The organism is Pseudomonas sp. WS 5027 (assembly GCF_012985695.1).
Lineage (GTDB): Bacteria > Pseudomonadota > Gammaproteobacteria > Pseudomonadales > Pseudomonadaceae > Aquipseudomonas > Aquipseudomonas hygromyciniae.
Genome location: NZ_JAAQWU010000028.1, coordinates 1 through 57,418, shown reverse-complemented (window position 1 = coordinate 57,418; position 57,418 = coordinate 1). Strand labels below are relative to the sequence as shown.

The following is a 57,418-nucleotide window of genomic DNA, read 5'->3' as shown; positions in this document are numbered from 1 at the left end:
AAACCGAGTTCGCCGACTACGGCGTCACGCCCACCGAGGCCGACGCGATGATCCGCTTCGCCCTGCAAGGGGCACGCGGCAAGAACTTTATCGGTTCCAGGGCCGCCTAGGCCCAACGCAATTCAGTCTTTCCTCTTGCACCTGTAAAGCGTGCCACCCCGTCGCTGCGGTTTCGGGGGCGAATAACAATAAGGAAAACATCATGAATCGTGCACACACCCTGCCTGTCCCCGCCGTTCGCTCGGCGTCGTTCCGTGTTGCCCAGTGGCGCATGCTGCTGGCGGCGATGTTTTGTTACCTGTTTTTCTACACCGGGCGCCAGACTTTCGGTTTCGCCATCCCGGGGATACAGGCCGAGTTCGGCCTGACCAAGGAGGTACTGGGCTGGATCTCGGCCGCCATGCTCTGGGCCTATGCCATTGGCCAGGCGATCAACGGCAACCTGGCCGACAAATTCGGCGGCCGACGCATCATGACCCTCGGCGCGGTGCTGTCGTGTGGCGCCAACTGGGTCACCAGTTTTGCCAGCGGTTTTGCCGGGCTGATCCTGCCATGGGGCATCAACGGTTACTTCCAGGCCCTGGGCTGGGCGCCGGGTAGCCGCTTGATCTCCAATTGGTGGAGCGCCAGCGAGCGCGGCCGGGTCTATGGCTTCTATGTGTTCGCCGCCGGTTGTGCGTCAGTGCTGTCCTATGTGACCTCCATCGTGGTGCTGGAGGTGCTGCACCTGGAGTGGCGCTGGATCTTCCGCCTGCCGGTCCTGCTGATGTTGGCCGGGGGCATCCTGTTTTACCTGGTGGCCCGTGAACGCCCGCAGGATCTTGGCTTCGAACCCCTGGCCGATACCGGCGTGGCCAACGCCGAAGACAAGGGCCATGAAGTGGCCCACGGCGAAGAAGAAACCTCGGCACAGCGCTACAAAGCCGTGCTGAAAAACGCGCGCCTGATCATCGCCGCCGTGTCCCTGGGCTTCCAGAACGCTGCGCGCTACGGCTTGATCGTGTGGGTGCCGGTGCATTTTCTTGGCGCCAACTGGAAAAGCGGCGACAGCATGATTGATCCGAAGTGGATCACCGTCGCCCTGCCGGTCGGCATGGCCGTCGGCGCGCTGAGCAATGGCTGGGTATCCGACAAGCTGTTCGGCTCCAAGCGCTACATGGCGATCATGCTCTATATGTTCCTCGGCGCCGCCACCAGCCTGTGGATGTGGAGCCTGCCGCCCCATAGTGCAATCGGCCTGGTGGCACTGTTTTTGTGCGGGTTCTTTGTCTATGGCCCGGCGTCCAGCTTCTGGGCGCTGTGCCCGGACCTGGTGGGCGCCAAGCGCGCAGGCACCGCAACCGGTGTGATGAACTTCTCGTCTTATCTGTTTGCAGGCCTGGCGGAACCGCTGATCGGCAGTATGCTCGACAGTACCGGTAATACGTCGCTGATCTTCATCGTCGTCACCTCGGCCTGTCTGTGCAGCGCGGTAGTGGCCTTGTTTATCCGCCGTTGATGCCCCCTGAACAGGACACGTTATGTACCAGTACCACAAGTGGCTACGTTCCTTTCATGCGGTGGCGAAGACCGGCAGCTTCACCCTTGCCGCCGAGTACTTGAGCGTCGGTCAGCCAACGGTCAGCGAACAGGTGAATGCCCTGGAAAAGCAGTTCTCGGTGGAGTTGTTCCACCGCCGTGGGCGGTTTATCGAGATGAGCGCGGCCGGCCACGCGCTCTACGGGATCACCCAGGGCCTGTTCGGCCAGGAGGATGAGGCCATGCAATTGCTGCACAGCTTCAAGCAGCGCAAGACCGGGATGTTGCGCCTGGGCGCGGTGTCGCCGCCGATCGCCATGAACCTGACGTACGAACTGATGCAACGCCACCCGGACATCGAGCTGGAAACCTCGTTTTCCCCGGAGAAGGAAACCCTCGACCGCCTGTTCAACTTTGATATCGACGTGGCCATCCTGGCCCTCTCGGAGTTTGACCAACGCTTCGATACGCAGCTGTACCGGCGTTATCCGATCATCGCCGTGGTGCGCAACGACCACCCCTGGGCGGCACAGAAAGAAGTGCACGTCGCGCAGATCAGCCAGGAGCGCTGGGTCATGCGCGAGCGCAGCTCACGCACCCGGCAGTTGGTGGAAGAAAGCTGCAAGCGCCTGGGGGTGGACCTGAACTGCGTGATGCAGCTCAACAGTCGCGAGGCCATCGTGCATGCCATCGCCAAGGGCATCGGCATCGGCTTTGTGTCGGCGGTGGAGTACGCCGAAACACCGGGCACTACCCCGATCACCTTTGTCGATCACCCGTTTTCCATCGACTACCACCTGTGTTGCCTGGGGATCCGGCGCAACCGCCCGATGATCGCCGAACTGTTTGAGGCCAGCCCCATACCGGCTACCTGAATCGCCTGATTTTTTTGTACGCAACCGGCTTACCCCGTTTATCGGGGGACGGCCCACTCATACCCGAAACTGGAGATTGCTCATGCATTACCAACCACCTTCCAAGCTGCAAGCCGTAGTCCTGGACTGGGCCGGCACCGTCGTCGACTTCGGCTCCTTCGCCCCCACGCAGATTTTTGTCGAAGCCTTTGCCGAATTTGGTGTCGCGGTATCCCTGGAGGAAGCGCGCGGCCCTATGGGCATGGGTAAGTGGGATCACATCCGCACCCTGTGCAATCAGCCGCAGATTGCCGAACGTTATCGCGCCGTGTTCAACCGCCAACCGACCGACGAGGACGTCACCGCCCTGTATGAGCGTTTCATGCCCCTGCAGATCGAGAAGATCGCCCTGCACTCGGCGGTGATTCCCGGCGCACTGGAGGCGATTGAAAAATTGCGAAGCCAGGGCTTGAAGATCGGCTCCTGCTCGGGCTATCCGGCGGTAGTGATGGCCAAAGTGGTTGAACTTGCGCGGCAGAACGGCTACGTGGCCGATCATGTGGTGGCCACTGACGAAGTGCCCAACGGTCGTCCACATCCGGCCCAGGCCCTGGCCAACGTGATTGCCTTGGGCATCAGCGATGTGGCGGCATGCGTCAAGGTCGACGACACTTGGCCGGGGATCCTGGAAGGGCGCAGTGCCGGCATGTGGACGGTGGCGCTGACCTGCTCCGGCAACGCGCTGGGGCGGACTTACGCGCAATACAAGGCGATGCCGGCTGCGGAACTGGCTCAGGAGCGTGAGCGTATTACCCAGATGTTTGAGGGTTCGCGACCGCACTACCTGATCGACACCATCGTCGACCTGCCGGCGGTGATGGATGACATAAATGCGCGACTGGCGCGTGGGGAGACACCCCAGGGCACCTGATCCTGGCAGGCTGCTTGTCTGTGGCGAGCGGGCTTGCCCCGAGCTGGGCTGCGTAGCAGCCCTAACAAGTCGAGTTCGGTGCATCAGATATTCCGTAGCGGCTGGTTTGGGCTGCTACGCAGCCCAGCGCGGGGCAAGCCCGCTCGCCACAAAAGGCATGCCAGCCCTGACAGACGCGATGAATGATGTTTGGGCTATTGCGTCTGAAAGGTCTCAAGATACGCCAGCAGATTCTCGATCTTCTCCTGATCGCTGATCCCCCAGAAAATCATGCGGGTGCCGCTCACCACTTTCTTCGGGCTCTCGATATAGGCGGCAAGTTTTTCCCGCGTCCACACCACACCTGAGTTTTTCATCGCGTCGGAATACTGATAATCCGCCGTGGTGCCCGCCAGCCGCCCGATCACTCCATTAAGCTGTGGCCCGAAACCGCCGCGGGCGTTCAACCCGACACTGTGGCAACCGCCGCAGGTCTTGGTGAACAACTTGCCACCCACCTCGGCATCGCCTGCTGCCGCCGCACAAGTGTTGAAGAACACGGCAGTGAGGAAAAGAGTCAACAGGGCAGCGGGTTTCATCAGGGGCTCCAGGTCGGGGCTTCAAAAGCAAAGGCGGCAATTATGCCTGCTGTTTACTTGTCCTCGTCCACGTTATTGAAGCGTGCCCGGTTGATCTGCCAAGGCAGGGCTGGCTGTAGGCGTTCTCTCTTATGTTTTCCCCGGCTGAAAAAGTGCGTTTGCAGTTCCAGGAAGTGCCGATCGCGCCCAACCTGGCAAAACATTTAGACACAGCCATTCAATTGCCATCACTCTCCCCCTCTGTTTGCATGCGCACTTTCCATCAGCACGTCAGTTCAGGAGAGATCGATGAGAACCATGGTGGTCGGCGCAAGCAAAGGTTTGGGCAGGGCCTTTATGGAGGGCCTGGGTGGGGTGGGAGATACCTTGATCGGTGTCTCGCGCAGCCGTCCCACTGGCTTGGTATCCAGCACCGGCGCCGAAGTGTCGTGGGTAGAAGCCGACCTTGGCCAGCCAGCGCAGGCCGCGCAGCTCATCGAACAATCAGTGGCGCAGAACGGCCTCGACACACTGATCTACAACCTGGGCATCTGGGAAGAGCGGGCGTTCGATGACGCCTACAGCTTCCTCAAGGATGAAGACACCCAGGTGCAAGCCATCGTCAGTTGCAACATCACCGCTCCCTTGCTGCTGATCAAACGCCTGCTGCCCGTGCTGTTAAAAAGCCCCAACCCACGCATCATCCTTACTGGCTCGACCTCGGGCCTGCCCCAGAGCGGGCGCCCGGAAGTCACGTTTGGCGCGTCGAAATTCGCTTTGCGCGGCATGGCCGACGCCCTGCGCGAAGGCTATCGGCACCAGCGCCTGGGCGTGACTTGCCTGAATCTGGGCTACCTGAATACCGAGGACCCGTTGAGCACATCCCGACTTGAGGCTGAACAGCGCGGCGACGGGCAGTTGATCCCGGTACACGACGTGGTGCAGGTGGTGCGCATGGCCTTGAGCCTGTCATCGGCCAGCTTCGTCAAGGAGCTGACGTTGCCGGCCCTGCTCGATGAACGGTTCTGACTGAACAGACCGATTCTTCAGACCACCATGTAAAGCGCCATCAGGCACAACGGCACCAGCAGCAGCCCCAGCAACATCATGAACACCACACTCATGGCGTTGACCCGGGGCGTTCCAACATGACTGACAAACCCCATGCACAGGCGTCGCAGCAGCTCCGCGCCCCTGGCGAACTGGTAGGCCACGGTGATGGTCAGCAGTGAGAGGGTTCCGGTGACCGCGCAGTAAAACAGGATCGGCTCAGGCATGAAGTAGCTGGAGACAAGCCCTTCGGACGTGGCATAGATAAACGTCACGGGCTGAAACAGCGAAAGCGAATACAGCACATCGCGCAATGGACTGAAGGTGATCGTCGGCCGCACTTCGTCGGCGGGCAACAGGGCGTACAGCTCGTTCATATCCGACCAGCGAAACCAGTAAACCGCCGCGCTGAACAGCAGGTACGCCAACGCAATCGTCGCCGAAAAACACCACAGGAACCGCCACGAACCAAAACCGCGGCGCATCCCCACATTGATGCTCCATTTCGTCAATTGGATGGTCATGCAATCGATCACGATCGCTACGAGCAGGCCCTTGCTATAAAAGTCCTTGATCGCTTGCAGCACATTGGGCGGCGGCGGCACGTTGAACACGTGCTCAGGGTTTTTAAACAGGTAGAGATCCAGCAGCCACACGACAAAAAACACCAGCGACACCAGCAAGGTGTACAGCGGGATGCTGATCAACTGACGCCTGGCCAGCAACGTGCGCCCGAACACCCGCTGAAAAAAACTGGCCCACAGCTGAGCGATCCCGATAAACCAGTCACGGCCAAGGCTCATGCCGCTCAATGTCTTGAGTATTTCCAGGCGGCTTTTTTTGGTGGAAAACGCCACTGCCACCAACACCCCGGTACAGCCGAACAAAACGGTGGCAACCACGATCAACGCGCCGATCATTTCTTTCACACTGGCATTCCTTGCTGTGAGTTTTCGCGGCCCGCATCCTGACTTAAGCCCCCCATGGTTCGCAAGCGACGACCGTTTTACACATGCCGCAGATAGCGGCAAGCAACCACCCATCGAATAAAAAACATCCAATCGAACCTATCCACAGGCGGGCCACTCCACCTTACTCAACCCGGATGGTGGAGTAAGGATCATGGCTCAGCCATCGATATTGGTACTGGAAGACGACGAGATTATTCGGTCGTTGATGGTGGATGTACTGGAGGATTTCGGCGCAGTGGTGACCTCTTTCCCCTCGGCTGATGAAGGGATGATTTTCCTGGAGAGGAGCAGTGATCCGGTAGACCTGATTGTCAGCGATATCCAGATGCCCGGCCTGCTCAACGGGTATGACCTGAGCAAGGTCGTGGCCCATCGCTGGCCATCCTTGCCGGTGGTATTGACCTCAGGCAATACGGGCATGGCCGCGCAATTGGGTAACACGGTGAAGTTTTTGCCCAAGCCATGGAGCACTGAGCGGCTGATCGACTGCGTGCAGGCTGCGCTGGTGCAAGGGAAACCTCTGCACTAGCGGCGCACTATCTGGGCAATCGAACTTCGCGGCAGCGTGTGAGGTCTGTTTTTGAGTATCTGGCTATTTTTCTGACGATAACGTCAGATTTTTCGTTATGACTTCTCAGGTACGGACGATCGGCCATATAGAATTGTTGCCCACCCTTCACTCACGCGTCAGCCATGGCCCGCCCTGGCCGCCCCATCCGAGTTCCCTGCATGCATCCACCGGCCCATGACGTCGAGGCGCCCTCCCTGCTTGAAGCCTTGCGCTCAGGCACAGCCCAGCTCCATGTGGCCCTGGAAAAACGCTTACCGTTCTTTTCACCGAGGTTGGATGCGCACGGGTATGGCCGTTTGCTTGCGGCTTACTACGGTTTCTACCACCCGTTGGAATCGCGACTGTACGACAGCGCGATGATTCCTATGGGATTCGACCAGACGCTGCGAGTGAAAACACCGACCTTGCACAGTGACCTGATTGCCTTGGGCCTGAGTAACCAAGCAATTGTCGCCCTGCCCCTCTGCCCTAGCCTCCCTTTGCTCGGCACGCCCGCCGCGTGCCTGGGCGTATTGTATGTGCTCGAAGGCGCGACACTTGGCGGCCAGGTGCTGCGCCGGGAGATGGCCCGGCGCCTGGCGCTGGACGCCAGCAACGGTGGAGCCTTTCTTAATGTGTACGGCGTCGAGACCGGTCGACGCTGGAAAGACTTTCTCGACTACCTGGGCCACGTCCCGCTGGACGACCTTGGGCGTCAGCAGGCGGTGGACGCAGCCTGCTCGACATTCAGCTGTTTTGAGCAATGGCTCGACAGCCAGGAGGTACTGCTATGAAACCTGAGGATTTTGAAGAGTTGCTGGCCAACTGTGCCGACGAGCCGATCCGTTTCCCCGGCGCGATCCAGCCTCACGGCGTGCTGCTGACCCTGCGCGAACCAGACCTGCAGATCGTGCAAGTCAGCGCCAACGTGGCCAGCCTGTTCAATCACCAGCCCGACGCCTTGCTCGGCCAGCCGCTGGATACGCTGCTGGGCACGCAAAACACCCACGCCGTGCGCCAAATGGCCAGCCAACCCAGCTTTATCGACGCCCCGGCACTGCACGTCACCCTCAACGGTGGCCAGTTCGAAGGCCTGCTGCATCGTCACCAAGGCGTGCTGGTGCTGGAGTTCGAGCCGCTGCACAAGCACTTTCAGCCCAAGCCCCAGAATGGTCATGCCAGCAACCTGGGCAAGATGCTGCAACGTTTGCAGTCGGCGAAAACCCTGCAAGCCTTGTACGAAATCAGCGTGAGCGAAATCCAGGCCATGACCGGCTATGACCGGGTACTGATTTATCGCTTCGAAGAAGAAGGCCACGGCCAGGTCATCGCCGAAGCGTCCGCGCCCTCCATGGAACTGTTCAACGGCCTGTTCTTCCCGGCGTCCGACATCCCCGAGCAAGCCCGCGAGTTGTACCGCACCAACTGGCTGCGGATCATCCCCAATGCCGACTACGAGCCGGTACCGCTGCTGCCCAAGCTGCGCCCGGACACCGGACAGCCGCTGGATTTGAGCTTCGCCACCCTGCGTAGTGTGTCGCCGATCCACTGCCAATACATGAAGAACATGGGGGTGCTGTCGTCCATGAGCATCTCGCTGATGAAGGGCGACAAGTTGTGGGGCCTGATCAGTTGCGGTAACCGCGAGCCGCTGCATGTGCCCAACGACCTGCGTACCACCTGCCAGACCATCGGCCAGGTGCTGTCGTTGCAGATCAGTGCCATGGAAGCCCTGGACATCAGCCGCCAGCGTGAAGAAAAAGTCGAAGCCCTGGACGTGCTTAACCAGGCGATGAGCAACTCATCGGACGCTGTGTTCGACGGCCTGGCCCAATGCCCGCAGGTCCTGATGGACCTGGTGCAGGCCGGCGGGGTGGCAATCATTGAAGGCCAGCAACTGCACCGCTACGGCAACTGCCCGGAGCCGGCGCAGATCCGCGCCTTGCATAAATGGCTGCAAGAAACCGGGCAACCGGTGTTTGCCAGCCATCACCTGTCAGCGGTCTACCCGCCCGCAGCGGATTATCAGCCGGTAGCCAGCGGCGTCCTGGCCATGAGCTTGCCCAAACCGGTGGACAACGGCGTGCTGTGGTTCCGCCCGGAAGTCAAAGAGAACATCCAGTGGAGCGGCGACCCGAAAAAACCGCTGGCCCTGGAAAAATCCGACACGGGCCTGCGCCTTCGCCCACGCACCTCGTTTGAAATATGGAAGGTGGAAATGGCCGGTATCTCCACCAAGTGGAGCGCCGGTGACCGCTTTGCCGCCAACGATCTGCGCCGTTCAGCCCTGGAAAACGACCTGGCCCGCCAGGTCCTGCGCGAACAACAGGCCGTGCGCGCCCGGGATGAGCTGGTAGCCGTGGTGTCCCATGACCTGCGTAACCCGATGACCGTGATCTCAATGCTCTGCGGCATGATGCAAAAGGCTTTCAGTTCCGATGGCACCCACACCTCGCGGCGGATTTCCTCGGCCATCGACACCATGCAGCAAGCCGCTGGGCGCATGAATGTGTTGCTGGAAGATTTGCTCGACACCTCAAAGATCGAAGCGGGCCGCTACACCGTCAGGCCGGTGCCGTTGGACGTCAGCCAGATCTTTGAAGAAGCCTACTCGCTGCTGGCACCCCTGGCCCTGGAAAAGGGCGTGGACCTGTCGTTCAACAGCGAGCCCGGCCTGCAAATCAACGCCGACCCTGAGCGCCTGTTCCAGGTGCTGTCGAACCTGATCGGCAACGCCATCAAATTCACGCCACGCCAGGGCAATATCGGTATTTCGGCGATGAGCAATGGCGAGGAGATTGTGTTTTCAGTACGTGACTCCGGCGAGGGCATTGCCCCTGACCAACTGCCCCACGTGTTTGATCGCTATTGGACCCTGGCCGAAAACAATCCCACGGGCAGTGGCCTGGGGTTGTATATCACCCAGGGTATCGTCAAGGCCCACGGCGGCCGGATCGAAGCCCAAAGCGAGCTGGGCCGTGGCAGCGAGTTCCGCTTTACCGTGCCCAAAGTGCCGAAACAATCACACATATGATCGGGCATGCTGTGGCGGGCCTGCTTGCCACGGCATTGTCAGCGTCGTATTCATATTTTGAAGTGAGGTGTTTATAGCTCGGTCATCAACCTCCTAGGTAGCGTTGGCGTCGCCATGGCAAAGCCAGGCTTTCTTACAGAGGAAATACCGATGATCCCAACTATCACACCCTCCGTCGTACACCTGCATCAGTACCCCGCGCACTCGGACGAACCCGCCCTCACGCGCAACAAACGCTCCCTCGACCAACCCTTCGCCGCGGGCCCGACCAATGACGTCAACAGCCTTTCGGCCAACGACCGCCGCAAGAGCACCGGCACGCTGGACAGCCTAGGCCGCGGCAACCTGCTGTAGATAATCCAGGCAGGGGCCCCGCCCCTGCCGCTTTGACAAAACACCGACATCCACTGCGTTAAACTTTGCAATCATCCCCCGCACAGAGCCGTTTTTTCATGCTGCAACCCGACACATTGCCCGCCGTCCTCGCCGGCCCCTTGTTGCGTCGCCTGGAACCTGGGCGCCTGGTGTTGTGGCTAGTGGGCAGTCGAGCGCTGGCATTGACCCTGCGATTGCAGTTCACCCAGCAGGCGCGCCAACAGTTGCTGGATATCGACCTCGACGCCACCCGCTGCCAGGTGATCCCCGTGGGCCGCGCAGCGTTTATCCACCTGATCGATGTAGCGCTGGACACGCCGCTTCCCCAGGACGTGCCCATCAACTATGACCTGCTGACCCATGATGGAGCTGGCATCGCCGAGTGGGCGCCGCACCTGCTGTACGCCAATGCCCAGACCCCGGATTTCATCCTGCACAGCCGTATCCGCCAGTTGCTGCACGGCTCTTGCCGCAAACCCCACCATTACGCCGATGAAGGCCTGCTCTGCGCGGATCGCCTGTTGGCCGAAGATCGCAGCCTGGCCCAGCGCCCAGCCCTGTTGATGATGAGTGGCGACCAGGTGTATGCCGACGATGTCGCCGGGCCGATGCTGCGCGCCATTCATGGGCTGATTGCCCGCCTGGGCCTGTTCGATGAACACCTCGATGGCGCAGTGGTGGACGACAGCACTCGGCTCTACGACCACCCCGCCAGCTACTACCATCGCGCCGACCTGTTGCCGGCCCTGGAGAGCAACGAGACCCTGCGCGAACGCTTTTTTGGCGGCGTGAAGAAACCGATCTTCACCAGCAGCACCGCCGACAACCACCTGGTAACTTTCGCCGAAGTCATGGCGATGTACCTGCTGGCCTGGTCGCCGATACCCTGGACCCTGATCGCCCCGCAACCGCCCACGCGGTTAGCCCTTGAAGAACGGGCACGCTACGCCCGCGAACAGGTGCCTGTGGATAAGTTTCGCGATGGCCTGGCCGGCGTGGCCCGGGTCTTCGCCCATGTTCCATGCCTGATGATCTTCGATGATCACGACATTACCGATGACTGGAACCTCAGCGCCCAGTGGGAGCAGACCGCCTACGCCAACCCCTTCTCCAAGCGCATCATCGGCAACGCCTTGCTCGCCTATATGCTTTGCCAGGGCTGGGGCAACAACCCTGACGCCTTCGTCCAGCTCGTGGAAAAAACCCTGGCCCTGACCGCCACGGCCCAGGACCACGACAATCATCTGCACGCCCCCAGCCAGGACCAATTGCTGGAAGATCTCCTGAAATTCCAACAGTGGCACTACGTGCTACCCACCACTCCCGCACTGGTGGTCATCGACACCCGTACACGGCGCTGGCGCAGTGAATTCACCCTCAAGCAACCGTCCGGCCTGCTGGACTGGGAAGCCTTGAGCGAATTGCAACAGGAACTGCTGGACCACCCGTCGGCAATCATCGTTTCGCCCGCGCCGATCTTCGGCGTCAAGCTGATCGAAACCGTGCAGAAAGTCTTCAGTTGGTGCGGCTACCCGCTGTTGGTCGATGCCGAAAACTGGATGGCCCACCGTGGCGCCGCGCAAGTGATCCTGAATATCTTTCGCCACTCGCGCACCCCGGGTAACTACGTGATTCTCTCGGGGGATGTGCACTACTCGTTCGTCTACAAGGTACTGATCCGCCATCGCAATGTCGGGCCGCATATCTGGCAGATCACCAGCAGCGGCATCAAGAACCAGTTCCCGCCGCGCCTGCTGGAATGGTTCGACCGCCTCAACCGCTGGCTGTACTCGCCGCGCTCCCCCCTGAACTGGCTGACCCGCCGCCGCCGCATGCAGGTGGTGCCGTATATCCCGGAACATGCCGAAGCCGGCGAGCGCCTGTGGAACAGTGCCGGCATCGGACAGGTATTCTTCAACGAGCAAGGCCAGCCTGAGGCGATCTACCAGCACAATGCCAATGGTGCGCCCCCCACGCAGATGGTAGAGCCGCAATAACCTGGATGCCGCGAATAATGGCACTTAGCCATAAATTTGCAGCCTCTTCTATGCAGGCAAACCTCGTTGTACAGTACGCCCAGCCACGGAGTATCGGCGTTAACACCTGACTGGCCACAGTGAGCCAGCACCCTCGCAGGGAGCGCGCAGATGGGCGATATATCCGATAAGGATCCGTTGAAAGGTGAGCTTTTCGACGTCAATGCCGACCTGGTCCATGCCATCATGGAACTGGTCAGCGATGGAATCTGGGACTGGAATGCCAACACCGGGTTTGTCTATCGCAACCCCGGCTGGTACGAAATGCTGGGCTACGATCCCCATTCCCTGGAAAATACGGTCTTCACCTGGGAAAGCGTGATCCATCCCGACGATTACCCCCATGTGATGAAAGTCTTCGATGACTACATCAATAGCCGCACCCCCCACTATCAAGCCGAATACCGCTGTCGAAAAAAAGACGGCACATGGCTGTGGATCGAAGACCGTGGCTACATGATCGCCCGCAACCCTGATGGTTCGGTGTGGCGCATGGTCGGCGCACACCGCAGCATTCACGAGCGTAAACGCTCCCTGGAACAGCTTGAGCGGCGCAACCAATCCCTGGAAGCACTGGTGGCCGAACGCACCCGCGAACTGTCGCGGGTCAATCAGCAACTGCAATTGCAACTGAACGAAAACCGCTCCCTGGCCGAGCGCGATACCTTGACCCGCATCGCCAATCGCTATCGCCTGGAACAAGCCTTGCTGCAAGAGTGCGAACGCGCCCAACGGTTTCGCCTGCCGTTGGCGGTGATTGCCATGGATGTCGATGACTTCAAGCCAATCAACGACCAGCACGGACATGCCGTGGGCGATGCCACCCTGTTGCGAGTGGTCGAACGCCTGGAGCATTGCGTGCGCAAGGGTGACCTGCTGGCACGTTGGGGTGGCGATGAATTTATGGTGATCATGCCCAAGAGCACCGTGGAAGCCGCCATGGGACTGGCCGAGCGTATCCGCCGGGCAGTCCTCGAAATCCCCCCCGTGGGTGAGTTCAAGGTGACCTTGAGCCTGGGGGTCGTACAACGCCTCAACGACGAGTCGCCCGCCAACCTGATGGCGCGGGCAGACCAGGCGTTGTACCGGTCCAAGGCTGCGGGCAAGGACCGGGTTTCACAATAGCCCGCATGCCTGTGTCTGTGGCGAGCGGGCTTGCCCCGCGCTGGGCTGCGCAGCAACCCCATCCAATCGCCGCAACATGTCAAACCCAACCGGGTGCCAGATTTTAGGGCGGCTTCGCACCCCAACGGGGGACAAGCCCCCTCTCCACATTCACCGCGCCAGCCTGCCAACTGCGGCCAGAGCGCCCGTTGTGGCGAGCGGGCTTGCCCCGCGTTGGGCTGCGCAGCAGCCCCATCCAATCGCCGCAGCGTGTCAGACCCCACCGGGACCCAGATTTTGGGGCTGCTTCGCACCCCAACGGGGGACAAGCCCCCCTCTCCACATTTACCGCGCCAGCCTGCCGACTGCGGCCCGAGCGCCCGTTGTGGCGAGCGGGCTTGCCCCGCGCTGGGCTGCGCAGCAGCCCCATCCAATCGCCGCAACATATCAGACCCAACCGGGTGCCAGCTTTTAGGGCTGCTTCGCCCCCCAACGGGGGACAAGCCCCCTCTCCACATTTACCCCGCCAGCCTGCCGACTGCGGCCAGAGCGCCCGTTGTGGCGAGCGGACTTGCCCCGCGTTGGGCTGCGCAGCAGCCCCATCCAATCTCCGCAACATGTCAGACCCAACCGGGTGCCAGCTTTTAGGGCGGCTTCGCACCCCAACGGGGGACAAGCCCCCTCTCCACATTTACCGCGCCAGCCTGCCGACTGCGGCCAGAGCGCCCGTTGTGGCGAGCGGGCTTGCCCCGCGCTGGGCTGCGCAGCAGCCCCATCCAATCGCCGCAAGATGTCAGACCCAACCGGGTGCCAGGTTTTAGGGCGGCTTCGCACCCCAACGGGGGACAAGCCCCTCTCCACATTTACCCCGCCAGCCTGCCAACTGCGGCCCGAGCACCCATTGTGGCGAGCGGGCTTGCCCCGCGTTGGGCTGCGCAGCAGCCCCATCCAATCGCCGCAACATGTCAGACCCAACCGGGACCCAGATTTTGGGGCGGCTTCGCCACCCAACGGGGGACAAGCCCCCTCTCCACATTTACCCCGCCAGCCTGCCAACTGCGGCCCGAGCACCCGTTGTGGCGAGCGGGCTCGCCCCGCGCTGGGCTGCGCAGCAGCCCCATCCAATCGCCGCAGCGTGTCAGACCCCACCCGGGACCCAGATTTTGGGGCTGCTTCGCACCCCAACGAGGGCCAAGCCCCCTCTCCACATTTACCGCGCCAGCCTGCCAACTGCGGCCAGAGCGCCCATTGTGGCGAGCGGGCTCGCCCCGCGTTGGGCTGCGCAGCAGCCCCATCCAATCGCCGCAACATGTCAGACCCACCCGGGTGCCAGGTTTTAGGGCGGCTTCGCCACCCAACGGGGGACAAGCCCCCTCTCCACATTTACCCCGCCAGCCTGCCGACTGCGGCCAGAGCACCCGTTGTGGCGAGCGGGCTTGCCCCGCGCTGGGCTGCGCAGCAGCCCCATCCAATCGCCGCAACATGTCAGACCCAACCGGGTGCCAGATTTTAGGGCGGCTTCGCCACCCAACGGGGGACAAGCCCCCTCTCCACAGCTGACCTCCTGCCCAGCAGCCCCCACTCCCCCAGCCAATGCCTCCGCGCTAGTAACGCGCATCCACTGGCTTGCCGCCGTTCGGCCAGTCCTTGACCTTGTCCGGGAAGTCCGGGCGTGGTTTTTGCGAGAAGTAGGCGGCAACATCCACCGCTTCCTGGTCCGACAAGCCACCCTGGCCCAACGGGAATTTTTCATGGAAGCCGATTGGCATGTTGCGTTTGACGAACGCGGCCGCAGTGTAAGTGCGGGCCATGCCGGCACCGATGTTGAACGACTGGTCGCCCCACAACGGTGGGTACACCAGAGTGCCGTCCGCTCGGGCCAGGCCCTCGCCGTCGTTACCGTGGCACACCGCGCATTGCTTGGCGTAGACCTGTTCGCCATTGGCCAGGTCGGGCTTGATGGCCGGGTCGATCTTGCCGACACCACGGCCAGCTACCTTGTCCTCGGGCTTGGTGTTGTTTTTCATCCAATCGAAGTACGCCACCATCGCCAGCATATCCGCCGATTGTGGCGGCACCGGTTTGCCATTCATCGAGCGGCGGAAGCAACCGTTGATGCGTTCTTCCAGGCTCACCACCTTGCCAGCACGCGGGGCGTAGCTGGGGAAGAAGGCCGACACGCCCACAAACGGCGAACCATCCGCCACGGTGCCGGCATTGAGATGGCAACTGGTGCAGTTCAGGGAGTTACCGACATTGTCTGGCAGCAGCTCCTTGGTTTGCAGGTGCAGACGCATGCCACGTACCACTTGGTCGGCATTCGGTGCCGCCAGCAGGTTGGCCAGGCGCGGCGTCTCGAACGCCGAGGAGTCGGTGCTCACCGGGTTGAGCTGGTCACGCATTTTCTTCACCTGGGCGGTGCTGATCGGCTCCCCCTCGTTGCCCCAGCGCGTGCGCACAAAGGTGAGGATTTCCGCCACTTCGTTGTTCCCCAGGCGCGCAAAGCCCGGCATGGTGTAGACCCGTGGATGGGCTGCAGTCTCGGCGGTTTCCCAACCGGTGAGAGTGATGTGCAGCAGCGAGGTCGGGTTGCTGGCAACCACGCCGGCGTTGCCGGCCAATGCCGGGAACAGACCCTTCACGCCCGCGCCGTCGCTGCGATGGCAATCACTGCAAAACTGCATGTAGCCCAGGCCGCCACGGCTGGTGAACAAGTCCTTGGGCAGTTCGGTGGGGCCTTTGGCGACGGCCGGCATCGGCAGGTCGTCCTTGCCCGGTGGCAGGGATTTCAGATAGGTCGCAATGGCCGTCAGGTCGGCATCCGTGAAGTGCTGGGTACTGTGCTGGATCACATCCACCATGTTGCCCGACACGGTGGCAAAGCGGTTCTGCCCGGTCTTGAGCAGTTGCACGGTGTCTTGCACCGTCCATAGGTTGCGCAGACTCAAGGCGCGCCAATGCTCGACGGTTTCCCCGCCCAGGTAGTGCTCGCCGCTGCTGCCGGCGTCGCTCATGGCTTTTTCCTGGAAGGCGATGCCCCGTGGGGTATGGCACGAGCCACAATGGCCGAGACTCTGCACCAGATAGGCGCCCCGGTTGAGCACTGCATCCCGGGTCGGGTCGGGCTGGAACGGTTGTTTGTCGAGGAACATCAAATTCCACAACGCCAGGCCCCAGCGCTGGTTGAACGGGAAGCCCATGTCGGCTTCGAGGTTGGCCTGTTTCACCGGCTTGACCTCTTGCATCAAGTAGGCGAACAGGGCGCGCATGTCCTCTTCGCTCATCTTCGCGTAGGACGGATACGGCATCGCCGGGTACAGGTTCATACCCGCCGGCGTCACGCCTTCGCGCATCACGCGGTCGAACTGTTCGAAGTTGTAGTTACCGATCCCGGTCTCGCGGTCCGGGGTGATGTTGCTGGAATAGATGGTGCCCATGGGCGTGCTCAGCTCCAGGCCACCTGCCATCTCGGGGCCTTGCTTGGCGGTGTGGCAGGCGATGCAGTCACCAAGTTGGGCAACGTATTTGCCCTGGGCGATCAGTTCGGTATCGGGTTTGGCGGGTTCGTTGGCATACAGAGGAAGCGCAAGACACAGCGTCGCCCCCATCAAGGCCAAACGTGACAGAGAAAGGGCCATCGCATTATTCCTTTAATAACCTGGCCTGGGGGTTGGCCCCTGGGTACAGGTTTATCTTCGTTTTTATGAGGTCATCAGGCGGACAACCGGGGCTTTGTAAGCCCCGGTTTGTTGTAGCGGATTTTCGAGGGTGGCCCGTTGATATGGATCAGGGCCGGGGAAGGTTCAGGCGTTTTGCAGGTATTGCGCAGCGTCGAGTTCGATCATCACCGGCTGGCGGCTGCCGGCCAGGGTTTGCAACAGCTCATGCAAGGCCTGTGGCGTGGCGGCGGTGTGGTGCTCAACATGGCAACTGCGGGCCATCGCGGCAAAGTCCGGGGTCATGATATCCACGCCCAGCGGAGGGATTTCCCGGGCCTGCATATAGTCGCGGATCTCGCCGTAGCACTGGTTGTTCCACACCACCAGGATCACGCCGATACCTGCCTCCCGGGCTGCGATCAGTTCGTTGCTGGCAAACTGCAGGCCGCCATCGCCCACCAGCGCCACCACCGGTCGCCCGGGCTTGGCCAGCTTGGCGCCAATAGCCGCCGGCAACCCGTAGCCGAGAGTGCCGTAGCCAGTGCCGGCATTGAACCAACTGTTGGCCGCCGGCGCCTGATAGCCCACCGCGCCCTGATACACCGGCTGGGTCGAATCGCCGACGATCAACGGGTCGACCAGGCTGTCGCGCAGCAGGTCCAGCAAGCCTTGCAGCCCCTGCTGCTTGGCGTTCCAGGTCTCGCGTTCCAGGCGGTTGACCCGCTGCACGCTGTCCTGCGCCCAACGCCCGCTCGGGGCTGGCGGGCGGACCTCGTCCAGCAGCGCCTGCAACCCTTCGCGGGCATCACCCACCAGCCCGACATGGGCCCGTTGCACGCCCATGACTTGCATCGGGTCGATATCCAGGCGGATCAGCGGTGCCTTGAATTTCAGTGGGCCAAGGCCGAAGAAGTCGTAGTCGGTTTCCCCAAGCTCCGTGCCCACGGCGAGGATCACATCGGCTTCGTCAAACAGCGAGCGGCCATGCCTGGACGACTGCACGCCGTCCAGCAACAAGGGGTGGCCCATGGGCAACAAGCCACGGGCATTGGTGGTCAGGGCCACCGGCGCTTGCAGGCGCTCGGCCAGTTGCTGCAACACTTCGGCGCAATCACGGGCACCGCCACCGGCGAGGATCAGCGGCCGCCGCGCTTCATTGAGCAGGCTCAACGCCGCACGCAGTGAGGCTGGCGCGGGAGCCGGTGCACCCGGCAGGCTGCGCGGCATCAGGTTGAGGTCGATGGCCGGCATATCCAGCACATCCAGGGGAATTTCCAGATGCACTGGGCGCGGACGCGCACATTTGAACACGGCGAAAGCGCGGGCCAGCAGCTCGGGCAGTTGCTCCGGCGATTGCAGGGTATGGCTGAAGGCACACACGCCAGCGACCATCGCCCGTTGATCCGGCAACTCGTGCAAATGCCCATGGCCCAGGCGCAGATGTTCGCGGCGGTTGGTGGTGGAAATCACCAGCATCGGCACCGAGTCGGCATAAGCCTGGCCCATGGCGGTCAGAATATTGGTCATGCCGGGGCCGGTAATGATGAAACATACCCCCGGCTTGCCACTGGCGCGGGCGTAGCCGTCGGCCATAAAGCCGGCGCCCTGTTCATGGCGTGGGCTGACATGGCGCAGGCGGCTGCCGTGCAGGCCGCGATAGAGCTCGACGGTATGCACGCCGGGGATGCCGAACACGGTATCTACCCCATAACCTTCCAGCAGGCGAACCAGGGACTGGGCGCAGGTGGTCATTGCTCATTTCCTTCTTATTGTTCTGTGTCGATTGGCCAGACCTTAGGGCGCACCCGGAGGGCGGACAAGCAAAAAATTTACCGGCCATTGGCAAAAAAAATTCACGGATTGCCTGGCGTTAAAGCCCGCCTCCCAACTGCGACTTCACCCACTCGCCAAACGCCTGCACCACCGGTCGTTCGACTTTCTGGTGATCGGCCACCAGGTAATAGCCACGGTTGGATTCGATCTCGGTCTCGAACGGTCGCACCAGCAAGCCCCTGGCCAGGGCCTCGCCGCTGATCAGGTTGTCGCCCATGGCGATGCCCTGGCTGGCGATGCACGCCGACTGCACAAAGTGCGCATCGGCAAACACGATGCCGCGCTGCACATCGACATTCGGCGCCCCCGCGGCGGCCAACCATACGCGCCAGTCGGAGTAGTCGATCATATGCAGCAACGGTGCGCCGGCCAGGTGTTCCGGGTTCTTCAGGCCGCCCATGGTGTTGACCAGGCGCGGGCTGCACACCGGGAAGTAACGCAGCGAAACGATCTTCTGCACATGCTGGTTGGGCCAGTCGCCCATACCGTAGGCGATAAACAGGTCGGCGCCGTGGTCGCTAGTGTCGTCTGGCGTGCGCGGTGAAATCAGGTGCAATTCGACCTGTGGATAAAGTGCCTGGAAATCGGCGATATGCGTGCACAGCCAATAGGTGGCAAAGCCCGCCGGGCTGCTGATGCACAGGCGCCCGCTGACCTGCTGGCCATCGAAACGCTGCCCGGCCTCAAGAATATTGGCCAGCAATCCGTGGATATCCCGGGCATAGCGCTCGCCTTGCCAGGTGATGCGGATATTGCGCCCAGTGCGCTCGGTCAGGGCAAAGCCCAGGGTCTGTTCCAGGCTTTTGATCTGATGGCTGATGGCGCTGGGGGTGAGGTTCAGCTCGAGGGCGGCCTCGGACACGCTGCCCAGCCGGGCCACCGCGTCCAGCGCCCGCAAGGCGGTCATGGAGGGGTAACGCATGGATGTTCACCTGCTCAAAGATACCCGCACCATAGCCGTAATCGGCCGTCAGACATAGCCACCAGCAAAGCGGACAGTTGAATTAAATTTCAAGATCGACGGAAAAATGCTCGATTGACCTCAAGTGGCCAGTGGCTATTCTCGAGCTTCAGCACGGCACGCCCAAACTTGCCGGCGTTGGTCGTCAACGATGACATGGGCAGGCTGGATAAACGTGGTGTTCTTGCGTTTTTCGCTGGCAAGCCAGCTCCTACAGGGAGCGGTGTCCAGGTTGATCAATTTACAAAAATAAAGAGGGAAAACCCTTGAACCCAGTCACCCCGGTGGTCGCCATTGATGCTCTGCACAAGAGCTATGCCGCGCACCATGTTCTCAAAGGCATTTCCCTGCGCGCCAATGAAGGCGATGTGGTCTCGCTGATCGGCTCCAGCGGCTCGGGCAAAAGCACCCTGCTGCGTTGCATCAACCTGTTGGAAATCCCTTGCAGCGGCAGCCTGCGCATCAACGGCGAAGAAGTGCGCCTGAAAAAGGACCGCGCCGGCAACCCGCTGATCGCCGACCCGGATCAAGTCGCTCGCCTGCGCACGCAACTGGGCATGGTGTTCCAGAGCTTCAACCTGTGGCCCCACCGTACCGTGCTGGAAAACGTCATCGAAGCACCGGTGTATGTGCTGGGTGAAGACCGCAAGGACGCCATCGCCCACGCCGAGCACCTGCTGGAAAAAGTCGGCCTGGCCAGCAAGCGCGATGCGTTCCCCGCCTTCCTTTCCGGTGGCCAGCAACAACGCGTGGCCATCGCCCGCGCCCTGGCCATGCGCCCGCGCGTATTGCTGATGGATGAACCTACCTCGGCCCTCGACCCGGAGTTGGTCGGCGAAGTGCTGAAGGTGATCCAGGGCATCGCCGAAGAAGGCCGCACCATGATCCTCGTCACCCACGAAATGGCGTTTGCCCGCGATGTATCGAGCAAAGTCATGTTTTTGCACCAAGGGTTGGTTGAAGAAGAAGGCACGCCACAACAAGTCTTCCAGAACCCCACCAGCGAGCGTTGCCGCCAGTTCGTCATGGCCCAGGACAATCGCGTTTGAACTGCCGCTTCCATCCTTCAAAACAATAACTTCGAAAGGGTCAAGCCATGCACAACTCTCTGAAATCCCTCGCCGCCGGCTGCGTGCTCGCCGTGCTTTCCCACAGTGCCGTTGCCGCCGACAAAATTGTCTTTGGCATCGCCCTGGAACCTTACCCGCCGTTTTCCGTAAAAGCCGGCAATGGCGCCTGGAGCGGCTTCGAACCGGACCTGATCAAGGCCCTGTGCGAACGCCTGCAAGCCCAATGCCCGCTCAAGGAAGTGTCCTGGGACGGCTTGATTCCGGCGCTGCAGTCGAGCCAGATCGACGTGATCCTCAACTCCCTGAGCATCACCGAGGAGCGCGAAAAGGTCATCGCCTTCACCGCCCCCTACTACCAGACCCCAGCCATGTGGGTCGCCGACAAAGACCAGGAGCTGCTCACCACCCCCGAGGGCCTCAAGGGCAAGCTGATCGGTGTGCAAAGTTCAACCTCCAACGCCACCTACCTCAAGGCCTACTACGCCAAGGGTTCGACCCTGCGCTACTACAACACCCAGGACGACATGACCGCCGACCTGCAAAGCGGACGGATCGACGTCATGCTCGCCGACGCCCTGACCATCGAGCCGATGTTCAAGACCAGCGCCGGCAGCGGCCTGGCCGACAAAGGCCTGGCGCCCAAGGATCCATTGTTCGGTTCCGGCATCGGCGCCGCTGTGCGCAAGGGTGATGACAGCCTGCGCGAGCAGCTCAACACCGCGCTGGCGGCGCTGAAGGCTGACGGCACCTACGACAAAATTCGCAGTCGCTATTTCAGCGTCGATATTTCCGCGCAATAACGTCCAACGGAACGCGCCATGATTTCTTTGTCCGAACTCACCCAGCTGTTCGTCGCCGACGGCTGGCTCAACGCCCTGCTCCAGGGGGCGGTGGTGACCTTGCAGATTTCCGCCGGGGCCTTTGTGCTGGGCCTGGGCATCGGCTTGCTGGTGGCCATGATCAAACTCAAGGGCCCGCGCTGGATGGTGCGCCTGGCCAACCTGTACACCACGCTGTACCGCGCGGTGCCGGAGTTGCTGCTGATTTTGCTGCTGTATTACGCCGGCACCGACCTGCTGAACATGGCGATGGCCGCCATGGGCCGCGACAGCGTGACGGTCAATGGCTTTATCGCCGCCGTGCTGGTGCTGGGCATTGTCCAGGGCGCCTATTCGGCGGAGATCATTCGTGGCGCGATCCAGGCCATTCCCGTCGGCCAACTGGAAGCGGCGCGGGCCTTTGGCATCGAACGCTGGTTGCTGGTACGCCGGGTGCTGCTGCCCAGCATGCTGCCGTTTGCCATGGCCGGCCTGTCGAACCTGTGGCTGGTGCTGGTCAAGGACAGCGCGCTGATCAGCACCGTCGGCTACAGCGAGCTGCTCTCGGTGGGCAAGCAGGCGGCCGGTTCCACCAAGCATTACCTGGTGTTCTACCTGGCAGTGGCGGCGGTGTATTTCATCATCACCCTGATTTCCAACGGCGCCTTCCGGGTGTTCGAGCGACGGATCAACCGCTGGATGCCGCAGCACTAAGGAGCGCAGTGGATGGATTTTTCTTGGATCAACAGTTTTGGCAACGAGCTGCTGCACGGCCTGGGCATCACCCTGAAATTGCTGGCGTTGTCCGGGGTGTTCGGCTTCTTGCTGGCGGTGCTGGTGGCGTTGGGGCGCTTGTCGTCCAACCCGCTGATCAGTGCGCCGCTGCGCGCCTATACCGCGGTATTCCGGGGCACGCCGCTGCTGGTGCAGATCTACATCCTGTATTACGGGGTGGGCAGCGTGTTTGCCAGCTACCCGCTGATTCGCGGCAGCTTCCTCTGGCCGTACTTGCGTGAAGGTTTCTGGTACGTGGCCCTGGCGCTGATTTTGTGTGTCGGCGCCTATGTCGGCGAAGTACTGCGCGGCGCCCTGCGTGCCGTGCCCCGGGGCGAGCTGGAAGCGGCACGGGCCTTCGGCATGAAGCGCCTGATGGTGCTACGCCGAGTCTGGCTGCCACGGGCGCTGGAACTGGTAAAACCGACACTGGTGGGCGAGACCGTGCTGCTGCTCAAGGCCACCGCGCTGGCCTCCACCGTGGCCGTCACCGATCTGCTCGGCGCCGCCAACCTGGTGCGGGCGCAGACGCTGCGGGTGTATGAGCCCCTGTTGGCCGTGGCGGTGATCTACATTGTCCTGGCGTTCGTGATCGAACACGTCTTCTCGCGCTGGGGCAAAGTCCCGCAGCGCCAGGCTTGAATCAATTTAAGGAGAACAAGGATGCGTTATTCACCGTTTGTCGAGCGCATTAGTGGCGAGTCCGTCAGCGCCTGGGATATTCACTACGCCGCCGTCGAAGCCCGTGGTCGTGGCGAAGATGTGATCGTGTTGAGCGTCGGCGACCCCGACTTCGCCACCACCAGCGCCATCTGCGAAACCGCCGTCGACGCCCTGCGCGCCGGCGACACCCACTACACCCACGTACTGGGCCGGCCGGCGCTGCGCGAGGCGATTGCCGCCAAGCAAAGTCGCCTGCAGGGCATTGCCGTACAGGCCGAGAACGTGGCCCTGGTGGCCGGCGCGCAAAACGGCCTGTTCGCCACCTCACTGTGCCTGTTCAGCCAGGGCGATGAAGTACTGGTGCCAGAGCCGATGTACCTGACCTACGAGGCGTGCATCCACGCTTCCGGTGCGCGCATCGCAACCATCGAGCAACCGGCGGCCAATGGTTTCCGCCTGACCCGCGCAGCCCTGGAAAAGGCCATTACCGCCAAGACCCGGGGCATTGCCCTGGCCACGCCCTGCAACCCCACCGGCAACGTCTACAGTCGGGAAGAGCTGGAACTGGTGGCCGAAGTCGCCCGTGAGCATGACCTGTGGGTGATTTCCGATGAGGTCTACGGCCAGATCACTTACGACCAACCGCACCTGAGCATCGCCTCATTGCCGGGCATGGCCGAGCGCACCGTGGTGCTCAACAGCCTGTCGAAAACCCACGCCATGACCGGCTGGCGCGTGGGCTGGGTAGTAGCGCCGACCGCGTTGGTGGGCCACCTGGATAACCTGCTGCTGTGCATGCTCTATGGCTTGCCGGGGTTTATCCAGGAAGCGGCGATCAAGGCCCTGGAACTGGATGACGAAGTGGTCAGCGATGCGCGCACGGTGTATCGCCGCCGGCGTGACCTGGTGGTAGCCGGCCTTGGCGGCATTGCCGACCTCGATTGCCGGGTGCCACAGGCCGGGATGTTCATGCTGGTGGACGTGCGCCGCACGGGGCTGTCGAGCATGGACTTTGCCTGGCAACTGTTCCGTGCCACCGGCGTCTCGGTACTCGACGCCCAGGCGTTTGGCGCCAGTGCCGAAGGCTTTGTGCGCATCTCCTTTACCGTCGCCGACGACACCCTCAAAGACGCCTGCCAGCGCATTGCCGGGTTTGTCGAGGGCCTGCGCGCCAACCGCTGATTATGTGAACACTGGGATAGATGTGGGAGCTGGCTTGCCTGCTCCCACCTTTGATCTTTGCTCGTCTTGAATATTGAGGTTTCCCCCGTGACCGCTTCCGACCAATTCACTTCCACCCACTCCGTTGTCGGCGAGCACGCTGACCTGGTGTTGCACCACGGCCGTTTCTACACCCTCGACCCGACCCAACCGTGGGCCGACGCGGTGGCGATTCGCGGGGGACGTTTTATCGCGGTGGGCACCCTTGCCGACCTGCAACACCTGATCGGCCCGCAGACCCGCCAGCACGATCTGCTGGGCGCATTCTGCATGCCCGGCCTGCACGATATGCACACCCACCCCGACCTCGCCCTGGCCCCGCGCTACAGCGATGACCTGGACGTGGGCATCGAAGACCCCACCCCCGAACAACTGGCGGCGGCGATCCACGCCTACGCCGATGCCCACCCCGGCGATGGCTGGATCTACGGCCAATACTGGGTGCGCTACACCTTCCGCGAAGCCGGGTTGACCCCAGGTCGCGAATGGCTCGACAGCATCATGCCGGATCGCCCGGTGGCGCTGCCGGATCGCATGTGGGGCACCATGATGGTCAACTCCTGTGCCTTGAAACTGGCCGGCATCGACCGCCATACCGCTGACCCACGCAATGGCTACATGGAGCGCGACGAACTCAGCGGCGAGCCCAATGGCCTGATGATCGACGGCGCCTACGCGCTGATCCACGCGGCCATGCCGCCCACACCGGTAGCGGTGCTGCGCCGGGCCTATCGCGACGGCGTGCATTTCCAGAGCTCGCGTGGCGTTACCGCGACCAAGTATGTACACGTCTGCGAGCGGCGCCTGGACGCCCTCAAGGAGCTGGACGACGCTGGCGAATTGAGCGTGCGCGTGGAAGCGGCGATCAGTTGGCAGGACGATATCTTCCCGGTGCGCCGGCGCTGGGAACTGCTGGGCGGCGAGCGTCACTACTACCGCAGCGCACGGCTCAATGCCAACGCGGTGAAGTTCCACTTCGACGGCACCGTGGAACCCAAGTCTTCGTACCTGATGACGCCCTGGGCCGCCGATTCCACCTGGCGTGGCAAGCTCAACCTGACCCCGGAACATATCACCGACATGGTGGTGGACATGGACCGTCGCGGCCTGCGGGTGATCGCCCATTGCACCGGCGACGGCGCGTCCGATGTGTTCCTCGATGCCGTGGCCGAGGCGCGGCGGGTCAATGGCGATAGCGGCATTCGGCACCAGTGCGCCCACAGCACCTTGCTGCATCCGGGCAACCTCAAGCGCTTCAAGGCGCTGAACGTGATCGCCGAGTTCTCCCCAGCGGCCTGGTACCCGACGCCGTTTGCCAGCGGTGCCCGCTCCGGTTATGGCGTCGAGCGCCTCAAGCGCATCTACGACTTCAAAGGTGTGCTGGCCGAAGGTGGCCTGGCGGTGATGGGCACTGACTGGCCGGTGGCTTCGATTGACCCGTGGCTGGCCCTGGAAACCATGGTCACCCGGCAGAACCCGTGGAACCAGGAACCGGACTGCTTCGGCGAGCCGATCACCCTGGAACAGGCGCTGCAAGTGGCGACCCTCAACGGCGCCCACGCCATGGGCCTGGAGCACTCCACCGGCAGCCTGGAAGTGGGCAAGTGCGCCGACCTGATCGTGATCGACCGCGACCTGTTCGCCCAGCCGGCGCGCAACTACATTCACCAGACCCAAGTGCTGCTGACCTTTGTCGATGGCCGCCCGGTCTACGACCGTCTCAACGCGTTTGCAGACACGGCATTGCAAGCCGTGTGGCAAGGCCTGCCACCGGTGATCGAATGAATAACGACAGCATTGCCGTCACAGTGGTCTCGGGCTTTCTCGGCGCCGGCAAGACCACCCTGCTCAACCGCATCGCCCAGCAGCCGCAACATGGGCGCATGGCGGTGATCGTCAATGACTTTGGCGAGCTGAACATCGATGCGGCGATCATCGCCGAAGTCACCGATGCGGTGTTCAGCCTGCAGAACGGCTGTATCTGCTGCACCGTGCAAGAGGACCTGCTGGCGCAACTGGTGAGCCTGAGCCAACTGCGCCCGCGCCTGGATCGCATCGTGATCGAGTGCAGCGGCGTGTCCGACCCGCAGCGCATTGTGCAAACCCTGGGTTATCCACAGCTCAAGGCGCACTTGCATCTGGATACGGTGATCACTCTGGTGGACGCCAGCGGTTATGGCGCCCTGGAAGGTGAGTTCGCCCGTTTGTCCCGCGCTCAGGTGGCCTGTGCCGACCTGGTGCTGCTGAACAAGGCCGACCTGGTCAGCGCCGCCGAACTGCAAAGCCTGCGCGCAACTATCGGTGCGCGCACACGGGTGATCAGCACCGTGCAGGCGCAGATCCCCGACGCCCTGCTGCTGGGCGAACGCAGCCCGCGCAACGGCTTTACTCCCGTGCCGGCGCCGCACCATGAACTGTTTGAAAGCTGGACCTGGCAAGGCACCCAGGCGCTGCCGGCCAAGGCCCTGCGCGACTGGCTGGGGCAACTGCCCAAGGACGTGTTCCGCCTTAAAGGCCTGGTGCATTTGCAGGGCAACGACCAGCCCTTCTGGTTGCAACATGTGGGCAACCGCAGCCAGTTCACCCTGGCCAGCGGCGAGCATGCGCAAAATTCGGCACAACTGGTGTTTATCGCCCGACGCGGCAGTGACCTGCGGGAGCGGTTGGAGGCGCAATTGCAGGAGATGCAGGGCCTGTAGACGCGGATGACGATGAAGGCAGAGTGCCGCCTTGACCTTGCTACCCTGGCCCTTGAAAATGCCCGACGCTTTTTCGTCTCCCCGCTTACAGAAGTAGTGAAATTTCAATGTCTGATTCCCGTACCGAAGAATCCGTAGTCACCTTGCAATCCAAAGCTGAATACGAAAACGCCATCAATCTTTCACAGCATGTGCCAGCGGCCAAGAACATCAGTGAAATGGTGCTGGACGCGTTCCACACCTCCAAGGAAAGCGACCAGATCCGCGAATTGCGCGTCGCCATCCGCCAGGCCCACGACGCCTTTGACGATGACAAGGCCTACGACCTGATGGGCCAGCTCAAGCAGCTCAAGGACGCCGAAGCCGCCGACAACGCCGCCCTCGAAGACCTGAGCAGCAAGTTCTCGATCAGCCGCATCCTTTCCAGCTTCAAGGACGACCCCGAGTTCCAGGAACTGGTCTACGGCCTGGCGCTGAAGGTGCTGAACCAGACCCACCAGGCCATCAGCAACCCAAGCGCCGGCAAAGGCAAGGCCGCACGGGCGAAGAAGGAAGTGGAAGTGTTTGTGATCAGCAAGGATGGGATCAGCGTAACGCTGCCATTGCGCACACCGCGCTCCAAACTCAATGTTGACCGCGAGGCGCTGGAATTCCTCGGTTTCAGCTTTGTGGGTGAAGGCGATGAGGCCGAGCTTGAGAGCGAAACCTTTGTGGATAACTCCGGTGCCGAGCAGCCACTGACCCGCAAGAGCATCGTCAGCGCGCTGCAACAGCAGACGGCGTTTGACGGTTACAGCATCGCCCAGCAATAAGCCCTATCCCCCTCTAAATGTGGGAGCGGGCTTGCTCGCGAATGCGCAGTGTCAGTCACTTTATTTGTTGATTGATACACCGCTTTCGCGAGCAAGCCCGCTCCCACAGGTAAGCATCTCCGCGCTCTGGTTTTGCTGTTGCTCTGCTTTTGATCTTGATCTGGCCTTTGATCTTAGGCGCCCCGTTAAACCACGATGGCCGCAGGCAGGTATTGCGCAGTGGGCACCCCGGCATGGATGCCGGGGTAGCCGCGACACGGCCATGGATGGCCGATCGCGGCGGGCCCACGGAGCAATGCCTGACTGTGGGCATGCCGAGCCTAGGCGAGGCACCGAGTGGTGGGGCAAGAGCCCTTTGGTTACTTTGGGCTGGGCCGGCACTCCGGCTTTTCCAAAGTGACCCGCTGTAAGAGCGGAACCATTAGCCGCCGTGACCGCAGCAACGGATATGAACTCATCCTCCCAATAAACCACAAAAAAGCCCCGCTCTTCTCTCGAAGGCGGGGCTTTTCATTGCATCCCAACTCAGTGGGCGTAAGTCAGCAGCAACTCTTTCGGCACCTGGAAATCCAGGGACATCATCACGCTCAAGGCGGTGATGGTGAAGATCGAGAAGACGAATAACTTGCGCGCCCAGACGGTGTCATCCACCGCCTTGTAGCCGGTCCAGGCCATGTACAACCAGTACATACCCATGGCGGCGGCGACGGCGAGGTAGCTCATGCCGGCGTAGCCACTGAAGGTCAACATCAAGGTCGCCACGAGGAAGGCCAGGATGTAGAGCAGGATGTGTTTCTTCGCCACCTGGATGCCGCGCTTGACCGGCAATACCGGAATCGAAGCCGCCAGGTAGTCGTTGAAACGGAAGATCGCAATGGCGTAGGAGTGCGGCATCTGCCACAGGCTGAACATCACCAGCAGCACCAGCGCAGCCATGTCGAAGCTATTGGTCACAGCCACATAACCAATCACCGGCGGCATCGCCCCAGACAGGCTGCCCACCAGCGTGCCGTGAACCGACTTGCGCTTGAGGTACAGGCTGTAGAGGCCGACGTAGATGACAAAGCCGATCACGGCAAACAACGCCGCCAGCGGATTGGCCACCGTGTACAGCAATGCCACGCCGGCAACACCGAGGACGGTCGCGAAGATCAGTGCCAGTTTCAGGGAGATAAGGCCCTGGACCAGCACGCGATTCTTGGTGCGCTCCATCTTGATATCGATGTCACGGTCGATGCAGTTGTTGAACACGCAACCGGATGCCACAACAAGGGAAGTGCCGATCATTGCCGCCAGGAAGATGGCCAGATCGACATGCCCCTTGGAGGCCAGGAAGAAACCGCCTGCCACAGAAAGCACGTTACCGAAAATGATCCCCGGTTTGGTGATTTGGATAAAGTGCTTAAGCGACATCGGGTCTTACCTCACTTCGCCATCATGTAGGTGTGGATGCTGAACATGATCCACAACGACAGGCCAACCAGCAGCAGGATCACAATGGCCGTGAACACAAACGCAATCACGTTGTTGCGCTGGGCCTGGGAGCGATCCAGGTGCAGGAAGTAATACAGGTGGACAACCACCTGGATCACCGCGAACAACAGCACGATTGCCAATGTGGTGGCTTTCGGCAGGGTTGGGTACATCACCAGGCCGAACGGAATGATCGTCAGGATCACCGACAGGATGAAGCCGATAGCGTAAGACTTTACGCTGCCGTGGCTCGCATCATGGCTGTCATGGGAGTGTGCATTAGCCATTACAGAGTCCCCATCAAGTAGACAACGGTGAAGACGCAGATCCAGACCACGTCCAGGAAGTGCCAGAACAGGCTCAGGCAGCTCAGGCGGGTCTTGTTGGTCGACGTCAGGCCATGCTTGTTGACCTGGTACATCATGATCGCCATCCAGATCAGACCGGCGGTTACGTGCAGACCGTGGGTACCGACCAGGGTGAAGAACGCCGACAGGAAGCCGGAACGGCTAGGCCCGTAGCCTTCGGAGATCAGCAGGTGGAACTCGTTGATCTCCATGGCGATAAAGCCAAGGCCGAGCAGGAAGGTCAGGCCCAGCCACTTGAGCACGCCTGCCTTGTTGCCACGGAAGAACGCCAACATGGCGAAGCCGTAGGTGATCGAGCTGAACAGCAGCAAGGCGGTTTCGCCCAGTACGTAGTTCAGTTCGAAGATGTCGTGGCCCGATGGGCCACCCGCTACGTTGTTTACCAGTACCGCGTATACCGCGAAGATCGATGCAAACAGGATGCAGTCGGTCATCAGGTAGAGCCAGAAACCGTATACGGTCATCTCGCCCGAGTCGTGGTGATGGTCATCGTGCCCATGGTCATCGACATGGGCGTGTCCAGCATTGGTCACTAAGTTCGACATGGTTTAAGCCTGTTCCAACGAGGTTTCAACACGGTTGGCCGGAATCTTCTTCTCGGCTACCAGGCGAGCGTGCTGCTCGGCTTCGATGCGCTCGATCACGTCGACCGGCACCATGTAGCCTTGATCATCACGAGCCGCGTGGATCACGAAATAGATCACGGTGCCAGCCAGGCTTGCGATAGCCAGCCACCAGATGTGCCAGATCATCGCGAAACCGAAGACCGTCAACAACGCGCCCATCACCACGCCAGTGGCGGTGTTGTTCGGCATGTGGATCGGCGAGTAGCGCACAGGACGCTGGTACGCCGTACCGTTTTCCTTGGCTTCGGTGAACGGGTCGATGGTCTCGGCCTTAGGCAGCACGGCGAAGTTGTAGAACGGCGGTGGCGACGAGGTCGACCATTCCAGGGTGTGTGCATTCCATGGATCGCCGGAGTCGCAGGCGTTCTGCTTGCGGTCACGGATACTCACGTACAGCTGGATCAACTGGCAGGCGATACCGACAGCGATCATCACCGCACCGAACATGGCGACGTACAGGTACGGCACCCACTCAGGGTTGGTAGTGGCGTTCAGACGACGAGTCATACCCATGAAGCCCAGTGCATAGAGCGGCATGAAGGCGACGAAGAAGCCGGTGATCCAGAACCAGAATGCAGCCTTACCCCAGCCTTCGTGCAGCTTGAAGCCGAACGCTTTCGGGAAGTAGAAGCTGAAACCAGCGATGTAGCCGAATACCGCACCACCGATGATCACGTTATGGAAGTGAGCAATCACGAACAGGCTGTTGTGCAGTACGAAGTCAGCACCCGGGATGGCCAGCAGTACGCCGGTCATGCCGCCGATGGCGAAAGTCACCATGAAGCCCAGGGTCCACAGAACCTGGCTGGTGAAGCGCAGGCGGCCGTGGTAGATGGTGAACAGCCAGTTGAATAGCTTCACCCCCGTCGGGATCGAAATCAGCATCGTCGCCAGGCCGAAGAAGGCGTTGACGCTGGCCCCCGAACCCATTGTGAAGAAGTGGTGCAGCCAGACCATGAAGCCCAGCACCGAGATCGCGCCGGAAGCGTAGACCATCGAGTGGTGACCAAACAGGCGCTTGCCGGTAAAGGTCGAGATCACTTCGGAGAAGATACCGAACGCTGGCAGGATCAGGATGTACACCTCAGGGTGACCCCATGCCCAGAACAGGTTCACGTACATCATTGGATTGCCACCAAGTTCATTGGTGAAGATGTGGAAATCCATGTAACGGTCAAGCGTCAGCAGCGCCAGGGTAGCGGTCAGGATCGGGAACGAAGCCACGATCAGGACGTTGGCCCAGGTGCAGGTCCAGGTGAAGATCGGCATGTCCATCAGTTTCATGCCTGGGGTACGCATTTTCAGCACGGTGGCCAGGAAGTTGACCCCCGTCAGCGTCGTACCCAACCCGGATAACTGTAGCGCCCAGATGTAGTAATCCATCCCCACGCCCGGACTGTATTGCAGCCCCGACAACGGCGGATAGGCAACCCAACCGGTCTTGGCGAATTCGCCGACGCCCAGGGACAGGTTGATCAGCACGACGCCGGAAACCAGCAGCCAGAAGCTCAGGGAGTTGAGGAACGGGAACGCAACGTCACGCGCACCGATCTGCAGCGGCACTGCCAGGTTCATCAGGCCGGTGAAGAAAGGCATCGCCATGAAGATGATCATGATCACACCGTGGGCGGTGAAGATCTGGTCATAGTGTTCAGGCGGCAGGTAGCCAGGCGAACCTTCGGTGGCCATGGCCAACTGGGTACGCATCATGATGGCGTCGGCAAAACCACGCAGCAGCATGACCATGGCGACGATGATGTACATCACGCCGATTTTCTTGTGGTCGACCGACGTCAGCCACTCGGTCCACAGGTAGGTCCACTTCTTGAAGTAGGTGATTGCCGCAAACAGCGCCAGACCACCCAGCGCGATCATGGCGATGGTCACCATCACGATCGGCTCGTGGAATGGGACCGCTTCCCAACTTAATTTACCAAACATCGTTTACTCCTCTGCCCCGGCAGCTGAATGCGAATTTGCGTCCGTCCCTTCCACAGCAGCCACTTCTTTCTTCTCGTGCTTGACCGGCTTGCCTGGCTTCATCCCTTCATACTTGTCGATGATTTTCTGAAACAGGTCCGGCGTGTACGAGGAGTACAGCTCTACAGGGTTGTTCTGGCTTGGCTTGGCAAGGGCTTCGTATTCAGCTTTTTCAAGCTGTTTTGGTGAGCTCTTGGCTTCTTGTACCCAGGCGTTGAAGTCTTCCTGGGAGGTGGCGATTGCTTTGAATTTCATGCCGGTAAAGCCCGCGCCACTGTAGTTGGCGGAGATACCGTCGAGCTCGGCGTTCTGGTTGGCAATCAGGTGCAGCTTGGTCTGCATGCCCGCCATCGCGTAGATCTGGCCACCCAGGCCCGGGATGAAGAACGAGTTCATCACCGCATCCGAGGTCACTTTGAAGTTGATCGGGGTGTTGGCCGGGAACACGATCTTGTTGACGGTGGCGATCCCTTGCTCGGGATAGATGAACAGCCACTTCCAGTCCAGCGCGACCACTTCGATAGTGATTGGCGGCACGTCGGACTCCAGCGGACGGTAAGGGTCCAGCTCGTGGGTCGACTTATAAGTGATGTAGCCCAGGGCGATGATGATGAGTACAGGGACCAGCCACACCGCGATTTCAATCTTGGTGGAGTGCGACCACTTCGGCGCGTAGGTGGCCTTGGTGTTGGACGCGCGGTATTTCCAGGCGAACGCGAAGGTCATCACGATCACTGGCACCACGACCAACAGCATCAGCAAGGTAGCAGTGATGATCAGGTTACGTTGTTCCACGCCGACCTGACCCACAGGGTCGAGCAGCGTCCAGTTGCAGCCTCCCAGCAATAACATGCCGAAAAGCGGCACTATGCCTAGTAATCGGGTGTACCTGTTTTTACTCATCTCACGACCTCTAAAGCAGCTTGCGCAATGCAGTTGGGTTTTGATCGCCAACACTTCACCCTGCCAAGGGTTGGCATTTCTCTTCGATTGAATAAGGGCCTGCCCGGCGCTTCATGCGCTGATCGACACGTCCAGGTCTGGCGGTGATTTCTTATTCGATTTCGTTGGTCAAAGGCCTTGTTACAGACCAATTCCATTTGGTGCGGATAGTTGAAAGGCTGCCGGCACCTGGGGTCGCATGAAGCAATGTTTTCGCCTCTCGACCGCCCTATTTGCTCAGGGTTGAGCAGCACCGGACACTCAGTGCGGGCGATTGTAGTTAGCTAGCGATGTATAAACCATGACTTATAAAGAAATAATTTTTATCGATTCCAGCAATAATCCTGCGCCATTGTTGCAAAGGTTCGGGATCGTATCGCGTTTGATTCTCAACAAAAACCACAAAAAATGCCGTGTTATTGCCCATTGTGTCGCATCCAAGGGGCCCTTCCAGGGTCGCCAAACCCCAGGCAAGCCCGCTAAAAACAAGGCATTGGTAGATCCCCGCAAGTTCTGTAACGCACGCCGTTCGCGGCTCGGCCACAAGCAGAAAGTGACAGGTAAAAGCAACTGCTGGAGGGTGGATTAACCGTTAAAACCAGGGGTAGGAAACCTCCTGCGGCACCTTCACTGTGACAACGTGTCGCACTTCGCGCACCGCCAATCTTGTCCAGCGTCACGATCCATTCACAAAATGCCCGCACACAAAAAAGCCCCGGCCTGCATCAGCAGGACCGGGGCTTTTTGTCGGACGATTTAAGCCCTGTGCTTGCGATTGCGGTAAATGCCCAGGGGCACCAGGATCACCGTCAATACGAACGCCACCAGCGCCCACTGGGCCAGGGACAAGCCCAGTACCGGCGGGTACGGCGTGCTGCAGAAACCATCGACCTGGAAGCCCAGAGGGAAGATCTTCGCCAGGGGCAGGTCATCGACAATCGGCTGCAGTACATCGACACCGCAACTGATGGCCGGATAGAGCTGGGTATACACATGATGCCCGGCGGCGGCGACACCACCGAGGGCGCTGAGCACCACCAGCACTTCAAAGACCGTGACACTGCGCTGGGTGCGCATCGCCGCGCCAATAAAGGCAAAGAGCGCAATCAGCAACAAGGCATAACGCTGCAGGATGCACAGTGGGCATGGCGCTTCACCCAGCACTATCTGCATGTAGAGCGCGCCACCGATCAGCGCCAGGCAGATAATCCCCAGCAACACCAAAAAGCGCCGCTCACGCGCTAACCGCATTTCGTCAATCATCCCCGTTTCCCTTTGCCTAATGATGGGTGTGCCAATGGCCGCAAGTTTACACGCAGGAGGTGAAAATTTAGCAGTAGGCAGCGGGAGGGTAGGCAAAACGGGTTAACGGCACATTAATGTAGTGGTCTTTCGGGCCTCTTCGCGAGCAAGTCGAATCGTCGCACCGCCGCTCCCACATTTGAATGTATTCACAGATCAAATGTGGGAGCGGCGGTGCGACGATTCGACTTGCTCGCGAAAAGGCCAATGCGGTGTTGAAGAGCGGCCGCTTATTCCAGCGCCGCCGCCGGCCCGAAGAACTCATACCGGCTCTGCTTTTCAGGCACACCCAAAGCCTTGAGGTGACGTTTGATCGCACTCATAAAGCCCTTGGGCCCGAGGAAGTAGGCGTCCACATCACGCTCCTCAGGCAACCACGCCGCCAGTTGCTCCTGGGTCAGCATGCCGAGCTTGTCCGCCGCTGGGCTGATGCCGTCGTCTTCGGCGTAGCAGTAGAAACGCTGCAGTTGCGGGTGACGCGCGGCCAGGGCATCGACCCAGTCGCGAAACGCATGCACGCCACCATTGCGCGCGCAGTGGATAAAGTGCACCGGGCGCTCGGTCGCCAACGCCGCTTCCAGCATCGGCAGGGTTGGCGTGATGCCCACACCGCCGCTGATCAGCACCAGGGGTTTGTCGCTGTCCACCAGCGTGAACTCCCCCGATGGCGGGAACAGGTCGATGGTCGCCCCCACGTGCATCTGGTCATGCAGGTAATTGGACACGCGCCCGCCCGCTTCGCGCTTGACGCTGATGCGGTACAGGCCCGCGTCGGTACGCGCCGACAATGAATAGTTGCGGCGCACTTCTTCGCCATCGAGGATCAGCTTCAGGCCGATGTACTGGCCGGGCTCGGCAGCGAGGATCGGGCCGTTGTCCACCGGGGCAAAGTACAGGGAGATGATTTCACTGCTCTCCTCCACGCGCTTGACCAGCAAAAACGACCGCGCCCCACGCCAGCCGCCAACGGCCTGGGCTTTTTCGTCGTAGATGGCACTCTCTGCGCCGATCAGGATATCGGCCAATTGGCCATAGGCCGCGCCCCACGCACTCATCACTTCTGGTGTGGCGATTTCATCACCCAACACCTCGGAAATCGCCCGCAGCAGGCAGTTGCCGACAATCGGGTAGTGCTCCGGCAGGATTTGCAGGGCAACGTGCTTATTGATGATTTTGGCCACCAGGTCGCCCAACTGGTCCAACTGGTCGATGTGCCGCGCGTACATCAGCACCCCATTGGCCAAGGCGCGAGGCTGGTCGCCGCTGGCTTGGTGGGCCTGGTTGAACAGCGGGCGCACTTCGGGGTACTCGGACAACATCATGCGGTAGAAGTGGGTGATCAGGGCTTCGCCACCGCTTTCGAGCAGCGGCACAGTAGATTTGACGATGGCACGGTCTTGAACGCTAAGCATGGGGAGACTCCTGAGCCTTTTAGGCTTCTGAATGATTACCTTGTGATACTCAGCATTCGTGCCAACAAATAATTCCTTATTTATCAATGAGTTAATTTATATGTAGTCAATATGACTTCCCACGCTTTATAGTCATTCGGACTACAAGGAGTCATTATGACTGCACATTCCCTGCTCACCACCCTGCTGCCATTGGTAGCCGACCTGTCCCGCGAACTGCCGGAAGGCGAGCGCTACCGACGCCTGCTGCAAGCCATGCGCACCCTGCTACCCTGCGACGCCGCCGCGCTGCTGCGCCTGGACGGTGAATGGCTGGTACCGCTGGCCGTGGACGGTCTGAGCCCGGACACCTTGGGCCGACGCTTCAAGATCAGCGAACATCCGCGCTTTGCGGTGCTGCTGAGCAGCCCCGGCCCCACCCGCTTTGATAGCGACAGCGAACTGCCCGACCCTTACGACGGCCTGGTCGATGGCCTGCATGGGCACCTGGAAGTCCACGACTGCATGGGATGCCCGCTGTTTGTCGACGACCATCCCTGGGGTCTGCTGACCCTGGATGCCCTCGACACCGAACGCTTCGAACGTGTCGAACTGGACGCCTTGCAGGCGTTTGCCAGCCTCGCCGCCGCCACGGTCAATGTCGCCGAACGCATGGAACACCTGGCCCTGCGCGCCGAGGACGAACACCAGCGCGCCGAAATCTATCGCCAGGCCAGCGGCCAGCAGCACAAGGAAATGATCGGCCAAAGCAAGACCCACAAACGCCTGGTGGAAGAAATCAAACTGGTGGGCGGCAGCGACCTGACCGTGTTGATCACCGGCGAAACAGGGGTCGGCAAAGAGCTGGTGGCCCAGGCCATTCACGCGGCCTCGCCCCGTTCGGAGAAACCGCTGATCAGCCTCAACTGCGCCGCGCTGCCAGAGACCCTGGTGGAAAGTGAGCTGTTTGGCCACGTTCGCGGCGCGTTCACCGGCGCGCTGAACGAACGGCGGGGCAAGTTCGAACTGGCCAATGGCGGCACCTTATTCCTCGATGAAGTCGGTGAGTTGTCGCTGACGGTCCAGGCCAAGCTATTGCGGGTGTTGCAAAGCGGGCAGTTGCAGCGACTGGGTTCGGATAAGGAGCACCAAGTGGACGTGCGCCTGATCGCCGCCACCAACCGTGACTTGGCCGAAGAAGTGCGCAACGGCCGTTACCGCGCCGATTTCTATCACCGCTTGAGCGTGTACCCGCTGCAAGTCCCGGCCTTGCGTGAACGCGGGCGTGACGTGCTGCTGCTGGCCGGTTTCTTCCTGGAACAGAACCGCTCGCGCATGGGCCTGGGCAGCCTGCGCCTGACCAGCGATGCCCAGGCGGCGTTGCTGGCTTATGGCTGGCCCGGGAATGTGCGAGAGCTGGAACACTTGATTGGCCGCAGCGCGCTGAAGGCCCTGGGCAATTGTCGGGAACGACCGAAGATCCTCAGCCTCAGCGCCAAGGACCTGGACTTGCCCAATGAGTCTGCCCCCTTGATAGAAGAGCCCGCCGAGCTTGCGCTGGTGAACGGCGACCTGCGCCAGGCCACCGAGCATTACCAAAGACAAGTCATCAGCGCCTGCCTGGAACGCCATCAGCACAACTGGGCCAGCGCCGCCCGCGAACTGGGACTGGACCGCGCCAACCTGGGGCGCATGGCCAAGCGCCTGGGCCTGAAGTAACGCCGATCAAACTGTGGGAGCTGGCAAGCCAGCTCCCACATCAGATTTGCTTCGGCTCCAACAGCGGACTCACAGGCGTAATCGCCCGGGGCTTACGAAACACCAACACATTCCCCAGCATCACCAGCACCAACCCACCCAGCGCGGGGGCGGTCCACTGGTAGCCTTCGAGCAGCGCCGAGACGTTCAGCGCCACCACCGGAAACAACACCGTGCAATACGCCGCTCGCTCCGGGCCCATGCGGCCGACCAGGGTCAGGTAGGCGGTAAAGCCGATCACCGAGCCGGGGATCACCAGGTACAACAACGAGCCGATATAGCGGGTGTTCCATTCCATACCGAACGGAATGCCCTGGACCACGCAATAAAGGGCCAGCATCGAGGCACCGTAAGCCATCCCCCAGGCGTTGGTGGTCAACGGCTTGAGTCCGGCTTTCTGTTGCAGGCTCGACAGCATGTTGCCCGCCGAAAAACACAGGGTGCCCAACAACGCCAGGCCCAGGCCCATCAGCGTCTCGGGGCTGGCGCTATGCCCGGCCAGTTCCGGCCAGAACAGCAAACCCAGGCCCATCAAGCCCAGGCCGCCGCCCAACAGAACATTGCGCGCGACGTTCTGGCCGAAGAACACTCGGGCATTCAACGCATTCCACAGCGTCGCGGTGGAGAACACCACGGCCACCAGGCCACTGGGGATCCACTGGCTGGCGGTGAGGAAGCACATGAAGTTCACGCAAAACAGGCATAAGCCCTGGGCCAGGCAGATCAGGTGCCCACGGCGGTTCATCACCTGCAACTTGCGACTGAGCAGCAACAACACAAACAGCACCAGTGCCGCCAGAGCGAAGCGATAGACGATGGATGCCGCAATCTCCACCACGCCCAGCTGCCATTTGAGGGCGATCCAGGTCGTGCCCCAGATCAGCACGGTCAGTAAGTACAGGGATAGGTTCATGGCGCACTCCAGTGGTTGAGCCACAGTTTCACCCCGACTGGTTGCCCGGCACTTGCAGATTCTTGCGCTTTTGTCGGGCCGAGGGATCACAGCGCCAGCCGCCGGGAGTAGGATGCAAGGCGTCGGAGAGAACCCCATGTCTGCACTGGAAAACCTACAAGTCTTCAAAGCCCTGAACAGCTCGCCCAACGCTCGCCTTGAGCTGAGTGCCGAGCTCGGTGACGGCTTGTCTGCGGCTTTATGGAGTAACCATCACGATTCCCAGGACTACGAGGCACCCAGCCATCACACCTTGTCTTGCTATGTCGGCGGTGGCACCGAGACATTTCGCCGTGGCCAGCCCGGCACCAAGGGCGGCCCCGACAAATTGTGCATCCTGCCCGCCGAACATCAGTCGGCCTGGGTGATCAACGGCGAAATCCGCCTGGCCCACGTGTACTTCAGCCCGGAGCAATTTGCCCTGGGTTGCGTCACCCTGCTGGACCGCGAACCCCGGGCGTTGCAACTGCGTGAAAGCACGTTTCTGGAAGACCCGCAGCAGGCCGGACGTTTTCACCAATTGATCGGCCTGAACTGGCAGGAGCCCGCCGAACGCCTGCTGACCAGTAGCCTGGCCCATGAAATGCTCAGCCACACCCTGCTCAGCCAGGTCGGCCTGCGCGAAGGCTTGCGCCTCAAGGGTGGATTGGCGGCACACCAACGCCGGCAGTTGGTGGAATACATCGAACAGCAACTGGCCGAGCCGCTCAGCCTGGGGCAATTGGCGGGGTTGTGTGCGTTGTCGGAATACCACTTTGCGCGGATGTTTCGCACAAGCTTTGGCCTGCCGCCCCATCAATATGTGCTGGCCCGCCGCATGGTGCGGGCCCAGGCCATGTTGCGCAGCGGGTCACTGCCGTTGGGGGAGATTGCCCTGGCGTGTGGGTTTTCCAGTGCTAGCCACTTTACCAACCGCTTTCGCCAAGCGATGGGAGCGACACCAGGTGAATACCGGCAAGCGTTCCAACCCCGCCCCCTGTAGGAGCGAGCTTGCTCGCGAAAAACCTGAGGGCGATGCGGGGCGTCAGGTTCACCGCGTTATCGTTAACGACCTTCGCGAGCAAGCTCGCTCCTACAAAATACCAGCAGCCGCTCCAACCCCGCCCACTGTAGGAGCGAGCTTGCTCGCGAAAAACCTGAGGGCAACGCGGGGAGTCAGGTTCCCCGCGTTAGCGTTAACGACCTTCGCGAGCAAGCTCGCTCCTACAAAGGACTGTCGCCACACGGTCTTCCACAGCCTTGATCCGGCTGCCCTCCACCACGTAGTTATTGGTCAGCATCGAAAACACCAACCGCCGCCCACCCGCGTCGGTGATGTAGCCCGTCAACGACGACACCCCACCCATCGAACCCGTCTTGGCCTGCAGGTTGCCTTGCGCCGCTGTCCCGCGCAGGCGGTAACGCAGGCTGCCGCCGCTCAAGCGATCCGGGTCGCCGGCGATGGGCAACGCGTCGTACCAGGCGTTGAACCACGGCTGCTTGCCCATGGCCAGCAGCAGGTCGGTGAAGTTCTGCGCCGACACCAGGTTACGTCGCGACAACCCCGAGCCATCCACCTGGTTCAGCGTCGCCGGGTCCAGGCCTTGGCGGCGCAGAAAATCCGCAACCGCTGCCACACCCGCCGCCGCCGTGCCGGCATTCGCCCGTTGACGCCCCATGGCCTTGAGCAGCGCTTCGGCCATGCTGTTGTTGGACAGTTTGAGCAACGGCCTGATCAGCTCCTGCAACGGTGCCGACTGGTGTGTCGCCAACACAGTGGCGGTCGCCGGACTCACACCACCGATCACGCGCCGGCCCTGTACGCTGATCCCCTGCTCCGCCAGGGCCTGGGTAAACAGATTGGCCACCAGTTGCGTCGGCTCCCACACGCTGACCCATTGCCGGCTTTGCGTCCCCGGCTTGAGGGTGCCACTGAGGCGCAGCAGGTTGCTGCCATGTTGGCGATTGAGCCCATAGCTGTTGCCCGGGCCACTGACGGCCAGATTGCTCAGTTGCACATAATCGGTAGGTGGGCTGAGGGTGACACTCAGCGGTTGGCCGACCGCCACGGGCGCCTTGGCCGTGACGATCAAGGTGCCCGCATCAAAATCAGAATTGGGTGACACGGTCAGCGCGGAAATCTGCGCGCCGTAATACTTGTCCTCGTCGTCATGGGCCCAATCCACACCCAGGCGCTCGGCGTCGAACCAAGTGTCATCGAACACCAAATCGCCCTGGATCTGCTGGATGCCCTGCCCGGCCAGGCTCGCCGCCAGCGCCTGGTAATCGGCCCACTGAATCGTCGGGTCGCCCAGGCCGCGCAGGTACAGATTGCCCATCAGGCGCGCGCCTTGTTGGCTGCCATTACTCAGCAACTGCGTAGAAAACCGATACTGCGGGCCCAGTACATCCATGGCCGCCGCCGTGGTCAGCAGTTTCATGCTGGACGCCGGCACCAGCCGCGTGCGTGGATTGTGCTGGTACAGCGTGCTGCCGCTGCGGGCATCGCGCACCATCAAGGAAACGCTGGCACCGGCCAGCGCCGGGTCGGCCAGCAATTGGTCCAGCGCCTGTTCGCTGGTTGTCGAAGACGTGGCACAGCCACCCAACAACAGGCTCACGCCCACCAGCATGGCACTGGTGTGTATCCATCGTCCCAACTGCATCAAACCGTCCCGGCAATCATCAAAGAGCGCAACGCTAGCAGCTCAGGCCGCCAGCGTCATCGCCGATGATCAGAACTCCAGGGTGCTGGACAACGACACTTGGCGCGCATCGCCCATGGACACAAACAAACGGCTGACGGCCGAGGTGTAGTAAGTACGGTCAAACAGGTTCTTCACGTTGAGCTGGAACTTGACCTTCTGCCCGTCGACCTTGGTGTCATAGGTGGCAAACGCATCCGCCACGGTGTAGCCCGGCAGGTCAAAGCTGTTGAGGGCATCGCCGGCACGCTCGCCGACATAACGCGCACCGGCACCGACGCGCAGCTGGTCGCCGCCCACGATAGTGCCGAAGTCGTACACGGCTGAAACAGAACCGGAATTCTTCGCCACGTTTTGCAGGCCTTTGCCTTTGTAGGTCGGGTCTTCGGTGACTTCGGCATCGGTGTAGGCGTAGCTGCCGATCAGGCTCCACTGCTCGGTCAACTGCCCGCTCAGGTCCATTTCCAGGCCACGGGAACGCACCTTGCCGGCGACGCTATAGATCGAGGTCGCGCCCTCGGTGATCGACACCAGCACGTTGCGCTTGTGGATATCAAACAACGCCACGTTAGCGGTGATACGCCCCGGCATATCGAGTTTGGCTCCCAGCTCCCAGGACTTGGACTGTTCCGGGGCAATGCTGCCGTCGATCACCATCTTGTTGTTGAGCGGCGCAATGGTGGAGTTGGGTTTGAACGACTCGGTGTAGCTGCCATAGAACGACAGCGCATCGGTATAGCGGTACACCAGACCGGCGCGGGGCACCCACTTCTGGCCGTTGCTGTCGGTGTTGGCCGTAAACGGGCGGCCTTTGCCGGCGTACTGGTCGTACTCCTGGAAGCGTGCGCCACCGACCAGGATCCACTGGTCGCTAAGGTGGATGGCATCCTGGAAAAACACCGAGTCGCTGCGTAGCAGATCGGTCTGGTTGCTGTCCGGCGCGCTGACCGTAGTGCCCGCCACTTCGCGGCCATACACCGGGTCGTTGTAGTTGAAAACGCTGCGGCTGGCCTGGCGGATCAGGTCGGCACGGTAGATTTTGCGGTACTCGTCATCCAGGCCGAACACCAGGTCATGGCGCATGCCGGCCACGTCCACCTTGCCTTCGAGGCTGACGGTGGTGAAGCGGTCGGTGGTCAGCGCGCCCTGGGTGCCGTCCATGTTGCGGTTCAGGGTGCCATTGGCGTTGACCTTGCTCACGCGCACCTGGCTGGCGTCGTAGGTTTCGCGGTTCCAGCTGTAGCCGAAATGGGCCTTCCAGTCGTCATTCAGGTCGTGGTCGACCGCGAAGCGATACAGGTCGGAGCGGCCTTCCATATTGTTGAACGGCTCGTCCAGGCGGCGCGTGGCGGGGATGTCCAGCGGGTGATTGGTCTTGGGGTCGATGGCGGTGCCACGGTCGAACGGCGAGAGGAATTCGCGGTGCTCGTAGGCCAGCAACACTTGGGTGGTGTCGCCGTACCAGGCCAGGGACGGTGCGATCAGGCTTTCGCGATAGGTGCCAAAGTTGCGCCAGTAGTCTTCGTCCTGATGATCGACGATCAAGCGGTAAGCCAGGCCGCTGTCGCCGATGGGGCCTGTGGTATCGAGGTTGCCACCGCTGCCGTTCTTGCCGCTGCCATAGGTCGAGCCGCGCACGGTAAGGGCGGTGGATGGGGTCAGCTCGGGTTTCTTGCTGACGATATTGATCACGCCGCCCGGGTCCTGGATGCCATACAGCAACGACGCCGGGCCCTTGAGCACTTCGACGCGCTCGGCGGTTTCGTTCAGCGCCCGGCCCTGCACCACTGGCATGCCGTCGCGCATGACCGAGCCATTGCGGTTGTCACCAAAGCCACGCAGCATCACCGCATCCTGGGTACTACCCAAGGTGTTGGCCTGGGTGATGCCGCTGATATTGGCCAATGCATCGTCGAGGTTGCGCGGCACTTGGTCGCGCATCACCTGGGCCGGCACCATGTTCACGGTTTGCGGGGTTTCCAGTAGCAAGCCCTGGGAGCGCATCACCGAACTGGTGGGCGGTGGCTGGTAGCTGGTGGCTTGCTGCGGGTTCACGCCACTGATGGTCGTGGCGCCGAGGTTGACCGCGCCTTCGGTCGGCAGCGGTTCAAGGGCCAGGGTGCGCGCGTCGATCTGGCGGAAGGTCAAGCCGGAACTGCCCAGCAGGCGCTGCAGGGCCTGGGCCGCACTCATCTGCCCAGTCACGGCCGGGGCATTGAGGTTGTAGGGCGCTTCGTCGGTGTAGACCACACTGATGCCGGTCACGCGACTGAAATCGCTCAGTGCCTGGGGCAACGGTTTGGCCTGGAGTGCGAAGTTGAAGACCGTGCTTTGCTGTTGCGCATCCGCCGCCTGCGCCAGGCTCAGCGGCCATACTGCCAGACCTGAAGCGGCCAGAAGGGAGGCTCCCAGCCACTGTTTAACCGAACCGCCTGCCACCGACTTTGCCCTGGACTTCATGCTGGAGAACCCGTGTAGATAACGCTGTTAATGCGAATTGATCGCAGTTTCAAGCACTACACGGATGGCGTGGGGTTTTACCTCAGGTGAAATTGAAAATAATTTTACCCTCAGCCTTTGTTCTTGTTTTTGCCCCACCCCATTCCCTGTGGGAGCTGGCTTGCCAGGGGTGTGGATAGTTTTTAGCGAACGACGATCAGCCGGCCCAGCACGCTGTGCTGCTCAAAACCCAGCACCGCTTGCAATGCATTGAGCACCGCCTCGGGGTCCTTGCTCGGGAAGCTGCCGCTGACCCGGCGGACGCCGAGTTCGTCGTTGAGCAGCAGGATGCGGCCGGGGTAGTAACGGCCAAGGTCCTTGACCACATCGGCCAACGGCGCCTTGTAGTAGTTGAGCCAGCCATCGCGCCACCCTAGGCGTGATTCACTGTCCACCGCATGCCGCTCATCAGCCACACCCTCGGCGTAGGCCACTTGCTGACCAGCCGTCAGAATCTGCTGAGTACCCTGGGCAGAAGGCGTCACCCCTACTCGTCCCGACAACACCGTCACCTGGGCGCCCGCCGGTTGCAGGCGCACTTCAAACTGCGTGCCGAGCACCCGCACTTCGCCACTGCCAGCGTGCACCACAAAAGCTTGCCCGGTGTGGGTCACATTGAAAAAACCGGCGCCGCGGCGCAGTTGGATATGCCGCTCACCGTGGCTGAAATCCACGGCAATCGCGCTGTCGGCATCCAGGGTGACTTGGCTGTGATCGGCCAGGGTCACGGTTTTGACTTCACCTGGAGCGCTGACGTAATCGGCACCCAGATCATCGGCCCAGCGCTGCGGCTGCCAACCCGCGCCCATCGACACCATCAACACCAGGCAAGCCGCCATCGCCAGTGCCGTAGACCAGCGGCGCACGCGGGAGTGTTTCGCGCCGTCCATGGCTTTGAGGTAACGCTGCAGGGCCAAGGCGTCTTCATCGGCCAGGGTGCTCGCCGGCACTTCGCTCAATTCCCACAACACCTGGGCCTGGGCATAGGCCTCGACATGGGCCGGGTCGGCGCGCAGCCAGCGGCTGAAGGTGGCCTGGTCGCCACTGCTCGGCGCATCGTGCAGCAGGCTGAGCCAGGCCAGGGCGGCCTGTTCCTGGGCGGGCGTCGGGGTGACGTTCACGGTGCTTTCCCTGGCGAGCGTGGTGGTGGGGTTTCACGAAGGCTGGCTTTGCAGGCTTCGAGGGCGCGCATCATATGTTTTTCCACGGCACTTTGGGACAGGCCCATGGCCTTGGCGATTTCTGCGTATTTGCGCCCGTGGATGCGGTTGAGCAAAAAGATCTGCCGCGTACGCTCCGGCAAACTGCGCAGCGCCGCTTCCACATGGCGCAGATCGTTGCCCGCTTCCAGCGCGGCCTGGGGCTCGCAGCTGTGATGATCCTGCTGTTCCGGCAACCAGCTTTCATTGCCACGCACCCGCGCACCTTCGCTGCGCAAGTGATCGATGGCGATATTGCCGGCGCAGCGCAGCAGGTAGGTGCTGAGTTCTTCGACCTGCACTAGGGGCCGGCGCCAGAAACGCAGGAACAAGTCCTGCACCAGGTCCGCCGCCGTCGCCCGACAACCTACGCGGCGGCTGACCAACGCCTCCATCTGTGAGCGCTGGGACAAAAATACCTGCAGGAAATGTGCGCGCCCGCCCGACGATTCTGCGTGGGGCTGATCCTGGGGTTCGGGCGGGGTGCTGATCATCGACAGGGCTCAGAGGGTCGCCAAAGCCGCGACGGGGCTGGCCAGCAGGCCGACGCCCGCGAGGATCAAGGCCAGCCTTGGCCGATACGGCAACAGCAACACCAGCAGCAGCCCACTGAGCATCAGCACCGCGCACCAGTCCACCAGGCCCCGGCTCCAGCCGGCCATGTGCACCGCCGGCCAGATCGACAGCGCCAACAGCAGCCATCCGCCCACGCGCAACCCCAGGCGCCGCCGTGGCGAAGGTTTGCTGTGCAGCAACTCGCCGTGGTGACGATCCAGGGACAGGCACAGCGCAACAAAGCCTGCGTAGCACAGCAACAAGGCCAGCAACATCAGTGCACCTCGCCTTTGAGGGTCAGTGGCCGGGCACGCTCGGCCCGAGGTTGAGCGGCGCTGCGGTGTTGCATTTTCCAGGCGGCCCAGGCCAGGAACAGGCCGCTGCCCAGGCACGTCAGATCAAAGCCGGCCATGGCCCAATCGCCCTTGGCCAGGGACACACCCAGGTGCTCGGAGGTGGTCAGCGCATTGAGCAGCGGCACCGCCATGAACAACACGGCGCCCAGGCCCAGTTGCTCGACCCAGGCCCGGCGGCCACGGCGCAGCATGGCGTGAAGCAAGGTCAGGCCCCAGGCGATAAAGAAGCTCTGCACTTCCCAGTCCGAACGCTCGGCGAAGGTCGCAGGCAGCAGGCGATTGGCCCAGAAAAACACAGCAATGGCGATGACCAGCCCGGACATACTGGCCAGGTTCAGCACTTCCACCAGGCGCAATTCAAACGGCATCACTGCGGCTTTGGCATGCTTGAGTTGACGCTTGCCCAGCCAGATCACCAGGCCGGTGCCAATCATCGCCGTGCCCGCCAGGCCGCAGATAAAGTACAACCACCGCAGCACCGGGCCGGCGAAATGCCCCATGTGCAGGCCGTAGAAGCTGCCCCCAATCGCCATCGGCAGCGACTGCTCGGCACTGACCCGCAGCAGTTCGCCCGTGTTGCCATTGAAGGACACGGTGCTGCCGAAATCATGCACCACCCGGTCAGAGCCGGCGCGGGAGACATTGACCGAGGCATTCACATCGCCAGGGTTGTTCACCGCCAGTCGCCCCACATGCCCACCGCCCCACTGCGCCCGCGCCTGTTCCACCAGCGGCGCCAAGGGCAGCAGTTTGCCCGGCTGGCCGAGAGCCGGCGCGTTGTCGGTGGCCGGGAACAATTCATTGAAGAAGGCGCGAGTGTCGCCGTCATAGGACGCGAGGATGCTGGCGGGCATGACCATGGTCATGAAAATCACCAGACTGCTGTAGGTGATCATCAGGTGGAACGGCAACACCAGCACGCCGACCGCATTGTGCCCATCGAGCCAGGAGCGCTGGCCCTTGCGCGGGCGGAAGGTGAAGAAGTCCTTGAAGATTTTCTTGTGGGTGATGATCCCGGTGATCAGCGCGACGAACATCACCATCGCCGCGATGGTCGACAACCAGCGGCCCCACGGATGGGGCATCTGCAACTGGAAGTGGAACCGGTAGAAGAACTCGCCGCCCATGGTTTCACGGGCCTGGAGTTGTTCGCCGGAGACCGGGTCGAGCATTTTCTCGATGAAATTGCCGCGCCGGCCAGGGTCGATCTTGTCTTGCCACATCACCGATAAACCGGGGTCGCGGCTATCGGGCAAGCCGATAAACCAACGGGCCGCCGTGGGGGCGTGCTGTTCCAGGTAGCGCTGCGCCACGGCCACGCTGCGCGCATCGTCCACGGCATGGGCGGGCACTTCCGGCTGCATCCAGTGGGTGATTTCGCCCTTGAAGTAAGACAGGGTGCCGGTGAGGAAAATCGCGAACAGCAACCAACCGAAAATCAACCCGGCCCAGGTGTGCAACCAGGCCATTGCCTGACGGAAACCCTCTTTCATGGGCGCCCCATCCAATAGGCCAGGCCAGCCAGGGTGGCCAATATCGCGCAGGGCACCAGCACGCCAAACCAGGCGCGGGACGCACTGCGGCAGGCAAAACACCAGATCACCGCCAACAGGTAGAACACAAAGGAACTGAGCATGCCGCTGACCACCGCATCGGCACGCGAGAGTGGCAGCCAGAAGGTCATGCACACGCTGGCCAGGGACGCCAACCCATAGCCGCCGACGACAGCCGCCAGCAACCGCGACGTCACACCGAGGCGATAGGAAAGAGGAAGTGAGGCTTTGCTTTTCATGCCGCTGGCGCCTGGCTTATCAGGGGCGGGAGTTTAATGATAAATATTCTCATAAGCAAAAGAGAACGACGAACATCGAATGTGCCATCGCAGGCAAGCCAGCTCCCACAAGTGAGTGGCGGCTATAAAAGCGGCTATCGGTCTTCTGCCGATTGCTGAATGCCATCTCGCCCCCTACAATGCGAACAATTCTCGTTACCTGAAGCATGCAGATGCTCCCGGAGTGTTCGCGTTGCGGCCGTCCAATACCGTCGAAGTCCTGTATCACGACCATCACCACTGGCTGACCGGCTGGTTGCGACGCAAGCTTGGCTGCCCGCAAAGTGCCGCCGACCTGGCCCAGGACACGTTTATCCGGGTGTTGACCGCCCGCGAAACACCGACGCTGATCGAGCCCCGCGCCTTCCTCACCACCATCGCCAAGCGCGTGCTGTTCAACCACTACCGCCGCCAGGACCTGGAACGCGCCTACCTCGATGCCCTGGCGCAAATGCCTGAGCTCGCCGCGCCGTCGGAAGAAGAGCGGGCGATCATCCTGCAAACCCTGATGGAGCTCGACCAATTGCTCGACGGTTTGCCAGTGCAGGTCAAACGCGCCTTCCTGCTGGCTCAACTCGATGGCCTGACGTATGGGCAAATCGCTGCCGAACTGGGGATATCCATCGCCACCGTCAAACGTCATCTGAATAAAGCCGCCATGCGCTGCTATTTCGCCCTATGAACCCCGCCGCGAACTTCTCGACCCAAGTCGCCGAGCAGGCCGTGCAGTGGCTGATGCAAATGCAGCAAGGCCCGCTCAACCCGCGCCAACAGGCGAACTGGCAACACTGGATGGATGCCCACAGCGAGCATCAACGGGCGTGGGAGCATATACAGCGGGTCAACCAGCGCTTGCGTGGGATGCCCTCGCCCCTGGCCCATGCGGCGTTGAACGCACCGCAATCCAGTAGCCGGCGCCAGGCCCTGAAGCTGTTGTTGATTCTGGGCGCCGGCTCGGCAGCGACCAGGGGCTTTCGCCAGCAGCACTTGATCCCGCCATTGACCGCCGACTACCGCAGCCCCCTCGGCCAGCGGCGCAAGGTACAACTGGCCGATGGCAGCCAACTGCAACTCAATACCGCCAGTGCGGTGGATGTGCAATTCGATGGTCCACAACGCCTGATCCGCCTGCTCGAAGGCGAGATATTGCTGCGCGCCAACACTCCGCTGCAGATCATCACCGGCCAGGGCATCGTCACCACCCAGGCGGCGCAGGTGAATGTGCGCCAGTTCAACGATCACACCCAGGTCGCGGTGCTGGATGGTCAGGTGCAGATGTCACCCAAGGCCTACAGCGGCCTGCCCCTGACCCTGGAAAAATCGCGCCTGGCCAACCTCACCCGCAAAGGCTGGGATACGCCGCGCCTTACGGACGCCAACACTGGCGCCTGGGCCGACGGCATGCTGGTGGCGTCGCACATGCGTCTGGCAGATTTCCTCGAAGAACTGAGCCGTTATCGCCGCGGCCAATTGCAGTGTGATCCGCAGGTAGCCAACTTGCTGATCTCCGGCAGCTACCCGCTGGACGATAGCGAACGCATCCTCGACCTGCTGCAAATCAGCCTGCCGGTCAAAGTGCGGCGTTTTACCCGTTACTGGGTCAGCGTCGAAGCCCGCGTTTAAATTATTTTCGGCAACCGTGAGCCGTTTTCCGTACCTCGCGTGACAGAGAGGGAAAGCCACCCAGTTTCCCACCTCTGAGGAACGTTCTTCATGCCCCAGCAACCGACTCGTCTGACGCCACTTGCCCGCACGCTGCGCCACTTGCTGCTGGGCGCCAGCCTCAGTTTCAGCGCCCTGCCCTACGCCATGGCCGCCGAGGCCAAGCCTTATCACATCGCCCCGACGTCCCTGGAAGCAGCGCTGAATCAGTTTGGCCGTGAAGCCGGCGTGCTGATTTCCTTTGGCTCGGAAGTGACCGCCGGCGCGCAAAGCCAGGGCCTGACAGGTAGCTACACCACCGAACAAGGTTTGAACGCATTGCTCAAGGGCACCGGCCTGCAAGCCCGCGCCGAAGGTAACAACGCCTACAGCCTGCAACCACTGAACGCGCCGGCCACTCTGGAGCTGAGCACCTCAAATGTCGTGGGCGACTGGCTGGGCGATGCCGCGCAAACCAACGTCTTCGAACACCCCGGCGCCCGCGATGTGATCCGTCGCGAAGAATTCGAGCGCCAGGGCGCGACCCAGGCCCGGGACGTACTCAACCGCATTCCAGGGGTCAACGCTCCGGAAAACAACGGCACCGGCAGCCATGACATGGCGCTTAACTTCGGCATTCGTGGGCTCAATCCACGCCTGGCATCGCGCTCGACGGTATTGATGGACGGGATTCCGGTGCCCTTCGCCCCGTATGGCCAACCGCAACTGTCGTTCGCGCCGGTCAGCATGGGCAACATGGATGCGGTGGACGTGGTGCGCGGCGGTGGCGCCGTGCGTTACGGGCCGCAAAACGTCGGCGGCGTGGTCAACTTCGTGACCCGGGCGATTCCCGATGCGCCGACGGTCAAGGGTGGCCTGCAGACCGAGACCAGCCCGTCCTCCAGCCATGATGGCTTCAAGACCACCGGCAATCTGCTGGCAGGCGGCACCACCGACAATGGCCTGGGCGGCGCCATCCTGTATTCCGGCACCCGCGGCGGCGACTGGCGCGAACACAGCGACACACAAATCGACGACCTGATCCTCAAGGGCAATTACCAACTGGACGCAGCCAACAGCTTCAATGCCATGGCCCAGTACTACGAAGGTCAGGCCGACATGCCCGGTGGCTTGAGCACTGCGGCCTACAAGGCCGACCCATATCAGTCCACCCGCCCCTACGACAAATTCTGGGGCCGCCGTACGATGTTTAACGTGGGCTACCGCTACCAGGAAGATCGCCGGGAATTCACCGTCAACAGCTTCTTTACCAAGACCCTGCGCAGCGGTTATCTGGACCAGGGCAGCTTCCTTTCGCTGTCCCCGCGCGAGTACTGGGTACGCGGCCTGGAAACGCGCCTGGCCCAAGGCTTCGACCTCGGCCCCACCAGCCACGAAGTCGGTGTGGGCTACCGCTACATCAACGAAGCCGGGCATGAATTGCGCTACCGCACGCCGATTGCGGCCAACCAGCAACTGCCCAACACCGACAGCCGCAACGACCGCGACACCCGGGGTGGCACCGAAGCCAATGCATTCTTTATCGACGACCGGATCGATATAGGCAAGTGGACCATAACCCCTGGCATCCGCTACGAGATGATCAAGTCGCAACAGACCAACAACCTGACCAACGTCAAATACAAGGGCGACTACAACACTGCCTTGCCGGCGCTGAACGTGCTTTATCACCTGACCGACGACTGGAACCTGTATGCCAACACCGAAGGTTCCTTCGGCAGCGTGCAGTACAGCCAGATGCCCAACCGCGTTAGCAGCGGCGCGGTCAAGCCGGAAAAGGCCCGCACCTGGGAAGTCGGCACCCGCTACGACAACGGCGCGCTGCGTGCGGAAATCGGAGCGTTCCTGATCAACTTCGACAACCAGTATGAAAGCAACCAGACCAACGACTCGGTGATCGCCCGTGGCGAAACCCGGCACCAGGGTATCGAGTCCAGCCTCAACTATGCTCTCGATGGCTTAAGCCCGACACTGGCCGGTTTTGATGTGTACGCCAGTTACGCCTACGTCGATGCAACCATCCGCGAAGACGGCCCGAACAAAGGCAACCGCGTGCCCTTCTCGTCCAAGCACAAAGGCACCCTGGGCGTGGGCTACACCGAAGGTGCGTGGAAGCTGAACCTGGACAGCACCTACCAGAGCAGCCAGTTCGCCGACAACGCCAACACCCGCGCCGAAAGCGTGGATGGCAGCACCGGGCGCATTCCTGGCTACATGCTGTTCAGCAGCCGCGCGGCCTACGACTTCGGGCCGCAGTTGTCGGATCTGAATGTTGCGGTGGGAGTGAAGAACATCTTCAACACCCAGTACTACACCCGCTCGTTTGACGACAACAACAAAGGCAAATACGTGGGCGAGCCGCGCACGGTGTATGTACAGACCTCGGTCGCGTTCTGACGGCCGGACTGCCGGCTTATTGTAGGAGCGAGCTTGCTCGCGAAAAGCATAAGAGCACCGCGTGCCAGCAGGATCTGCGCGTTATCGTTTACGCCCTTCGCGAGCAAGCTCGCTCCTACAGTGAAGCGTTCATCAGCCACAAAAAAACGGGCCTGCATCTGCAGGCCCGTTTTGTATGGGGTTGAAAAACAGTCAGCAATCAGCTGTTAAGCGCAGCCTGTTCGTTTTCCAGGAATTCCTCTTCAAGCCCGGCTTCATCGACTTGGTTGTTTGGCGTGCGTTTCTCTGCACGCGGCTTGCCTTGCAGCTTACCGAACAGATGCTCCAGCGCGTTCTCCAGCTTGGTGGCCGCCCCGTCGATCGCTTGTTCCAGGGTGTCGGCTTTATGGAGGACCGAAATCGGTTGATGACCCTTTGGCCGCGCTTCCAGGCGGCAACTCAAATCATGGGGGCCCGGCTTGTCGCCGTTCTCATCCCGCAGGTAAACCTCGACGCGGGTCAGGTCCTCTTCGTAACGTTCGAGCGTGCTCTCAATGGTAGTACGTACCCACTCCTCCAGTCGGATGCTGCATTCAATATGGTTGTCGCTGTTGACTTGGATTTGCATAGTGTTTCCCTTATTTCAGCTAGCTCGCCAGAGGTCACAACTGCAACACCGATGCGGCGAAACCATGACCTCTTGACTACACAATTGAGCACCTGACGGAACAATTCAACCCCTACGCAAAGATAAATCCTACATTACAAATTAAGTCTGACATCCGCCCAAAGCGCTGTTATGGTCGGGAGTTGGGTACACCCGCCCAACTGCGAAAATCCTCACAATTGACCCTCTCCCAAGGGGTGCAATCCGCGAAAAATCCCTGCTTCTTCCACCAGCCAGTCATGCACCGCACGCACGCCGGGATGGTTCAGCGCGCCTGGCGCATAGAGCAGCACGTAGCGCTTGTGATTCGGCACCGCGAGACCGAACGGCACGATCAAGGTGCCGCGCTCCAATTCATCATTGAGCAGGGTGCGCCGGGCAATCGCCACGCCCATGCCGGCAATGGCGGCCTCGATGGTCAGGTGGTTGCGATTGAAGGTGTGGCCGCGCCGCACGTCTGCGTCGTGATAGCCGATAGCATTCAGGTAAAACTCCCACTCCGCGTACTCATAACTCCCACGCCAGGCAGTGATGTCGTGCAATAGCGGGAAATGGGCCAGGTCGGCCGGGCCGTGCAGCGGTGGCCGACCACGCAACAGGCTCGGCGCGCACACCGGGAATATCTGCTCATCAAGCAAGGCTGTGGATAACAAACCCGGATAGCTGCCGTCGTTAAGGTCGATGGCCAGATCGAAGTCGCCTTCGTGCAAGGCAATGCTGCTGTCTTCGGCCACCAGTCGCAGTTGGATATCCGGGAAACGCTGCTGCAAACGCGGCAGACGCGGCGTCAACCATTTGCCGAGGAATGACGGAATCGAGCGCAGGCGCAAGGTGCCGCTGATCATCCCCGCATCCAGGCGCTGCAACTCGGCATCGATGCTGCCGTAGGCCTCATTCACCGTGATCGCCAGCCGCTGCCCCTCGGCACTCAACTCCACGCCGCGCGCCCGGCGATGAAACAGGCGAAAGCCCAGGCGCTCTTCCAATTGGCGAATCTGCTGGCTGACCGCCCCGGGAGTGATGTGCAGTTCTTCAGCGCAACGGGTAAAGGATAAATGCCGTGCGGCACAGGCAAATACGTGCAACCAGACATAGGTCTGAGCATGCAGAGGGCGGGCCATAGAGTTTAGTCCTGCTAAAGGGTGTCTTAGGATAATTCGTTGGTCAGTGCCGATCTAGAGGGGCAGTATCGCGCCACTTCCGCTTGTCCTACAAACAATGGCAGCGATTTCCTACTCCATAGCTTGTAAGGCTTTAGCATGGCTATCAGCGTTTTTGATCTATTCAAGGTGGGCATCGGCCCGTCCAGCTCCCATACCGTGGGCCCCATGCGGGCAGCGGCAACCTTCGCCCAGTCCCTCACCGACCAACAATTGCTGGAGCAAACCCAGCGCGTGGAAGTGCGCCTGTACGGCTCGCTGTCCGCCACCGGCGTGGGGCATGCCACCGACCGTGCGTGCGTAATGGGGTTAATGGGCGAATGGCCAGATCGGGTTGACCCTACCTCGATCGGGCCGCGTATCCAGCAGTTGCGCGAGTCCGGCCGATTGTTGCTTGCCGGCACCCAAGAAATTTTCTTCAACTGGCAGCACGATCTCCTGCTGCTGGAAGAAAGCCTGCCCTACCACCCCAACGCCATGTCCCTGCATGCCTACGGGGCAAACGGCCTGTTGAGCGAACAGACCTACTACTCAGTGGGCGGTGGTTTCATTATCGAGGCCGCGGAAGCCGAGTCGGGCGTTGCTCCCACCAGCGATGTAGAACTGCCCTACGACTTTTCCAGCGCCGTCGAACTGCTGGCCCTGTGCAACAAGCATGACCTTCGGGTTTCCGAATTGATGATGGCCAACGAGCGCGCCTGGCGCAGTGACGAAGACATCCGTAGCGGCCTGCTGCATATCTGGTCGGTAATGCGCGAGTGCGTCGAGCAAGGCCTGCGTGATGAGGGCATCTTGCCCGGCGGCCTGGATGTACCGCGCCGCGCCGCCAAACTGCACCGCAGCCTGCTGGAAATCGGCAAACCGAATGTGATCACCTCGACCTTGTCGGCCATGGAATGGGTCAACCTGTTCGCCCTCGCCGTCAACGAAGAAAACGCCGCCGGCGGGCGCATGGTCACCGCGCCGACCAATGGCGCGGCCGGGATCATTCCGGCAGTCCTGCACTACTACATGAAATTCAACGCCGACGCGTCTGATGATGATGTGGTCAATTTCTTCCTGGCTGCCGCCGCCGTCGGCATCCTGTGCAAGAAAAACGCCTCGATCTCCGGCGCCGAAGTCGGCTGCCAGGGTGAAGTCGGCTCGGCCTGCGCCATGGCCGCCGCGGGTTTGGCAGATATTCTCGGTGCCACCCCCGAGCAACTGGAAAACGCCGCCGAAATCGGCCTGGAGCACAACCTCGGCCTGACCTGCGACCCCGTAGGCGGCCTGGTCCAGGTGCCCTGTATCGAGCGCAATGCCATCGCCGCCGTCAAAGCCATCAACGCCACGCAAATGGCCCTGCGCGGCGACGGCAAGCACTTTATCTCCCTCGACCGGGTGATCCGCACCATGCGCGATACCGGCGCCGACATGCATGACAAATACAAAGAAACTTCACGGGGCGGCCTGGCTGTCAGCTGGGTGGAGTGCTGAGGAGCACGACGACCCGCCCCATACGTGAGCCCGCGCAAAAATAATAACGAGGCAATAACGATGACCGATGTACGTACACCTGCTGCCGAAAATCCCGCTTCTGTCACGCAAACCGTAACCACCGGCTGGAGCAAGCACGACACCACCTGGATGCTCGGCCTCTACGGCACCGCCATCGGTGCCGGCACCCTGTTCCTGCCGATCAACGCCGGGGTCGGAGGCTTCTGGCCATTGATCATCCTGGCGCTACTGGCCTTCCCCATGACCTTCTTCGCCCACCGTGGGCTGACGCGTTTTGTGCTGTCGGGCAAATCCGGCGACATTACTGACGTGGTGGAAGAACATTTCGGCGTTGGTGCCGGCAAGCTGATTACCCTGCTGTACTTTTTCGCTATCTTCCCGATCCTGCTGGTGTACAGCGTCGCGCTGACCAACACCCTCGGCAGTTTCATGGAACACCAACTGCACATGACCCCGCCGCCACGGGCGATTCTGTCCCTGATACTGATCCTCGGCCTGATGGCCATTGTGCGCTGCGGCCAGGGCGTGATCGTCAAGGCCATGAGCGTGCTGGTCTACCCGTTTGTCGCCGCCTTGCTGTTGCTGGCGCTGAGCCTGATCCCCAACTGGAATGGTGCGTTCTTCGCCTCCGCCAGCGAGGGCATGCCCCTGCCGGCATTCTTCAAGACCCTGTGGCTAGCGATTCCGGTGATGGTGTTTTCGTTTAACCATTCACCGATCATCTCGGCCTTCGCGGTGGACCAGAAACGCGTGTACGGCGCCCAAGCCGAACGCAAGAGCAGCGGCATCCTGGCCATGGCCCATGGCATGATGGTGCTCACCGTGATGTTCTTCTGCTTCAGTTGCGTACTGGCCCTGTCGCCCGCCGACCTCGCCGCCGCCAAGGCACAGAACATCTCGATCCTGTCCTACCTGGCCAACCACTTCCAGACCCCGGTTATCGCCTACGCGGCACCATTGATCGCGCTGGTGGCCATCACCAAATCCTTCCTCGGCCACTACATCGGCGCCAGTGAAGGCTTCCAGGGCCTGATCGTCAAATCCCTGCGCGGGCGCAACCGCACCCTGTCGGCGCGCTGGCTGGAACGTTGCACCGCCGTGTTCATGATCCTCAGCTGCTGGGCCGTCGCCACCTTCAACCCAAGCATCCTGGGCATGATCGAAACCATGGGCGGACCGATCATCGCGTGCTTGCTGTTCCTGATGCCGATGTACGCCATCCTCCGCGTGCCATCGCTGCGCCAGTATTCGGGTCAGGTGTCGAATGTATTTGTAGTGCTGGTGGGGCTGATTGCGCTGTCTGCGGTCATTTTCTCGCTAGTGCCCTGAAACAGACCACCCTGTAGGGGCGGGCTTGCCCGTGATGGCGGTATGTCAGTCACTGAATGGTTGGCTGATCCACCGCAATCGCGGGCAAGCCCGCTCCCACATGGGCAACTCATCGCCTGAAAGATTGCTGTACGGCACGCCCCTTGCTGTAGACCCACTGAAGGAAAACGGAGCTTGTGACCGGTGGTCAGGCAACACGAACCAATCCCCATACCGGTCGTCAATCAGTGCATGTTCTTATCAGGCGGTAACGCACCATGGACAATCCTTTTCAGCTGATCACCGACACGTTCACCCCAAAATACCGGGTCAACCTTAGCATCCAGCGCCTGGACGGCAGCATCATGCTGACCCTCTCCAACGACAGCGGCGTGGTTGCCAAACGCATGATCAGCGCCGAACAGCGCAATGACCCACAACGCCTCAAACGCCTGGTGCAAAGCGTGCAATTCGGCATTGCCATTGAACAGGGCCACAGCGCCATGGAGATCCTGGCGGTGATGACCGATGGCGATAGTCACAAACTGCTGCAGCGCCCGCCAAGCAACCGGCCGCCGATCACGGCCGGGCTCTGACTCAGGACTCGGACTTTTCCTTGACCGATGGGTAACGCGACGACGCAAAGCGCACCACCAGGATGGCAAACGCCAACAACAGAATCCCACCGCACAGGTAAATGATGCCCAGGTCCGGGGCATTGTGGTGGGACACGTCGCCGATCAGCAGGCGGGTCAATGCGGTGATTGCTACGTAGAGCAGGAAGCGGATGGGCATGTGGTTGGTCTTGACGATTTAGCCGGGAATTTTTCAAAAAAAATTTAGTATTTTTCGATCATATTAATTTTCCGAAACTACGGGGCAGGTGGAGTCAGATGACGAGGCTGAACTGAACCCTAGACCTTTAATTCAATCCTTGACACATTGCGCCCTACGTGAAAGAAAACTGACGATTGCGGTTCATAAAATTGCCAAGGCCATCTTCCAATGCTAATACAGCTTCTCACAAGCCTTCTGCCCACACTCACCCCGAAGAATACTAAAGTCCACTTGGCTCAACATAATGGGTTAGAACACCCTATGGATGTGTACCTAGAAGGTGGTTTTGATAAGTGGCAATCGTGGCAAACTCGTAAGAATTTTGAATGTCAGTACGTCATAGGACTGGTGGAGTTACCCGGCACGAAGAGGTGGCTGCTAGTGTGCTGTTCGCGAAATAACCTACTCTACTTGCACGATCTCAAGCGCCTCACGAGCCCGTTGGATTTTGCTCAAAATCTCCTCTCCCTTTGCGTTCCAAACGTACCGGGTCGGCTGAGCATTT

General features: G+C 61.2%; 50 protein-coding genes and 4 pseudogenes (1 of these 54 cut by a window edge). 29 read left to right on the top strand and 25 right to left on the bottom strand.

Annotated elements, in window-relative coordinates:
• The 4 genes from psrA to phnX form a co-directional block, all read left to right on the top strand.
• Positions 1-110, top strand: partial view of an iron-containing alcohol dehydrogenase PsrA gene (psrA, locus tag HBO09_RS25605; RefSeq protein WP_169999143.1) — the 3' end only. 982 nt of this gene lie to the left of the window's left edge; the window shows 110 of its 1,092 coding nt (coding positions 983-1,092); its start codon lies off the left edge, out of view; its stop codon occupies positions 108-110.
• 92 nt (positions 111-202) lie between these two features.
• Complete coding sequence (locus tag HBO09_RS25600) at positions 203-1,498, top strand: MFS transporter (protein WP_169999142.1); 1,296 nt, start codon at positions 203-205, stop codon at positions 1,496-1,498.
• A 22-nt stretch (positions 1,499-1,520) separates the two neighbouring features.
• A complete protein-coding gene (locus HBO09_RS25595; RefSeq protein ID WP_169999141.1) occupies positions 1,521-2,393 on the top strand; it encodes a LysR substrate-binding domain-containing protein in 873 nt (290 codons plus the stop codon).
• A gap of 82 nt (positions 2,394-2,475) precedes the next feature.
• Positions 2,476-3,303 (top strand): phosphonoacetaldehyde hydrolase, encoded by an 828-nt coding sequence (gene phnX / locus HBO09_RS25590; protein ID WP_169999139.1) that lies wholly within the window; start codon positions 2,476-2,478, stop codon positions 3,301-3,303.
• A gap of 194 nt (positions 3,304-3,497) precedes the next feature.
• Here the strand turns inward: phnX and HBO09_RS25585 are convergent, their stop codons facing one another.
• The gene (locus tag HBO09_RS25585; RefSeq protein WP_169999137.1) at positions 3,498-3,881 is read right to left on the bottom strand and encodes a cytochrome c family protein; all 384 of its coding nucleotides are present in this window, start codon (positions 3,879-3,881) and stop codon (positions 3,498-3,500) included.
• Between the two features lie 288 nt (positions 3,882-4,169).
• Here HBO09_RS25585 and HBO09_RS25580 point away from each other — a divergent pair, with 288 nt between their 5' ends.
• On the top strand, positions 4,170-4,889 hold the full coding sequence (locus HBO09_RS25580) for an SDR family oxidoreductase (RefSeq protein ID WP_169999135.1): 720 nt from the start codon (positions 4,170-4,172) through the stop codon (positions 4,887-4,889).
• A gap of 17 nt (positions 4,890-4,906) precedes the next feature.
• Here the strand turns inward: HBO09_RS25580 and HBO09_RS25575 are convergent, their stop codons facing one another.
• Positions 4,907-5,839, bottom strand: a complete 933-nt coding sequence (locus tag HBO09_RS25575; protein ID WP_169999133.1) for a hypothetical protein — start codon at positions 5,837-5,839, stop codon at positions 4,907-4,909.
• Positions 5,840-6,032: 193 nt separating this feature from the next.
• On the opposite strand from HBO09_RS25575, the gene HBO09_RS25570 reads away from it, so the two are divergent.
• From HBO09_RS25570 to HBO09_RS25545, 6 genes are all read left to right on the top strand, one after another.
• Positions 6,033-6,410, top strand: coding sequence for a response regulator (locus tag HBO09_RS25570; protein ID WP_169999131.1), 378 nt, complete (start codon positions 6,033-6,035; stop codon positions 6,408-6,410).
• Positions 6,411-6,610: 200 nt separating this feature from the next.
• Entirely contained in the window at positions 6,611-7,225 is a 615-nt protein-coding gene (locus HBO09_RS25565) for a biliverdin-producing heme oxygenase (protein WP_169999129.1), read from the top strand.
• Positions 7,222-9,465 carry an ATP-binding protein gene (locus HBO09_RS25560; RefSeq protein WP_169999127.1) on the top strand — a complete coding sequence of 748 codons (2,244 nt, stop codon included), beginning with the start codon at positions 7,222-7,224 and terminating at the stop codon, positions 9,463-9,465. The genes HBO09_RS25565 and HBO09_RS25560 overlap by 4 nt, the downstream gene beginning before the upstream one ends.
• A gap of 150 nt (positions 9,466-9,615) precedes the next feature.
• Positions 9,616-9,819 carry a hypothetical protein gene (locus HBO09_RS25555; RefSeq protein WP_169999125.1) on the top strand — a complete coding sequence of 68 codons (204 nt, stop codon included), beginning with the start codon at positions 9,616-9,618 and terminating at the stop codon, positions 9,817-9,819.
• A 98-nt stretch (positions 9,820-9,917) separates the two neighbouring features.
• On the top strand, positions 9,918-11,837 hold the full coding sequence (locus tag HBO09_RS25550) for an alkaline phosphatase D family protein (RefSeq protein WP_169999123.1): 1,920 nt from the start codon (positions 9,918-9,920) through the stop codon (positions 11,835-11,837).
• Positions 11,838-11,987: 150 nt separating this feature from the next.
• Positions 11,988-13,001, top strand: a complete 1,014-nt coding sequence (locus HBO09_RS25545; protein ID WP_169999121.1) for a diguanylate cyclase — start codon at positions 11,988-11,990, stop codon at positions 12,999-13,001.
• Between the two features lie 1,583 nt (positions 13,002-14,584).
• Here HBO09_RS25545 and HBO09_RS25540 read toward each other — a convergent pair.
• The 3 genes from HBO09_RS25540 to HBO09_RS25530 form a co-directional block, all read right to left on the bottom strand.
• The gene (locus HBO09_RS25540; protein ID WP_169999119.1) at positions 14,585-16,618 is read right to left on the bottom strand and encodes a c-type cytochrome; all 2,034 of its coding nucleotides are present in this window, start codon (positions 16,616-16,618) and stop codon (positions 14,585-14,587) included.
• 165 nt (positions 16,619-16,783) lie between these two features.
• Complete coding sequence (locus HBO09_RS25535) at positions 16,784-18,391, bottom strand: 5-guanidino-2-oxopentanoate decarboxylase (protein WP_169999117.1); 1,608 nt, start codon at positions 18,389-18,391, stop codon at positions 16,784-16,786.
• A gap of 118 nt (positions 18,392-18,509) precedes the next feature.
• The gene (locus HBO09_RS25530) at positions 18,510-19,394 is read right to left on the bottom strand and encodes a LysR substrate-binding domain-containing protein (protein ID WP_169999115.1); all 885 of its coding nucleotides are present in this window, start codon (positions 19,392-19,394) and stop codon (positions 18,510-18,512) included.
• A gap of 305 nt (positions 19,395-19,699) precedes the next feature.
• Here HBO09_RS25530 and HBO09_RS25525 point away from each other — a divergent pair, with 305 nt between their 5' ends.
• From HBO09_RS25525 to HBO09_RS25490, 8 genes are all read left to right on the top strand, one after another.
• Positions 19,700-20,482 (top strand): ATP-binding cassette domain-containing protein, encoded by a 783-nt coding sequence (locus tag HBO09_RS25525; protein ID WP_029300232.1) that lies wholly within the window; start codon positions 19,700-19,702, stop codon positions 20,480-20,482.
• Between the two features lie 47 nt (positions 20,483-20,529).
• Positions 20,530-21,303 (top strand): transporter substrate-binding domain-containing protein, encoded by a 774-nt coding sequence (locus HBO09_RS25520; protein ID WP_169999113.1) that lies wholly within the window; start codon positions 20,530-20,532, stop codon positions 21,301-21,303.
• Between the two features lie 18 nt (positions 21,304-21,321).
• Positions 21,322-22,035, top strand: coding sequence for an ABC transporter permease subunit (locus HBO09_RS25515; RefSeq protein WP_170060975.1), 714 nt, complete (start codon positions 21,322-21,324; stop codon positions 22,033-22,035).
• 12 nt (positions 22,036-22,047) lie between these two features.
• The gene (locus tag HBO09_RS25510) at positions 22,048-22,737 is read left to right on the top strand and encodes an ABC transporter permease subunit (RefSeq protein ID WP_029300227.1); all 690 of its coding nucleotides are present in this window, start codon (positions 22,048-22,050) and stop codon (positions 22,735-22,737) included.
• 21 nt (positions 22,738-22,758) lie between these two features.
• A complete protein-coding gene (locus HBO09_RS25505) occupies positions 22,759-23,940 on the top strand; it encodes an aminotransferase class I/II-fold pyridoxal phosphate-dependent enzyme (protein ID WP_169999111.1) in 1,182 nt (393 codons plus the stop codon).
• Positions 23,941-24,027: 87 nt separating this feature from the next.
• On the top strand, positions 24,028-25,764 hold the full coding sequence (locus HBO09_RS25500) for an amidohydrolase (RefSeq protein WP_169999109.1): 1,737 nt from the start codon (positions 24,028-24,030) through the stop codon (positions 25,762-25,764).
• Complete coding sequence (locus HBO09_RS25495) at positions 25,761-26,678, top strand: GTP-binding protein (RefSeq protein WP_169999107.1); 918 nt, start codon at positions 25,761-25,763, stop codon at positions 26,676-26,678. Before HBO09_RS25500 ends, HBO09_RS25495 begins: the two co-directional genes overlap by 4 nt.
• A gap of 107 nt (positions 26,679-26,785) precedes the next feature.
• On the top strand, positions 26,786-27,490 hold the full coding sequence (locus HBO09_RS25490; protein ID WP_169999105.1) for a hypothetical protein: 705 nt from the start codon (positions 26,786-26,788) through the stop codon (positions 27,488-27,490).
• Positions 27,491-28,015: 525 nt separating this feature from the next.
• Here HBO09_RS25490 and cyoE read toward each other — a convergent pair.
• From cyoE to cyoA, 5 genes are read right to left on the bottom strand one after another with little or no spacing between them, the layout of a single operon-like run.
• Positions 28,016-28,903, bottom strand: a complete 888-nt coding sequence (gene cyoE, locus HBO09_RS25485; protein WP_029300217.1) for a heme o synthase — start codon at positions 28,901-28,903, stop codon at positions 28,016-28,018.
• A gap of 11 nt (positions 28,904-28,914) precedes the next feature.
• Positions 28,915-29,250, bottom strand: a complete 336-nt coding sequence (cyoD, locus tag HBO09_RS25480) for a cytochrome o ubiquinol oxidase subunit IV (protein ID WP_029300215.1) — start codon at positions 29,248-29,250, stop codon at positions 28,915-28,917.
• Entirely contained in the window at positions 29,250-29,876 is a 627-nt protein-coding gene (gene cyoC, locus HBO09_RS25475; RefSeq protein ID WP_038446230.1) for a cytochrome o ubiquinol oxidase subunit III, read from the bottom strand. Before cyoC ends, cyoD begins: the two co-directional genes overlap by 1 nt.
• A gap of 3 nt (positions 29,877-29,879) precedes the next feature.
• A complete protein-coding gene (cyoB, locus tag HBO09_RS25470) occupies positions 29,880-31,898 on the bottom strand; it encodes a cytochrome o ubiquinol oxidase subunit I (RefSeq protein ID WP_029300211.1) in 2,019 nt (672 codons plus the stop codon).
• Positions 31,899-31,901: 3 nt separating this feature from the next.
• The gene (gene cyoA, locus HBO09_RS25465) at positions 31,902-32,840 is read right to left on the bottom strand and encodes a ubiquinol oxidase subunit II (RefSeq protein WP_169999158.1); all 939 of its coding nucleotides are present in this window, start codon (positions 32,838-32,840) and stop codon (positions 31,902-31,904) included.
• Positions 32,841-32,867: 27 nt separating this feature from the next.
• On the opposite strand from cyoA, the pseudogene HBO09_RS29235 reads away from it, so the two are divergent.
• Both HBO09_RS29235 and HBO09_RS25460 read left to right on the top strand, forming a co-directional pair.
• A pseudogene (locus HBO09_RS29235) lies at positions 32,868-33,082 on the top strand (hypothetical protein).
• Between the two features lie 98 nt (positions 33,083-33,180).
• Complete coding sequence (locus HBO09_RS25460) at positions 33,181-33,468, top strand: hypothetical protein (protein ID WP_169999103.1); 288 nt, start codon at positions 33,181-33,183, stop codon at positions 33,466-33,468.
• Between the two features lie 167 nt (positions 33,469-33,635).
• Here HBO09_RS25460 and HBO09_RS25455 read toward each other — a convergent pair whose 3' ends face one another.
• The gene (locus tag HBO09_RS25455) at positions 33,636-34,142 is read right to left on the bottom strand and encodes a disulfide bond formation protein B (RefSeq protein ID WP_169999101.1); all 507 of its coding nucleotides are present in this window, start codon (positions 34,140-34,142) and stop codon (positions 33,636-33,638) included.
• 269 nt (positions 34,143-34,411) lie between these two features.
• Positions 34,412-35,593, bottom strand: a complete 1,182-nt coding sequence (gene hmpA, locus HBO09_RS25450) for an NO-inducible flavohemoprotein (protein WP_169999099.1) — start codon at positions 35,591-35,593, stop codon at positions 34,412-34,414.
• Between the two features lie 156 nt (positions 35,594-35,749).
• Here hmpA and norR point away from each other — a divergent pair, with 156 nt between their 5' ends.
• Positions 35,750-37,291 (top strand): nitric oxide reductase transcriptional regulator NorR, encoded by a 1,542-nt coding sequence (gene norR / locus HBO09_RS25445; RefSeq protein WP_169999096.1) that lies wholly within the window; start codon positions 35,750-35,752, stop codon positions 37,289-37,291.
• 40 nt (positions 37,292-37,331) lie between these two features.
• Here norR and HBO09_RS25440 read toward each other — a convergent pair whose 3' ends face one another.
• On the bottom strand, positions 37,332-38,243 hold the full coding sequence (locus HBO09_RS25440) for a DMT family transporter (RefSeq protein WP_169999094.1): 912 nt from the start codon (positions 38,241-38,243) through the stop codon (positions 37,332-37,334).
• A 136-nt stretch (positions 38,244-38,379) separates the two neighbouring features.
• On the opposite strand from HBO09_RS25440, the gene HBO09_RS25435 reads away from it, so the two are divergent.
• The gene (locus HBO09_RS25435) at positions 38,380-39,264 is read left to right on the top strand and encodes an AraC family transcriptional regulator (RefSeq protein WP_169999091.1); all 885 of its coding nucleotides are present in this window, start codon (positions 38,380-38,382) and stop codon (positions 39,262-39,264) included.
• Here HBO09_RS25435 and HBO09_RS29090 read toward each other — a convergent pair.
• From HBO09_RS29090 to HBO09_RS25400, 9 genes and pseudogenes are all read right to left on the bottom strand, one after another.
• Positions 39,260-39,346, bottom strand: a pseudogene (locus tag HBO09_RS29090) (outer membrane lipoprotein carrier protein LolA); the annotation flags it as partial. The gene HBO09_RS25435 and the pseudogene HBO09_RS29090 overlap by 5 nt on opposite strands.
• A gap of 41 nt (positions 39,347-39,387) precedes the next feature.
• Positions 39,388-39,477 (bottom strand): annotated as a pseudogene (locus HBO09_RS29085) (outer membrane lipoprotein carrier protein LolA); the annotation flags it as partial.
• Positions 39,458-40,927 (bottom strand): D-alanyl-D-alanine carboxypeptidase/D-alanyl-D-alanine-endopeptidase, encoded by a 1,470-nt coding sequence (gene dacB / locus HBO09_RS25430; protein WP_169999088.1) that lies wholly within the window; start codon positions 40,925-40,927, stop codon positions 39,458-39,460. The pseudogene HBO09_RS29085 and the gene dacB, both read right to left, overlap by 20 nt.
• Before the next feature lie 69 nt (positions 40,928-40,996).
• Positions 40,997-43,426 (bottom strand): TonB-dependent receptor, encoded by a 2,430-nt coding sequence (locus HBO09_RS25425; protein WP_169999085.1) that lies wholly within the window; start codon positions 43,424-43,426, stop codon positions 40,997-40,999.
• A gap of 182 nt (positions 43,427-43,608) precedes the next feature.
• Positions 43,609-44,586 (bottom strand): FecR family protein, encoded by a 978-nt coding sequence (locus HBO09_RS25420; RefSeq protein WP_169999082.1) that lies wholly within the window; start codon positions 44,584-44,586, stop codon positions 43,609-43,611.
• Positions 44,583-45,158, bottom strand: coding sequence for an RNA polymerase sigma factor (locus HBO09_RS25415; RefSeq protein WP_169999079.1), 576 nt, complete (start codon positions 45,156-45,158; stop codon positions 44,583-44,585). The genes HBO09_RS25420 and HBO09_RS25415 overlap by 4 nt, the downstream gene beginning before the upstream one ends.
• A 9-nt stretch (positions 45,159-45,167) precedes the next feature.
• Entirely contained in the window at positions 45,168-45,494 is a 327-nt protein-coding gene (locus HBO09_RS25410; RefSeq protein ID WP_169999076.1) for a DUF3325 domain-containing protein, read from the bottom strand.
• Positions 45,494-47,068: a PepSY-associated TM helix domain-containing protein gene (locus tag HBO09_RS25405; RefSeq protein ID WP_169999073.1), complete on the bottom strand. Its 1,575-nt coding sequence runs from the start codon at positions 47,066-47,068 to the stop codon at positions 45,494-45,496. Before HBO09_RS25405 ends, HBO09_RS25410 begins: the two co-directional genes overlap by 1 nt.
• Positions 47,065-47,367 carry a DUF3649 domain-containing protein gene (locus HBO09_RS25400; protein WP_169999071.1) on the bottom strand — a complete coding sequence of 101 codons (303 nt, stop codon included), beginning with the start codon at positions 47,365-47,367 and terminating at the stop codon, positions 47,065-47,067. Before HBO09_RS25400 ends, HBO09_RS25405 begins: the two co-directional genes overlap by 4 nt.
• Positions 47,368-47,599: 232 nt before the next feature.
• Here HBO09_RS25400 and HBO09_RS25395 point away from each other — a divergent pair, with 232 nt between their 5' ends.
• From HBO09_RS25395 to fecA, 3 genes are all read left to right on the top strand, one after another.
• Positions 47,600-48,088 (top strand): sigma-70 family RNA polymerase sigma factor, encoded by a 489-nt coding sequence (locus tag HBO09_RS25395; RefSeq protein ID WP_169999068.1) that lies wholly within the window; start codon positions 47,600-47,602, stop codon positions 48,086-48,088.
• Entirely contained in the window at positions 48,085-49,029 is a 945-nt protein-coding gene (locus HBO09_RS25390) for a FecR family protein (RefSeq protein ID WP_169999063.1), read from the top strand. Before HBO09_RS25395 ends, HBO09_RS25390 begins: the two co-directional genes overlap by 4 nt.
• Before the next feature lie 90 nt (positions 49,030-49,119).
• The gene (fecA, locus tag HBO09_RS25385; RefSeq protein WP_169999059.1) at positions 49,120-51,465 is read left to right on the top strand and encodes a TonB-dependent Fe(3+) dicitrate receptor FecA; all 2,346 of its coding nucleotides are present in this window, start codon (positions 49,120-49,122) and stop codon (positions 51,463-51,465) included.
• A 199-nt stretch (positions 51,466-51,664) separates the two neighbouring features.
• Here fecA and HBO09_RS25380 read toward each other — a convergent pair whose 3' ends face one another.
• Together HBO09_RS25380 and HBO09_RS25375 are read right to left on the bottom strand one after the other, a co-directional pair.
• The gene (locus tag HBO09_RS25380) at positions 51,665-52,072 is read right to left on the bottom strand and encodes an HPF/RaiA family ribosome-associated protein (protein WP_169999057.1); all 408 of its coding nucleotides are present in this window, start codon (positions 52,070-52,072) and stop codon (positions 51,665-51,667) included.
• 212 nt (positions 52,073-52,284) lie between these two features.
• Positions 52,285-53,232 (bottom strand): LysR substrate-binding domain-containing protein, encoded by a 948-nt coding sequence (locus tag HBO09_RS25375; protein WP_169999054.1) that lies wholly within the window; start codon positions 53,230-53,232, stop codon positions 52,285-52,287.
• A gap of 138 nt (positions 53,233-53,370) precedes the next feature.
• Between HBO09_RS25375 and HBO09_RS25370 the strand changes: the two genes are divergently transcribed.
• The 3 genes from HBO09_RS25370 (at position 53,371) to HBO09_RS25360 (ending at position 56,672) form a co-directional block, all read left to right on the top strand.
• Positions 53,371-54,747: an L-serine ammonia-lyase gene (locus HBO09_RS25370; RefSeq protein WP_169999051.1), complete on the top strand. Its 1,377-nt coding sequence runs from the start codon at positions 53,371-53,373 to the stop codon at positions 54,745-54,747.
• A gap of 60 nt (positions 54,748-54,807) precedes the next feature.
• Complete coding sequence (locus HBO09_RS25365) at positions 54,808-56,097, top strand: serine/threonine transporter (RefSeq protein WP_169999048.1); 1,290 nt, start codon at positions 54,808-54,810, stop codon at positions 56,095-56,097.
• A gap of 257 nt (positions 56,098-56,354) precedes the next feature.
• Positions 56,355-56,672, top strand: a complete 318-nt coding sequence (locus tag HBO09_RS25360) for a DUF3509 domain-containing protein (RefSeq protein ID WP_169999046.1) — start codon at positions 56,355-56,357, stop codon at positions 56,670-56,672.
• A gap of 1 nt (position 56,673) precedes the next feature.
• On the opposite strand, the pseudogene HBO09_RS25355 reads toward HBO09_RS25360, so the two are convergent.
• A pseudogene (locus tag HBO09_RS25355) lies at positions 56,674-56,883 on the bottom strand (phosphate-starvation-inducible PsiE family protein); the annotation flags it as partial.
• Between the last annotated feature and the right edge of the window lie 535 nt (positions 56,884-57,418).

Bases quoted from the DNA above. Each gene is read 5' to 3' on its own strand.
- HBO09_RS25600 (WP_169999142.1), top strand. From the start codon at position 203: ATGAATCGTGCACACACCCTGCCTGTCCCCGCCGTTCGCTCGGCGTCG.
- HBO09_RS25595 (WP_169999141.1), top strand. From the start codon at position 1,521: ATGTACCAGTACCACAAGTGGCTACGTTCCTTTCATGCGGTGGCGAAG.
- phnX (WP_169999139.1), top strand. From the start codon at position 2,476: ATGCATTACCAACCACCTTCCAAGCTGCAAGCCGTAGTCCTGGACTGG.
- HBO09_RS25585 (WP_169999137.1), bottom strand. From the start codon at position 3,881: ATGAAACCCGCTGCCCTGTTGACTCTTTTCCTCACTGCCGTGTTCTTC.
- HBO09_RS25580 (WP_169999135.1), top strand. From the start codon at position 4,170: ATGAGAACCATGGTGGTCGGCGCAAGCAAAGGTTTGGGCAGGGCCTTT.
- HBO09_RS25570 (WP_169999131.1), top strand. From the start codon at position 6,033: ATGGCTCAGCCATCGATATTGGTACTGGAAGACGACGAGATTATTCGG.
- HBO09_RS25565 (WP_169999129.1), top strand. From the start codon at position 6,611: ATGCATCCACCGGCCCATGACGTCGAGGCGCCCTCCCTGCTTGAAGCC.
- HBO09_RS25560 (WP_169999127.1), top strand. From the start codon at position 7,222: ATGAAACCTGAGGATTTTGAAGAGTTGCTGGCCAACTGTGCCGACGAG.
- HBO09_RS25555 (WP_169999125.1), top strand. From the start codon at position 9,616: ATGATCCCAACTATCACACCCTCCGTCGTACACCTGCATCAGTACCCC.
- HBO09_RS25550 (WP_169999123.1), top strand. From the start codon at position 9,918: ATGCTGCAACCCGACACATTGCCCGCCGTCCTCGCCGGCCCCTTGTTG.
- HBO09_RS25545 (WP_169999121.1), top strand. From the start codon at position 11,988: ATGGGCGATATATCCGATAAGGATCCGTTGAAAGGTGAGCTTTTCGAC.
- HBO09_RS25540 (WP_169999119.1), bottom strand. From the start codon at position 16,618: ATGGCCCTTTCTCTGTCACGTTTGGCCTTGATGGGGGCGACGCTGTGT.
- HBO09_RS25535 (WP_169999117.1), bottom strand. From the start codon at position 18,391: ATGACCACCTGCGCCCAGTCCCTGGTTCGCCTGCTGGAAGGTTATGGG.
- HBO09_RS25530 (WP_169999115.1), bottom strand. From the start codon at position 19,394: ATGCGTTACCCCTCCATGACCGCCTTGCGGGCGCTGGACGCGGTGGCC.
- HBO09_RS25520 (WP_169999113.1), top strand. From the start codon at position 20,530: ATGCACAACTCTCTGAAATCCCTCGCCGCCGGCTGCGTGCTCGCCGTG.
- HBO09_RS25515 (WP_170060975.1), top strand. From the start codon at position 21,322: ATGATTTCTTTGTCCGAACTCACCCAGCTGTTCGTCGCCGACGGCTGG.
- HBO09_RS25510 (WP_029300227.1), top strand. From the start codon at position 22,048: ATGGATTTTTCTTGGATCAACAGTTTTGGCAACGAGCTGCTGCACGGC.
- HBO09_RS25505 (WP_169999111.1), top strand. From the start codon at position 22,759: ATGCGTTATTCACCGTTTGTCGAGCGCATTAGTGGCGAGTCCGTCAGC.
- HBO09_RS25495 (WP_169999107.1), top strand. From the start codon at position 25,761: ATGAATAACGACAGCATTGCCGTCACAGTGGTCTCGGGCTTTCTCGGC.
- HBO09_RS25490 (WP_169999105.1), top strand. From the start codon at position 26,786: ATGTCTGATTCCCGTACCGAAGAATCCGTAGTCACCTTGCAATCCAAA.
- cyoE (WP_029300217.1), bottom strand. From the start codon at position 28,903: ATGTCGCTTAAGCACTTTATCCAAATCACCAAACCGGGGATCATTTTC.
- cyoD (WP_029300215.1), bottom strand. From the start codon at position 29,250: ATGGCTAATGCACACTCCCATGACAGCCATGATGCGAGCCACGGCAGC.
- cyoC (WP_038446230.1), bottom strand. From the start codon at position 29,876: ATGTCGAACTTAGTGACCAATGCTGGACACGCCCATGTCGATGACCAT.
- cyoB (WP_029300211.1), bottom strand. From the start codon at position 31,898: ATGTTTGGTAAATTAAGTTGGGAAGCGGTCCCATTCCACGAGCCGATC.
- cyoA (WP_169999158.1), bottom strand. From the start codon at position 32,840: ATGAGTAAAAACAGGTACACCCGATTACTAGGCATAGTGCCGCTTTTC.
- HBO09_RS25460 (WP_169999103.1), top strand. From the start codon at position 33,181: ATGACTTATAAAGAAATAATTTTTATCGATTCCAGCAATAATCCTGCG.
- HBO09_RS25455 (WP_169999101.1), bottom strand. From the start codon at position 34,142: ATGATTGACGAAATGCGGTTAGCGCGTGAGCGGCGCTTTTTGGTGTTG.
- hmpA (WP_169999099.1), bottom strand. From the start codon at position 35,593: ATGCTTAGCGTTCAAGACCGTGCCATCGTCAAATCTACTGTGCCGCTG.
- norR (WP_169999096.1), top strand. From the start codon at position 35,750: ATGACTGCACATTCCCTGCTCACCACCCTGCTGCCATTGGTAGCCGAC.
- HBO09_RS25440 (WP_169999094.1), bottom strand. From the start codon at position 38,243: ATGAACCTATCCCTGTACTTACTGACCGTGCTGATCTGGGGCACGACC.
- HBO09_RS25435 (WP_169999091.1), top strand. From the start codon at position 38,380: ATGTCTGCACTGGAAAACCTACAAGTCTTCAAAGCCCTGAACAGCTCG.
- dacB (WP_169999088.1), bottom strand. From the start codon at position 40,927: ATGCAGTTGGGACGATGGATACACACCAGTGCCATGCTGGTGGGCGTG.
- HBO09_RS25425 (WP_169999085.1), bottom strand. From the start codon at position 43,426: ATGAAGTCCAGGGCAAAGTCGGTGGCAGGCGGTTCGGTTAAACAGTGG.
- HBO09_RS25415 (WP_169999079.1), bottom strand. From the start codon at position 45,158: ATGATCAGCACCCCGCCCGAACCCCAGGATCAGCCCCACGCAGAATCG.
- HBO09_RS25410 (WP_169999076.1), bottom strand. From the start codon at position 45,494: ATGTTGCTGGCCTTGTTGCTGTGCTACGCAGGCTTTGTTGCGCTGTGC.
- HBO09_RS25405 (WP_169999073.1), bottom strand. From the start codon at position 47,068: ATGAAAGAGGGTTTCCGTCAGGCAATGGCCTGGTTGCACACCTGGGCC.
- HBO09_RS25400 (WP_169999071.1), bottom strand. From the start codon at position 47,367: ATGAAAAGCAAAGCCTCACTTCCTCTTTCCTATCGCCTCGGTGTGACG.
- HBO09_RS25390 (WP_169999063.1), top strand. From the start codon at position 48,085: ATGAACCCCGCCGCGAACTTCTCGACCCAAGTCGCCGAGCAGGCCGTG.
- fecA (WP_169999059.1), top strand. From the start codon at position 49,120: ATGCCCCAGCAACCGACTCGTCTGACGCCACTTGCCCGCACGCTGCGC.
- HBO09_RS25380 (WP_169999057.1), bottom strand. From the start codon at position 52,072: ATGCAAATCCAAGTCAACAGCGACAACCATATTGAATGCAGCATCCGA.
- HBO09_RS25375 (WP_169999054.1), bottom strand. From the start codon at position 53,232: ATGGCCCGCCCTCTGCATGCTCAGACCTATGTCTGGTTGCACGTATTT.
- HBO09_RS25370 (WP_169999051.1), top strand. From the start codon at position 53,371: ATGGCTATCAGCGTTTTTGATCTATTCAAGGTGGGCATCGGCCCGTCC.
- HBO09_RS25365 (WP_169999048.1), top strand. From the start codon at position 54,808: ATGACCGATGTACGTACACCTGCTGCCGAAAATCCCGCTTCTGTCACG.
- HBO09_RS25360 (WP_169999046.1), top strand. From the start codon at position 56,355: ATGGACAATCCTTTTCAGCTGATCACCGACACGTTCACCCCAAAATAC.